General features: G+C 64.7%; 49 protein-coding genes (1 of these 49 running past the window's edge). 21 read left to right on the top strand and 28 right to left on the bottom strand.

Annotated features, from left to right (window positions below):
• Positions 1–2,927 carry the 3' portion of an efflux RND transporter permease subunit gene (locus OXH60_08255; GenBank protein MDE0712113.1) on the top strand. 247 nt of this gene lie to the left of the window's left edge, so only the last 2,927 of its 3,174 coding nucleotides appear in the window; its start codon lies beyond the left edge, outside the window; it ends in the stop codon at positions 2,925–2,927.
• A gap of 62 nt (positions 2,928–2,989) precedes the next feature.
• Here OXH60_08255 and OXH60_08250 read toward each other — a convergent pair whose 3' ends face one another.
• The 3 genes from OXH60_08250 to OXH60_08240 all read right to left on the bottom strand — a co-directional run bounded on the left by OXH60_08250 (position 2,990) and on the right by OXH60_08240 (position 6,965).
• Positions 2,990–4,756 (bottom strand): hypothetical protein, encoded by a 1,767-nt coding sequence (locus OXH60_08250; protein MDE0712112.1) that lies wholly within the window; start codon positions 4,754–4,756, stop codon positions 2,990–2,992.
• A gap of 228 nt (positions 4,757–4,984) precedes the next feature.
• Complete coding sequence (locus OXH60_08245) at positions 4,985–5,872, bottom strand: TIGR01459 family HAD-type hydrolase (protein ID MDE0712111.1); 888 nt, start codon at positions 5,870–5,872, stop codon at positions 4,985–4,987.
• A gap of 1 nt (position 5,873) precedes the next feature.
• A complete protein-coding gene (locus tag OXH60_08240) occupies positions 5,874–6,965 on the bottom strand; it encodes a quinone-dependent dihydroorotate dehydrogenase (protein MDE0712110.1) in 1,092 nt (363 codons plus the stop codon).
• A gap of 159 nt (positions 6,966–7,124) precedes the next feature.
• On the opposite strand from OXH60_08240, the gene OXH60_08235 reads away from it, so the two are divergent.
• The 3 genes from OXH60_08235 to OXH60_08225 all read left to right on the top strand — a co-directional run bounded on the left by OXH60_08235 (position 7,125) and on the right by OXH60_08225 (position 9,036).
• Complete coding sequence (locus OXH60_08235; protein MDE0712109.1) at positions 7,125–7,322, top strand: hypothetical protein; 198 nt, start codon at positions 7,125–7,127, stop codon at positions 7,320–7,322.
• A 77-nt stretch (positions 7,323–7,399) separates the two neighbouring features.
• A complete protein-coding gene (gene purE, locus OXH60_08230) occupies positions 7,400–7,900 on the top strand; it encodes a 5-(carboxyamino)imidazole ribonucleotide mutase (GenBank protein ID MDE0712108.1) in 501 nt (166 codons plus the stop codon).
• On the top strand, positions 7,897–9,036 hold the full coding sequence (locus tag OXH60_08225) for a 5-(carboxyamino)imidazole ribonucleotide synthase (GenBank protein ID MDE0712107.1): 1,140 nt from the start codon (positions 7,897–7,899) through the stop codon (positions 9,034–9,036). The genes purE and OXH60_08225 overlap by 4 nt, the downstream gene beginning before the upstream one ends.
• A gap of 52 nt (positions 9,037–9,088) precedes the next feature.
• Here the strand turns inward: OXH60_08225 and OXH60_08220 are convergent, their stop codons facing one another.
• The 6 genes from OXH60_08220 to OXH60_08195 form a co-directional block, all read right to left on the bottom strand.
• The gene (locus tag OXH60_08220; GenBank protein MDE0712106.1) at positions 9,089–11,530 is read right to left on the bottom strand and encodes a DUF4175 family protein; all 2,442 of its coding nucleotides are present in this window, start codon (positions 11,528–11,530) and stop codon (positions 9,089–9,091) included.
• Complete coding sequence (lysA, locus tag OXH60_08215) at positions 11,527–12,810, bottom strand: diaminopimelate decarboxylase (GenBank protein MDE0712105.1); 1,284 nt, start codon at positions 12,808–12,810, stop codon at positions 11,527–11,529. The genes OXH60_08220 and lysA overlap by 4 nt, the downstream gene beginning before the upstream one ends.
• 5 nt (positions 12,811–12,815) lie before the next feature.
• Positions 12,816–12,959 (bottom strand): lipoprotein, encoded by a 144-nt coding sequence (locus OXH60_08210; GenBank protein MDE0712104.1) that lies wholly within the window; start codon positions 12,957–12,959, stop codon positions 12,816–12,818.
• Complete coding sequence (gene argH, locus OXH60_08205) at positions 12,956–14,356, bottom strand: argininosuccinate lyase (GenBank protein ID MDE0712103.1); 1,401 nt, start codon at positions 14,354–14,356, stop codon at positions 12,956–12,958. The genes OXH60_08210 and argH overlap by 4 nt, the downstream gene beginning before the upstream one ends.
• A gap of 116 nt (positions 14,357–14,472) precedes the next feature.
• Positions 14,473–15,255, bottom strand: coding sequence for an exodeoxyribonuclease III (xth, locus tag OXH60_08200; protein MDE0712102.1), 783 nt, complete (start codon positions 15,253–15,255; stop codon positions 14,473–14,475).
• Between the two features lie 9 nt (positions 15,256–15,264).
• The gene (locus OXH60_08195) at positions 15,265–15,627 is read right to left on the bottom strand and encodes an iron-sulfur cluster assembly accessory protein (GenBank protein MDE0712101.1); all 363 of its coding nucleotides are present in this window, start codon (positions 15,625–15,627) and stop codon (positions 15,265–15,267) included.
• A 534-nt stretch (positions 15,628–16,161) separates the two neighbouring features.
• Between OXH60_08195 and OXH60_08190 the strand changes: the two genes are divergently transcribed.
• The 3 genes from OXH60_08190 to OXH60_08180 all read left to right on the top strand — a co-directional run bounded on the left by OXH60_08190 (position 16,162) and on the right by OXH60_08180 (position 20,175).
• Positions 16,162–17,109 (top strand): ABC transporter substrate-binding protein, encoded by a 948-nt coding sequence (locus OXH60_08190; GenBank protein MDE0712100.1) that lies wholly within the window; start codon positions 16,162–16,164, stop codon positions 17,107–17,109.
• 457 nt (positions 17,110–17,566) lie between these two features.
• Positions 17,567–18,589: a glycine betaine/L-proline ABC transporter ATP-binding protein gene (locus tag OXH60_08185; protein MDE0712099.1), complete on the top strand. Its 1,023-nt coding sequence runs from the start codon at positions 17,567–17,569 to the stop codon at positions 18,587–18,589.
• Positions 18,590–18,591: 2 nt separating this feature from the next.
• On the top strand, positions 18,592–20,175 hold the full coding sequence (locus OXH60_08180) for an ABC transporter permease subunit (protein ID MDE0712098.1): 1,584 nt from the start codon (positions 18,592–18,594) through the stop codon (positions 20,173–20,175).
• A gap of 381 nt (positions 20,176–20,556) precedes the next feature.
• Here the strand turns inward: OXH60_08180 and msrA are convergent, their stop codons facing one another.
• The 3 genes from msrA to OXH60_08165 form a co-directional block, all read right to left on the bottom strand.
• Positions 20,557–21,186 (bottom strand): peptide-methionine (S)-S-oxide reductase MsrA, encoded by a 630-nt coding sequence (msrA, locus tag OXH60_08175; GenBank protein ID MDE0712097.1) that lies wholly within the window; start codon positions 21,184–21,186, stop codon positions 20,557–20,559.
• Between the two features lie 452 nt (positions 21,187–21,638).
• A complete protein-coding gene (locus tag OXH60_08170; protein MDE0712096.1) occupies positions 21,639–21,959 on the bottom strand; it encodes a PIN domain-containing protein in 321 nt (106 codons plus the stop codon).
• Positions 21,960–22,074: 115 nt separating this feature from the next.
• Positions 22,075–22,317, bottom strand: coding sequence for a hypothetical protein (locus OXH60_08165; GenBank protein MDE0712095.1), 243 nt, complete (start codon positions 22,315–22,317; stop codon positions 22,075–22,077).
• A 383-nt stretch (positions 22,318–22,700) separates the two neighbouring features.
• Between OXH60_08165 and OXH60_08160 the strand changes: the two genes are divergently transcribed.
• Positions 22,701–23,435, top strand: a complete 735-nt coding sequence (locus OXH60_08160; GenBank protein MDE0712094.1) for an SDR family oxidoreductase — start codon at positions 22,701–22,703, stop codon at positions 23,433–23,435.
• A 123-nt stretch (positions 23,436–23,558) separates the two neighbouring features.
• On the opposite strand, the gene OXH60_08155 is transcribed toward OXH60_08160, so the two are convergent.
• The 4 genes from OXH60_08155 to OXH60_08140 all read right to left on the bottom strand — a co-directional run bounded on the left by OXH60_08155 (position 23,559) and on the right by OXH60_08140 (position 27,744).
• Entirely contained in the window at positions 23,559–24,866 is a 1,308-nt protein-coding gene (locus tag OXH60_08155; protein MDE0712093.1) for a type II toxin-antitoxin system HipA family toxin, read from the bottom strand.
• A complete protein-coding gene (locus OXH60_08150) occupies positions 24,859–25,197 on the bottom strand; it encodes a helix-turn-helix transcriptional regulator (protein ID MDE0712092.1) in 339 nt (112 codons plus the stop codon). Before OXH60_08150 ends, OXH60_08155 begins: the two co-directional genes overlap by 8 nt.
• Positions 25,198–25,481: 284 nt before the next feature.
• Positions 25,482–26,609: an NAD(P)/FAD-dependent oxidoreductase gene (locus OXH60_08145; protein MDE0712091.1), complete on the bottom strand. Its 1,128-nt coding sequence runs from the start codon at positions 26,607–26,609 to the stop codon at positions 25,482–25,484.
• A 1-nt stretch (position 26,610) separates the two neighbouring features.
• The gene (locus tag OXH60_08140) at positions 26,611–27,744 is read right to left on the bottom strand and encodes an NADH:flavin oxidoreductase/NADH oxidase (GenBank protein MDE0712090.1); all 1,134 of its coding nucleotides are present in this window, start codon (positions 27,742–27,744) and stop codon (positions 26,611–26,613) included.
• Positions 27,745–27,791: 47 nt separating this feature from the next.
• Here OXH60_08140 and OXH60_08135 point away from each other — a divergent pair, with 47 nt between their 5' ends.
• From OXH60_08135 to mfd, 7 genes are all read left to right on the top strand, one after another.
• Entirely contained in the window at positions 27,792–28,493 is a 702-nt protein-coding gene (locus OXH60_08135) for a VWA domain-containing protein (GenBank protein MDE0712089.1), read from the top strand.
• A gap of 21 nt (positions 28,494–28,514) precedes the next feature.
• On the top strand, positions 28,515–29,270 hold the full coding sequence (locus OXH60_08130) for a hypothetical protein (protein MDE0712088.1): 756 nt from the start codon (positions 28,515–28,517) through the stop codon (positions 29,268–29,270).
• Between the two features lie 212 nt (positions 29,271–29,482).
• Positions 29,483–29,845 (top strand): hypothetical protein, encoded by a 363-nt coding sequence (locus OXH60_08125; protein ID MDE0712087.1) that lies wholly within the window; start codon positions 29,483–29,485, stop codon positions 29,843–29,845.
• A 281-nt stretch (positions 29,846–30,126) separates the two neighbouring features.
• On the top strand, positions 30,127–31,017 hold the full coding sequence (locus tag OXH60_08120; GenBank protein MDE0712086.1) for an alpha/beta hydrolase: 891 nt from the start codon (positions 30,127–30,129) through the stop codon (positions 31,015–31,017).
• 58 nt (positions 31,018–31,075) lie between these two features.
• Complete coding sequence (locus tag OXH60_08115) at positions 31,076–31,726, top strand: DUF502 domain-containing protein (GenBank protein MDE0712085.1); 651 nt, start codon at positions 31,076–31,078, stop codon at positions 31,724–31,726.
• Positions 31,723–32,022, top strand: a complete 300-nt coding sequence (locus OXH60_08110) for a succinate dehydrogenase assembly factor 2 (protein ID MDE0712084.1) — start codon at positions 31,723–31,725, stop codon at positions 32,020–32,022. The genes OXH60_08115 and OXH60_08110 overlap by 4 nt, the downstream gene beginning before the upstream one ends.
• Positions 32,019–35,516 carry a transcription-repair coupling factor gene (gene mfd / locus OXH60_08105; GenBank protein MDE0712083.1) on the top strand — a complete coding sequence of 1,166 codons (3,498 nt, stop codon included), beginning with the start codon at positions 32,019–32,021 and terminating at the stop codon, positions 35,514–35,516. The genes OXH60_08110 and mfd overlap by 4 nt, the downstream gene beginning before the upstream one ends.
• 8 nt (positions 35,517–35,524) lie before the next feature.
• On the opposite strand, the gene OXH60_08100 is transcribed toward mfd, so the two are convergent.
• Together OXH60_08100 and OXH60_08095 are read right to left on the bottom strand one after the other, a co-directional pair.
• Positions 35,525–36,535, bottom strand: coding sequence for an SMP-30/gluconolactonase/LRE family protein (locus OXH60_08100; protein MDE0712082.1), 1,011 nt, complete (start codon positions 36,533–36,535; stop codon positions 35,525–35,527).
• A 369-nt stretch (positions 36,536–36,904) separates the two neighbouring features.
• The gene (locus tag OXH60_08095; GenBank protein MDE0712081.1) at positions 36,905–37,555 is read right to left on the bottom strand and encodes a DsbA family oxidoreductase; all 651 of its coding nucleotides are present in this window, start codon (positions 37,553–37,555) and stop codon (positions 36,905–36,907) included.
• A gap of 298 nt (positions 37,556–37,853) precedes the next feature.
• Here OXH60_08095 and OXH60_08090 point away from each other — a divergent pair, with 298 nt between their 5' ends.
• Both OXH60_08090 and OXH60_08085 read left to right on the top strand, forming a co-directional pair.
• Positions 37,854–40,145: a xanthine dehydrogenase family protein molybdopterin-binding subunit gene (locus OXH60_08090; GenBank protein ID MDE0712080.1), complete on the top strand. Its 2,292-nt coding sequence runs from the start codon at positions 37,854–37,856 to the stop codon at positions 40,143–40,145.
• Between the two features lie 159 nt (positions 40,146–40,304).
• Entirely contained in the window at positions 40,305–41,333 is a 1,029-nt protein-coding gene (locus OXH60_08085) for an alpha/beta hydrolase (GenBank protein ID MDE0712079.1), read from the top strand.
• A gap of 273 nt (positions 41,334–41,606) precedes the next feature.
• Here the strand turns inward: OXH60_08085 and OXH60_08080 are convergent, their stop codons facing one another.
• From OXH60_08080 to OXH60_08060, 5 genes are read right to left on the bottom strand one after another with little or no spacing between them, the layout of a single operon-like run.
• Positions 41,607–42,311, bottom strand: coding sequence for an ATP-binding cassette domain-containing protein (locus OXH60_08080; protein ID MDE0712078.1), 705 nt, complete (start codon positions 42,309–42,311; stop codon positions 41,607–41,609).
• Positions 42,305–43,039 carry an ATP-binding cassette domain-containing protein gene (locus OXH60_08075; protein MDE0712077.1) on the bottom strand — a complete coding sequence of 245 codons (735 nt, stop codon included), beginning with the start codon at positions 43,037–43,039 and terminating at the stop codon, positions 42,305–42,307. The genes OXH60_08080 and OXH60_08075 overlap by 7 nt, the downstream gene beginning before the upstream one ends.
• Positions 43,036–44,040: a branched-chain amino acid ABC transporter permease gene (locus tag OXH60_08070; protein MDE0712076.1), complete on the bottom strand. Its 1,005-nt coding sequence runs from the start codon at positions 44,038–44,040 to the stop codon at positions 43,036–43,038. The genes OXH60_08075 and OXH60_08070 overlap by 4 nt, the downstream gene beginning before the upstream one ends.
• On the bottom strand, positions 44,037–44,903 hold the full coding sequence (locus OXH60_08065; GenBank protein ID MDE0712075.1) for a branched-chain amino acid ABC transporter permease: 867 nt from the start codon (positions 44,901–44,903) through the stop codon (positions 44,037–44,039). Before OXH60_08065 ends, OXH60_08070 begins: the two co-directional genes overlap by 4 nt.
• A 23-nt stretch (positions 44,904–44,926) precedes the next feature.
• Positions 44,927–46,147 (bottom strand): transporter substrate-binding protein, encoded by a 1,221-nt coding sequence (locus OXH60_08060; GenBank protein MDE0712074.1) that lies wholly within the window; start codon positions 46,145–46,147, stop codon positions 44,927–44,929.
• A gap of 293 nt (positions 46,148–46,440) precedes the next feature.
• Here OXH60_08060 and OXH60_08055 point away from each other — a divergent pair, with 293 nt between their 5' ends.
• Both OXH60_08055 and OXH60_08050 read left to right on the top strand, forming a co-directional pair.
• The gene (locus tag OXH60_08055; protein MDE0712073.1) at positions 46,441–47,580 is read left to right on the top strand and encodes an acyl-CoA dehydrogenase family protein; all 1,140 of its coding nucleotides are present in this window, start codon (positions 46,441–46,443) and stop codon (positions 47,578–47,580) included.
• Between the two features lie 26 nt (positions 47,581–47,606).
• Entirely contained in the window at positions 47,607–48,650 is a 1,044-nt protein-coding gene (locus OXH60_08050) for an enoyl-CoA hydratase/isomerase family protein (protein MDE0712072.1), read from the top strand.
• Positions 48,651–48,914: 264 nt separating this feature from the next.
• Here OXH60_08050 and OXH60_08045 read toward each other — a convergent pair whose 3' ends face one another.
• Positions 48,915–50,600 carry a glutamine--tRNA ligase/YqeY domain fusion protein gene (locus OXH60_08045; protein MDE0712071.1) on the bottom strand — a complete coding sequence of 562 codons (1,686 nt, stop codon included), beginning with the start codon at positions 50,598–50,600 and terminating at the stop codon, positions 48,915–48,917.
• Positions 50,601–50,770: 170 nt separating this feature from the next.
• On the opposite strand from OXH60_08045, the gene OXH60_08040 reads away from it, so the two are divergent.
• Positions 50,771–51,745 (top strand): D-2-hydroxyacid dehydrogenase, encoded by a 975-nt coding sequence (locus tag OXH60_08040; protein ID MDE0712070.1) that lies wholly within the window; start codon positions 50,771–50,773, stop codon positions 51,743–51,745.
• A 206-nt stretch (positions 51,746–51,951) separates the two neighbouring features.
• Positions 51,952–52,740, top strand: coding sequence for an outer membrane beta-barrel protein (locus OXH60_08035; protein MDE0712069.1), 789 nt, complete (start codon positions 51,952–51,954; stop codon positions 52,738–52,740).
• A 143-nt stretch (positions 52,741–52,883) separates the two neighbouring features.
• Here OXH60_08035 and OXH60_08030 read toward each other — a convergent pair whose 3' ends face one another.
• The 4 genes from OXH60_08030 to OXH60_08015 all read right to left on the bottom strand — a co-directional run.
• Positions 52,884–53,375, bottom strand: a complete 492-nt coding sequence (locus tag OXH60_08030; protein MDE0712068.1) for a copper resistance protein CopC — start codon at positions 53,373–53,375, stop codon at positions 52,884–52,886.
• The gene (locus OXH60_08025; GenBank protein MDE0712067.1) at positions 53,368–53,823 is read right to left on the bottom strand and encodes a copper-binding protein; all 456 of its coding nucleotides are present in this window, start codon (positions 53,821–53,823) and stop codon (positions 53,368–53,370) included. The genes OXH60_08030 and OXH60_08025 overlap by 8 nt, the downstream gene beginning before the upstream one ends.
• On the bottom strand, positions 53,820–57,029 hold the full coding sequence (locus tag OXH60_08020; protein ID MDE0712066.1) for a CusA/CzcA family heavy metal efflux RND transporter: 3,210 nt from the start codon (positions 57,027–57,029) through the stop codon (positions 53,820–53,822). The genes OXH60_08025 and OXH60_08020 overlap by 4 nt, the downstream gene beginning before the upstream one ends.
• A gap of 11 nt (positions 57,030–57,040) precedes the next feature.
• Positions 57,041–57,671: hypothetical protein (locus OXH60_08015; GenBank protein MDE0712065.1), on the bottom strand; the 631-nt coding region annotated here is incomplete at its 5' end.

The following is a 57,671-nucleotide window of genomic DNA, read 5'->3' as shown; positions in this document are numbered from 1 at the left end:
GAATAGAAGAGAACATCCTCGGGTTGTCGGGGGTAGAGCGGGTCATCACGACGGCTACCCACGGCCTCGGGCGCGTCGACATTGAGATTGCTCCGTTTGCACGTTCCGCTTCCGCGCTGCTGGATGTCCAGAACGCCGTGGACAGCATCGAGCGTTTTCCGCCGGCCAACGCGGAGCAGCCGGAAGTAAGGCTGCAGGAAGTCGCGCTTGAAGTCGTGACGCTTGCGGTCTCGTCGTCACGGCTGACCGAGGACGAGCTAAGAGTTGCGGCGGAAAGCGTCCGTGGCGAGCTACTGCAATTGCCGACCGTGTCGCAAGTGGAGCTTCGAGGAACCCGGGACCGCGAGATCTCCATCGAGGTTCACGAGGAGGCGTTGCGCCGGAACCGTCTCACGATTCGCAGAATTGCCAACGCGGTGCAACGGGAATCGGTCAACGTGACATTTGGCGAACTCCACACCGATGCCGGCGGGGTGATCCTGCATACCATCGCCAAACGGAGGGTTGGCGAGGACTTCAAGGATATTCCGCTGCTGACCCGGCTGGACGGCACCATTCTGCGGCTTGGTGACGTTGCTGAGGTTCGCGACGGTTTCGTCGATGACCAGACAGTTACCCGATTCAATGGCTGGCCAGCCGTCCTCGTCCGCGTCGATGCAGCCGAGGAGCAGTCAATTGTCGAGATGTCAGAGGACGTCCGGGAGTGGCTGGGCAGCTACCAGACACCAGAGGACGTTGTCATTGACGTATGGAGCGATAGCGCGAAGCCCGCGTTGGACCGGCTGACGGAGATCATCCGGAACGGGGTGATTGGCGCGCTGCTCGTGTTCATTTGTTTGGTGCTGGTGTTTGACCTGCGGGTGGCATCGTGGATTGCTGTCGGCATCCCGCTGTCATTTATCGGATCGCTGATCTTCTTTGGCCCGGCAGGCCTTACACTGAACATGGGCACCGTCTTCGCGTTCTTCCTGCTCATAGGAATTGTTGTCGACGATGCAGTCGTGGTGGGAGAAAGCATCGCCGCTGAGCGGGAGACCGGCAAGAGCGCATTGGACGCTGCCATCAGTGGCGCGAAAGCTGTTTTCGGCCCGATTCTGGTCGGTGTCGTGACCACGTTGCTGGCACTGGTACCGTTTGCGTTCATTACGTCCGGCGACTTTCAGATTCTGAAGGTATTCCCGTACGTCGCACTCTTTGTCTTGCTGGTTTCGCTGGCGGAAGCGTTCCTGATCCTGCCGGCGCACCTAGCGCACGAACGGCCTTGGAGTCTGTCCCCGCTCAAGGACGTGCAGGAATTTGTGCGGGGCTGGCTGGAGAATCTTCGCGAGAGTGTGGTAGTTCCGGCCGTGTCCTGGTCGGTCACGAATATTGGGCTGACCCTGACGGGCGGGCTGGTGGTCATTGTCGCTGCGGTCTTGCTGGTCCGTTCAGAAATCGTCCGGGTCGTGATGTATGACAGCCGGGCCAATGTGACGAACAGCGTGCAGGCGGATCTCAAGCTTCCGATGGGTGCGCCCTTTGAGAGCACGCTGGCGGTCGCTGAGCGGTTCGTGAGCGCGGCCGAGAGCATCAACGACGAGCTGGGTAGTGATTCCATCAATGCCGTGAGCATGATGGTTGGCAACGTGGCCTCGTCCAGGGCCGGCAAGGAGGACCGTCCGCGCAGTCACGTCGCGTCGGTACGTCTGCATCTCAATGATCGGCCGATTCGCACGGCTTCCCCGTGGGAGATCGCGCAGCTGTGGCGCCACAACGTCGGGGATACGTCCTATCTGGAATCGGTTGATTACGAAACCACCAGGGTGCGCACCAAGCCGGGTGTCGCCTACGCGTTTAAGCACGAAGACCTGGAAACGCTGAAAGGAGCGGTTGCGGAGTTGCGGGAATACTTGGCGACCATTCCAGGCATCTATGGCGTGTCCGACAGCCTGTCCGTTGGCAAGCGGCACGTCGAGGTCGAGTTGACGCCGGCCGCGGAGGCGGCAGGGATGAGCGCTGCTCTGGTCGGGGCACAGCTGCGTGCCAACTTTCACGGCATCGAAGTCCAACGCCTTCAGCGTGGACACGAAGAACTGAAGGTCATGGTGAGGTATCCGCCGGAGCGCCGAACGAGCTTGGGTGAGCTGGCCCGTGAGCGGATCTTCCAGGTTGGCCCCGGCCTGCGGGCTGGCGCGAGCGACAGGGTCACCAACGACGAGATGCCACTGTCGATGGTCACGCGACTCACCGAGACGCGCGAACTGGGCACGCTAAAGCGGATCGATGGTCAGCAGGCGGCGGTCGTGAACGCGCAAGCCGATCCCTCGGTCATCACGCCGATTCAGGCACGACGACACGTCAACACCGAGTTCATGCCGGACCTGCTTGCGAAATATCCCGGTTTGAAGGTCGAAACCGAAGGCGGCGCCCGGGACGAAAGAACGATGCTGACGACGCTGGGGGTCTTGGTTCCCATCGTGTTGATCGCGATGTACGCGTTTATGGCCGCGTTCCTGCGCAGCTACTGGAAGCCCCTGGTCGCCGTGGTGGGGATATTTCTCTCATTTGCGGGCGCGGTATTCGGTCACTGGATTCTGGGCTGGGATCTGACGGCGATATCCATCTTCGGAATGATCGGCGTGTCAGGAGTTGTCGTGAACGACGCGTTGGTGCTCATGGATCGATACAACCTGCTGCGTCGAGAGAACCGGATGCTACCTGCCATTGCGGCCGCATCGGCGGCCGCCCGGCATCGATTCCGGGCCGTGTTCCTGACGAGCTTGACGACCGTGCTCGGGCTGTCGCCGCTGCTCTACGAACGGGGCGACGAATTGATTTTCCTGGTGCCGTTCGTCGTGAGCATGTTGGGTGGGCTGCTGCTCTCGGCGCTGTTTATCCTGTTCGTTCTCCCGACACTGGTCATGCTGATCGATGGCCGCACCCATTGATGCGCCGCCGGGAGAACGCCGGGCGCAGCTTGCTGGATGTCAATCGGCCGGCACGGCCGGTGCTAGGGTTCTGGCTCGGCGGGGACCTTGACCCGTACGGTCACGATGTCGGTGTCGTGGTACTGCTGGTGGTGAACCGACGAGGCAACGTGCCGCAAGAGCCTGAGGGAAACTTCGTGCTCGACGGGGGCTTCGGTCGCGCGTTCACTGAGCAGCGCGATCTGATCCTGGAGATTCGCCTCACCGGTTGACGCGATGAATTCCAGAACCGCTTCGTCGCTTTCCTTGTGCGCGACCAGCAGCAATCGTCGTGCAGCGTCGCCACCGGGGTCTTCGTCGCCATACTGCCGGAGCAGCGTCAGCAAGGTCTCCTCGCTTGCGCTGTCGAGACGGTTCATCATCGTCTTCCCCCAGCCGCTTCGCGTGGCGAACGCCTGGAGAAATTCTCTGACCTTGGGCAGAACGGAAACCTGGAAGGGCACCTCGATGCGCCAGCGGCGGGGTTCGGCGAGTTCGACGAACAGGGTCAGCAGCAGTGCCGTCAGCCCTCCGGCTGTCATGCCGTTTTGCAGCAGACCGCCCGCAAACTCCGCGAAGACTTCGGGAAAGATCATGCCGTTCTGGAAGCCGACCCCGACCCAGAACGACACGCCGGCAATCATGCCGTTCCGGTAGTCGATTCCTTCCTGTATCAGGACCTTCATGCCCACCACGAAGAGGATGGCAAGCAGGACGCTGACGTACGCGCCGGCGACGGGACTCGGGATCGCAAGAATCAGCGACAGCAACTTCGGGAAACACGCGAGCCCGAGGAATATCGTTCCGGCGGCAATGCCGACCGTGCGTGCGCCGACGCCCGTCAACTCGGTGACGGAGACGCTCGAGGAGTACGTGGTGTTCGGAACCGTGCCGACGCAGCCCGACAGGAGGTTTCCCACACCGTCTGCGGTGACGGCCCCCTGGACCGAACGGAAGTTGACTGCCCGAGGACGCCGCCACGAAACCCGCTGGATCGCTACGGAATCGCCGACGGTTTCGATGGCGCCGATCAGCGTCACGAAGACGAAACCCGGCAACAATGCCCAAAACGTCGGACCGAAACTCAGGTCAAAGCCGGGCCACGCGCTGGCGTCCGGAAAACCGATCCACGGTGCTTCGGAAATCCTAGCCGTGTCGTAGATCCCGAAGTACCCGCCAACCAACGACCCGGCGACGACGCCGATGACAGGCGCCCACAGTCGGAGCACGCCGGTCGCCTTGACGGCGATCCCGACGATGACGAGCAGCGTGACAAGCGCACTCAACGGCGCTGCCTCGGCTGGCGTTCCGTCCGGAACCCGCCCGAGCAAGTCGAAGATGATGGGCATCACGGTCACCGGAATCAGCATGATGACGGTGCCCGCGACGGTCGGAGTCAGCACCCGGCGGAACAGCGACAACCGCCTTGCCAGTACAAACTGGAAGAGTGAGGAAATGATGACCAGCGTTGCCAGCATCGCCGGCCCGCCCTCCGCGATGGCGGTAATGCAGATGGCGATGAAGGCCCCGGAGGTCCCCATCAAGAGCACGTAGCCAGCGCCGATCCGACCGACCCTGACAGCTTGGAGAATCGTGCTGACTCCGCTGACCACCACGGACCCGAAGACCGCCCACATCATGTACGTGTCGGAGCCGCCGGCGGCCTGAATCACAATCAGCGGCGTGATGACGATCCCGGAAATCGTCAGGATGGTGAGTTGCAGTCCCAGACCCGCTGCCAGCAACGCGGGGGGCCGGTCATCCGGTTCGTAGCGAACGCGGGATTGAAGCTCGGAAGTATCAGTCGCCATATCGGGACCTATAGTCGACGACTATCGGAAATTCAATTCGAGATTTGCAGCAACGCGCCCGCTTGGTGGCGAATGCTAGTCAAGATATTGACGGGATTTGATAGATCGTCCAAGCGATTGGCGGGATCGGCGTTCCGCGGAAGCGCGCCAGCAGAGAGGGACTGGCGCTCCGCGGACGCAGTTCCACCGTCCGGTGCCACGCGGTGGCCACCGCGGCCCCAGCTATCGTCATGCACGCCACTGGAATGTCGACAGGACGGCGTCCGGACGAACCCCGATCCGCTCGGTCAGTGCGGCAATCCGTCGCGGGTCGGGGCGGTCGCCATGTCGTTGCAGACCGAGTTCCAGTCCGTGGATTCCCCCGGCCACTAGAGCGGTGCGAAACCCCGCGGCCTGGGCTCCGCGGATGTCCGTCGTGAGGGAGTCGCCGACCGCCAGTACGGCGCTTGGGACCAGATCAGGCAACCAATTCCGCAGGCGCTCAAGACATGCGTCATAGGTGGGACGCAGAGGTTTCCCGAATGATCGCACCGAGCCCCCGAGCGCCGCGTACAGGTCCGCCAGCGCACCCGCGCAGTCGACGGAGGTTCCATCGGAACGCACGATGATCCGATCCGGATTGGCGCAGAGCATGGGCAGATCCCGATCACGTGCCCGTGACAACTCGGCGCGATACGCCCCTGCCGACTCACCAAGCTGCCGGGTACCGAGGTTCAGTATGAAGTCCGCGGCAGTGAGCTCGGCGGCTTCCCGAAACGGCAGGCCTTCCAGCAAGGCTCGATCCTTTTCGAGCCCGAGGTAGTGATACGCGGTGCCGAACTCGCCACCGCCGTTGGCGCAAGCCTCCCTGCACAGATCACCGGAAGTCAGGATGCCGTCAAAGAGGTGTTCCGCAATGCCGATCTCGGCCAGACCGTGAACCACGCTGCGGCTTGGGCGCGGCGCATTGGAGAGCAAGAGAACCCGCTTGTCTTGCCGCCGAAGTTCGAGCAGACAGGCTGCCGCGTCGGGATAGGCGTGGATACCGTCCCAGAGCACTCCCCATACATCGAGCACGTACGCCTTCGTCGAGAGTTCCGGGGCTGCCAGCGAGTCGTAGATCGGCGGCGGTGGCATGTCAGGCATTCGCTTGGGTCTCGCTGATCTCTTCCGAGCGGGTGCCGACGGCTGCGGCCAACGATCGCGAACCGGACTCCCTGACGAACTCAGCCAATCCTCTGTGGATACGATTGATCAATTCAGTTCCCTGGTAAACGAAGGCCGTATAGAGCTGCACGAGACTGGCCCCGGCCTCGATCTTCCGCCAGGCGTCGGCGGCGCTGGCAATCCCCCCGACCCCGACGAGACTGATGGATCTGGGAAGCGATTGGTGCAGCGTCGCTAACAGTCGCGTCGAGGATTCGAACAGGGGTGGCCCGCTTAGGCCACCAGCCTCTGCTCGGTGCCGACCCGTCAGCGTCGTGGGTCGCGCGACGGTGGTGTTGGACACCGCCAGGGCATCCACCGGTTGGTGGACAAGCCGGTCAGCCAGATCTTGTACCTGTGGTGCGGTCAGATCCGGCGCGATCTTCAGGAACAACGGGAGCGGTCGGCCGGTCTTCCCCTCAACATCATCTCTGGCCTGGCGGGTTCGCCGGAGCAGCTGGTCCAGGGCTGATCCGGTCTGGAGGTCGCGCAGCCCGGGAGTGTTGGGCGATGACACGTTGACGCAGACGTAGTCGATCAATCCTCCCAATCGATTGATGCCTTCGACAATGTCAGCGATCGGATCTGGCGTTACCCGGTTGCAGCCGACGTTGGCGCCAACAATCAGCCGTTCTGGGCGCCTGGCAAGGCGCGTGGTGATCGCTTCCAGTCCCTCGCTAGGGAATCCGAGCCGGTTAATCATCGCTTCCTGCGCCCGCAACCGAAATATCCTTGGGCGCGGATTGCCGGGTTGAGGTTTCGGCGTGACGGTACCGACTTCGACGTGTCCGAACCCGATCCGTCCCAGCGCCGGAACTGCACGCGCGTCCTTGTCGAAGCCGGCGGCCAGTCCGAGCGGTGAAGGGAAGGAAATTCCGGCAACCTCGTTGGCCAGAACGGCGTCCGGCTCCACGCCGGCAACACTGACCATCCCGGCTTCCAGTGCCCGAAGCGCCAGGTGGTGCGCGGCTTCGGGTCCGAGCGCTCGCAGGAACGGTGCAGCCAGCGATTCGATGTACGTCACGATTCCACTGTCCCGCCGCGAATTACTGCCATCAGCTGTTCAACCGCACTCGGGCCCGGCACGTTTCCCTGCATAGCACGAATTCACGGCGGGATCGCAAACCGGAGTCCGACGCTCTGGTATACAATTTGCAGAGCCCTGCAAAGGGAGACGAAGCGTATGAGCAGCAGTACAGATCATGCAGACGAGTTGGCTGCGCTGCGCGAGCGATCAGAAGAACTCGATCGCCTAATTTCGGAACAATCGAGGGGCGCGGTCAGCGATTTCGCCGAAATACGGCGATTGCGGGAAGAAAAACGCAATGTTATGGACCGGATTGCGGCCTTCGAACGCACGCCTCCAGACATCATCGCCTGAGGTTGTTGACGGTTGACTGCTTCACGGGGGGGCTGCTCGTGACGCTCCCGGAAGACGGTGGTTAGAAGGGAGGGACTATGGCTGGCGGGCAGCTTCCCAAGGTCGGGGTCATCATGGGCAGCCAGTCCGACTGGCCCATACTGCAGCACGCTGCGGAACTGTTGGAGAAGTTCGGCGTTCCGCACGAGCGACGGATCATTTCCGCGCATCGCACTCCGGAACGTCTCTATGAATACGCCCGCACGGCGCGTGACCGCGGTCTCGCAGTCGTGATCGCCGGTGCCGGCGGGGCGGCGCACTTGCCTGGCATGACGGCGGCGATGACGACGGTCCCTGTGTTTGCCGTTCCCATTCCGACGGCTTTCGGCAACGGTGTCGACAGCCTGCTCTCGATCGTCCAGATGCCGGCGGGAATACCGGTCGGGACACTGGCCGTCGGCAAGGCCGGTGCCATCAACGCCGCCCTGCTTGCGGTCGCCGTCCTCAGCGGCACCGATGCAGAACTGGAAGAAAAGCTTCGGGCTTGGCGGAACACTCAGACCGAGAGCGTGGCGCACGAGCCGGACGACGGGGCGTGAATCGGCCACTCCGCTTCTCCTCAGTTCCGGAACTCCACCGACCGCCGGGTTCAACCCTCGGCCTCATGGGCGGCGGGCAGCTCGGCCGGATGATGGCCATGGCTGCCGCCCGCATGGGTTATCGCACGCACGTATTCACTGACCAGCAGCACACACCGGCAGGAGAGGTCGCAGCCGCCGTCACCGTCGCCTCGTTCTCCGACCAGGCTGCTCTCGAGCGCTTTGCCAACTCCGTTCAGGTCGTCACGTACGAATTTGAGAACGTTCCCCTCGCTGCAGCCAAGGTCGTTGCCGAACGGGTCGCGGTCCGTCCGGGCCCCAACGTGCTCGCAATCGCGCAGGACCGACTCGCCGAAAAGAACTTCCTTTCTAAGGCAGCCCTACCGGTCGCCCCGTTCCGCGGAATCGAGAACCCTGAGGAACTTCAACTCGCGACCGAGGTTGGATTTCCGGCGGTTCTCAAGACCCGCCGAGAAGGCTATGACGGAAAAGGCCAAGTGCGGGTCAAGTCAGCGCACGACCTATCGGCGGCTTGGGAACGCCTGGGGCACGTACCAGTCGTCCTGGAACGCTGGATCGACTTCGCGTGTGAGGTGTCGGTGATCATTGCCCGTTCGCAGGATGGGGAGGAAGCAGCCTACGAGCCGGCTGAGAACCGGCATGCCGGTGGCATTCTTCGGACGTCCATCGTGCCGGCGCTGATTTCCCGGGCCACGGCGGACGCCGCAGTTTCGGCGGCCCGCACGGTGGTCCGCGAACTGGACTGCGTCGGCGTGCTCGCCGTGGAGATGTTCGTGCTGGCGGACGGCGGCGTTGTCGTCAACGAAATTGCCCCCCGCCCGCACAACTCGGGACACTGGACGATCGATGCGGCGGAGACCAGTCAGTTCGAGCAGCAGGTCCGGGTGTGCTGCGGACTTCCGCTGGGGAGCGTGGACCGGCTGCACGATGCAGTGATGGAAAACATGATCGGGAACGACGTGGAGGCCTGGAGCCGCTATCTGGGGGACGGCAGCGTCCGCCTGCATCTCTATGGCAAGAAGATCAGCCGGCCCGGTCGAAAGATGGGGCACGTCACGCGACTGTTCCCGCACGGCAGCGGTCCCCGCGCATTCGCCGAGGACGGCTCCTCGTAGCCGCCTTGTCAGGGCCGCGGCGGGGTCCGTGCAGCCGGGCTACGCCTTGAACTCAATACCAGTCGAGGAGACGCGTCGCGTAGTCGCGGTCGAGCTCCGGCCGGGTGGCGTCACCTGCGCGTAGCCGGAGTTCCTCGACGATCTCGCGCGCCCGCCGCCGTTCGAGCTTCTTCGGGATGCCCACGTCGCCGGTGGGGGAAGCACCGTCACCGGGCGGCACGCGTCCGAGCGGGTCGCGCGACTGTCGGTTGTGTTCACCCGGCCGCTCGCCGGCTACCTGGCTGGGGCCCAGCCCGCCCGGCATGGGCCGGACCTGTTCGTACCCCAGGCGGAGAAGATCGATCGCTTTCCCCTGGGCTTCGGAGGCCTGCCCGGGCCGACTGCGCTGCAATTCCTGAGCAGCTTGCCGCATCGCCTGTTCCGCCTCACCCAGTTCGGACGGGATCTCCTCGCCTTCTTCCCCGAGCCGCCGCATCATCTCGCCGAGTTCCCGGCGGAGCCGGTTCTGGCGGTCTTCCGGAGGGTCAAAACTCCCTGATCCCGGCGACTTCTGATCGGCAACACCGGCCCGGGCGGACTGGTAGAAGCTCTGCTCCATCAGCTGTTCCTGCTGCTCCATCATCTCCTGCATCTGCTGCATCATCGCCTGCCGCTGGTCGAGCCGCTGGTCCGACTCTGCAAGCATCCGCTCGCCGGCGCGTTCCATGTTCTCGGTGATGTCGCGCAGGTCATCGAGGGCGTCTTCCGCTTCTTCCGGGGCCCCGGTCGTGGCGAGATCCACGATTTCATCCACCTTGTCCTGAAGTTCACGGCGGGTGGCGTTCTGGTCCGCATCGAAGCCGCCCGGTACCGAAGCCCCGGATTCCTCGCCTTGATCCGGCGGCGGGAAGGCCTCTTCCATTTCCTCGAGATAGTCCATCAGGTTCTCGCCGAGGTCGGAGAGCAGCTGCTCGAGCGCCTCGGGCCGGCTGTCCTGACGCAAGGCCTCGGCGAGCTGGTCCTGGGCATCCCGGAACGCTGCGTCCGCTTGGGCGAAGGTTCCCTCTTCAACCCACACCGCCGCCTCCCACAGAAGGTCGATGGCACGTCGGCGCGTTTCCGGCGCGGGCTCCCCGGACACCAGGGCGGCGGCCTCGACGAGTGCGTCGCGAACCCGAGACACATCGCCGTAGGTGGCGCCGGCAGCTGCCAGCGCTTTCAGATTTTGACCAACGAGTCGTCGAGGCGCCTGTTCGAAGGCGAATTTCTTGCGTTCGGTGATGATGGTGGCGGCGATCGGATGGTCGAAACGGCGCGCGGGAAGCCTGGTCTCGACGGTGTCGGTACCGGTCTGGCCACGCGCGTCGGTGGCGGCAAGTTCCATCTGTACCGGTTCGCCGGCCCAGATATGCGACGCGAGGTCGTGATAGGTGACATGCTCGATCTCGCGAGCGCGCCGCGAGGAGACGGGGAGTTCGAGCTGAATGGGTCCCTCGGCGGCGACGGCTTCCTCTCCGTGCCAGCGGATCACCGTCTCCAGCGACCGGACCCCGTAGTCGTCACTGGCAGCGACGTCAAGCTGCAGCGAGCCGCGCGCGGTTCCGGATGGCGGGTGGGCGAACCGGGCCTCCGGCGCTTCATCGGGGCTGACCTCAAACACCCAGTGGGCCAGGATCTCTGATCCTTGGCGGATCGTTACCGGGCCGCCATCGTCGATCGGCACCTCGAGCGCGGCGTTGGCGGCATCCAGCTGGACAAAGGAGAGCTGGGCCCCGGCAGCCGTCTCTGCTTCGGATTCTCCCGATCCGCCGTGCACGCGGACCAGGAGCACACTGCCGTCCGGCACCTCGACAACGGCGCCGTCGACGCCGCCGGGGCCGGCTTCGAGCGGTATGGACGGCAAGGCGGTGTAGCCCGGTGGCGCCACCCAGGCGGTCAGTGTTCCGGGCACGGCGCTGGGTCTGGAGAAGTTCGGTTGGAACGCGTCGGCCACGCGCGCCGCTGTCTCGTTGCCGAAGGCGGCGAATCCAGCAACGAGAAGGATTGCCAGGGCCCAGCGCAGGGCCAGCGGGTCACCGCGCACAAACAGCTGCCGGGGACCACGGAGCCGGAGCCGTCGGGCTCGGATGAGGGTGCGCTCGAGGTGCAGGGACCACGCTCTTCGGGCCGAATCGATCAACGCGGCCGGCGGGTCGACCAGCGTCGTCACGGGCCGGTGCGGCGCGTTGTTCGTGCGCTCCAGCCTTCGGATGCCCTCCGCGGCGCTCGGATAGCGCAGTCCAAGGATCGCGCGCCCGACCGCCAACAGCAGGCCGGCGGCAAACGTGATCAGCAGTAGCAGGTGGAGCCAGCCCGGAAGCGCGGTCCACAGTCCGAACAGGCTGAGGACAATGAACGCGGCAACGATCAGCGCTGCCGGCAGGAAGGCCGGTACGGCGCGTTCGATCCAGAGCAGGGCCCGCGACACGGCAACGCGAGAGGCAATGCCACTGGGCAGGGTGGAAAGCTGGTTCATGGACTGCAATCGGCTGTGGCGGGCGCGGCGCTGAACGGCACCTCGAGCGACAGTGATTCCTCGCGGGTGGGACGCCTGCGGATGACTCCGAAACGGTTACCGGAAACCATGACCTCGGGGACGAGTGGACGGGAATTGTACTCGGACGCCATGACAGCTCCGTAGGCACCGGCGGTGCTGAACGCCACAAGGTCACCGGGTGCAAGCGGTGGCATGAGTGCGCCTTCCGCGAAAACATCTCCGGATTCGCAGACTGGCCCTACCAGGTCACACGGGTGCTGGCTCGCCCGTGCCCCGGGCTTCGTTACCGCGACCGGCTGATGATGGGCACCGTACAGGGTGGGACGCAAGAGATCGTTCATGGCGGCATCGAGGATGACGAATCGGCGCTCGGAGTCCTCCTTCATATAGAGCACGGAGGACAACAGCATCCCGGCGTTGCCGACAATCAGTCGGCCGGGCTCGAAGACGAGTCGGGTGCCCGTTCCCAGCGTGTCGCGTACCGCGTCGGCGTACGTCCGGAGCGCGAGGCCCGGCTGATCTCCGTAGGGAATGCCGATGCCACCGCCGACGTCGATGATCCGGATGTCGTGCCCGTCGACCCGCAGGTTACCGGCGAGTTCGGCCACCGCACGAAACGCCGAACGGAACGGGACCACGTCAAGGATCTGCGACCCGATGTGCACGTCGATCCCGGTCACCACGATGCCCGGCATCTCTCGCGCCTTGGCGTACAGTTCGCGCGATCGCGTGATCGGCACGCCGAACTTGGTGTGTCTATGGCCGGTGGCGATTTTCTCGTGGCCGCCCGCCGTAACGTCCGGGTTGACCCGGAAGGCGATCGGGGCGCTCCGGTTGGCCTCGCAGGCAACGCGATTGATGACCTCGAGTTCGGCGTCGGATTCGACATTGAACTGGAGGATCTCCGTGGCCACCGCCTCGCCGATTTCGCTCTCCGTCTTGCCGACCCCGGAAAACACGATGCGCTCGCTTGGAATCCCTGCCCGCCTAGCCCGGTCCAGTTCGCCGCCAGACACCACGTCGGCGCCGGCGCCGAGATCGGCCAGCAGCCGCAATACCGACAGGTTGGGATTTGCCTTGAGGGAGTACGCGATCAACGAATCCAGACCGTCGAGCGCATCCCGAAAGACGCCGTAATGACGGCGCAGCGTTGCCGCTGCATAGACATAGACCGGGGTCCCGACTTCGCGGGCAATATCCGGCAATGGCACGCCTTCCGCGCACAGGATTCCTGCCTCGTCGTAGTGAAAATGATGCACGGGAATCAGAACTGGTACGGCGGATCGGTTTCCAGCCCCGGCGGGGCGGGATCGTGCTCACTGCCTTGAGGTCGGACCAGGTCGCCCGCTCTGCCGCAACCGGACAGCAACAGCAAGGCGATGCCGAACACGGCGGACAGCCAGGTCACTGGAGCCTCGTCCGCGCTGCCGCCACGGCGGAGCGGACTAGGTCCGGGGCTGCTCCCCCGGCGCTGGTGCGGCGGCCCAGCGATGCTTCGATGCCGAGCACGTTGAACACGTCGGCGTTCGCTTCGGGAACCACCGACTGAAGGTCGGCCAGGGACAACTCGTCGAGCCGGCAGCTCCGCTCCTCCGCCAGCCTGACGGCGCGTCCGGCGGCCGCGTGGGCGTCCCGGAACGGCATCTCGGCCTGGCCGACCAGCCAATCTGCCAGGTCGGTGGCTGTGGGATGTCCGACCTCTGCCATCGCCCGCATGGCGGTGGTGTTGAACGACAGGGCTTCGATCATCCCGGTCAGCGCGGCCACCGACACCGCCAGCGCATCGGCCGCGTCGAACAGGGGTTCCTTGTCCTCTTGGAGGTCCTTTGCGTAGGCAAGCGGCAGGGCCTTGAGAACCGTGGCGATGGCCACGAACGCGCCGAGAATCCGTCCCGTCTTGCCGCGTACAAGCTCCGCCGCGTCCGGATTCCGCTTCTGCGGCATGATCGACGATCCGGTCGAGAACGCGTCTGGCAGCGAGACAAAGCCGAACGCCGGCGTGGACCACAGCACCAGCTCCTCGGCCAGACGTGACAGGTGCACGGCAGCGATGACGGCCGCCGACAGGACTTCCAGCACGAAGTCACGGTCGGAGACCGCGTCGATCGAATTCCGCATGGGCTGTCGGAAGCCGAGCGCTTGCGCCGTTTCCTCACGGTCAATGGGAAACGGCGTGCCGGCCAATGCTGCCGATCCAAGCGGACATTCGTTCAGCCGGTCGCGTGCATCGCGGATCCGTCCTCGGTCCCTATCCAGCATCTCGACGTACGCGAGCAGGTGGTGGCCGAGCGTGACCGGCTGGGCCGGCTGGAGATGCGTGAACCCCGGCATGACCGAGCCGGCGTGCCGGTCGGCGTGATCGAGCAGTGCCGACTGCAGGGCGCGCAGGCCAGCATCAAGCTGGTCGAGCGTGTCGCGTACCCACAATCGCATGGAGGTCGCCACCTGGTCGTTGCGCGAACGCGCAGTGTGCAGCCGCTTACCGGCCGGTCCGGAGATTTCCGTCAGGCGGTGTTCCACGTGCATGTGGATGTCTTCGAGTTCGTCGCTCCAGGAGAAGGCTCCAGATGCGATTTCGGTCTCGACCTGGGCCAGCCCGTCCAGAATGGCCTGATGGTCGGACGCACTGATCAGTCCCCGGTCCTTCAGCATCTCGGCGTGCGCTCGCGACTGCCGGATGTCCTGCTGCCAGAGTTTGCGGTCGAACGGGTGTGAGGCGTTGATGCGCCGCATCAGCTCGACCGGTCCCGAATCGAACCGGCCGCCCCACATGGTTCCGGGCGAAGAGGGAGCCTGGTTGGTCATGGAATTACCGGAGTTGGGAACGGGCACCGGTTAGCGTGTGCCGGCCCCGAGAATACAGCGGAAGCGCCGTCTTCGACCGTCCGACCCCACCGTTTGTCTGGACGGTGGCGATTTCCTCACGCAAGGGCGCACCAGATTGGCGCGTGATCCGACGGGCGTTTTCGTGTGCGCGGGCGGATATCGACGTCGCACGTCTCGAGCCGGTCGGCCGCCTGCGGCGAGAGCAGCAAGTGATCGATTCTGAGACCTCGGTTGTCATCGAACGCCCGCCCGTAGTCCCAATACGTGTACACCTCCTCGGAGTCCGGATGCAGGTCCCGGTAAGCGTCGGTGTAGCCGAGGTGCAGGAGGCTTCGGAACCGCGCACGTGATTCGGGGCGACACAGCGCATCATCCTGCATGGATGCCGGATCCGCCAGATCGCGGTCGGTCGGGCAGACGTTGAAGTCGCCCGCGAGCACGACTGCCTCCTCGAGCTCCAACAGTCGCCGGGCCCGGACCTGCAGGTGCGCCATCCAGTCCAGCTTGTAAGGGAACTTGGGACTCTCGACCGGGTTGCCGTTCGGCAGGTAGATGCATCCCACCCGAACGCCGCGCCCTTCGGGCGCGTCAACCCACGCCTCAATGTACCGGGCAGCGTCGTCGCGATCGTTGCCGGGGAGCCCGGAAACCACGTCCTCCAGGGGGTAGCGGGACACCAGCGCAACACCGTTGAAGCCTTTCTGGCCCGCCACTGCCACGGTGTAGCCGCAGGCTTCCAGCATGTCGACCGGCACCTGTTCGCTGGTGGCCTTCAACTCCTGCAACGCGAGTACGTCGGGCTCTGCGTCGCGCAGCCAATCGGCTACGTGTTCGATCCGAATCCGGATCGAATTCACGTTCCAACTGGCGATTTTCATGTGGAGCGATCAGTCGATCGCGAAGGATGTGCCGCAGCCACAACTCGCTGTCGCGTTGGGGTTTTCGATGTTGAACATCGCGCCGCCGGGACTTTCGACCCAGTCGATCTCGCTCCCTGCCACGTAGATCATCGACATCGAATCGATCACTAGGCCGGCACCCGTCCCGTCCGGCCGTTGCGAGATGACAACATCGTCCTGTCCGTCCAGCGCGTCATCAAGCGAAAAGTCGTAAGAGAATCCGGAGCAGCCACCGCCCTGAATGGCGATCCTGACGAATTTCGCGGCCAGCTCAGGCTGACTCAGAATGAAGGAAAGCCGCTGTCGGGCCCGCTCGGTGAGCCGGATCGGCGCTTCGACGGAAGTATCCATACCTGCAATGTTGGGTTGTTGCGATCACTTGTCAAACCCGCTCCGCGTACTAGGCCAGCGGGGCAACCTTCAATCCGAGACCGGCCGAACTGGTTTGAGCCCGGATGAGCGGAAGCCGTCGGGACTGACGGGCCAAGCGGCAGGTCGGCACGACCGGACCGTGTCAGGTATTCGGGGTCTAATCATCGGAAATAGCGTACAATTTCGATCTGCAGGCACGATTTGTCATCCAATTGTGGGATATCCACCGAGGGGTGCCTTTGGTACCCTTTGCTGCCGTGCGTATTGCACGGGCCACGCGCCCACTGGCGATCCGATCGAGAACTGGAGACCAGGCGAATTTGGTTTCAGGCCGACTTCTACGTCTTTTCGCTTGATTGTCGGTCAGCGGGATCTGGGCTGTGCGAATGGCTGACGCCCGCTAACGACAGACGGATCGATGGAACGAGAGATTTCGGCTTTTCAAGGCCTCCCGATCACGGACCGCTTGGACGCGATGGTTGAAGCATGCGCTGGCAGCAAGGGAGGATGGACATGGTTGTCCGTAAGCTAATAGTCGGTGTCGTCTTGGTTTGGTCTTTTGCGATCGTGGGTTCCGCGAACGCCGACGATCCAATTCGAATCCCGCTCCACAACTGGACCAGCCAGCTGGTCGGGGCAGAAGTCGTCGGTCGCATCTTGGAGGCGGCCGGGAGTGAGGTCGAGTACGTGCCGGCCGACAGCGGCGCGGTCTACGAAGCCATGTGCGAGGGCGACGTTGATCTAGTGCACGAGGTTTGGCAGGGCGCCTTCGGTGTCGCATTCGAGAAGCAGGTTGCCAAGGGATGCGTGATCGATGCGGCAACGCACGATGCCCTGACGCGCGAGGAATGGTGGTACCCCGCGTACGTCGAAGAGGCCTGCCCGGGTCTGCCCGACTGGGAGGCCCTGAACAATTGTGCGGAACTTTTCGTCACTTCCGAGACTTCACCGAAGGGGCGCTTCTTGGGCGGTCCCGCCGAGTGGCTCAAGGGAGACGACGAGCGTGTCGCAGGGCTGGGCATGAACTTTGCCGTGATCAACGCCGGCTCCGCAGACGCGCTTTGGGCAGAGCTCGCGATCGCATCCGAAAAGTCAAGACCGATCGTCCTCTTCAACTGGACCCCGAATTTCATCGAGGCTCTCTATAACGGGAAGTTCGTGGAATTTCCGGAGTACTTCGAAGGATGCCGTGAAGATGCGGCGTTGGGAATCAATCCCGAAACCACGCACGACTGCGGAAATCCGAAGGACGGCTACCTGAAGATTGGTGTCTGGAACGAATTCCCTGAAAAGCATCCGGCCGCCTACGCGGTGGTCCAGAGGATCAACTTCACCAATCTGGACATCGCGGTGATGGCCAAGCTGGTGGACATCGACAAGATGGAAGTCACGGACGCGGCGGCCAAGTGGCTCGCGGACAACGAGGCCAAGTGGAAGGCTTGGCTGTCCTCCGATGGATAATCGGTGATACAGAGCCGGCGAACCAGCGCCCGATCGCACCGTCATTGATGGTTGGTCGAATGCCGGTCAGCGGAGTCATCCGCTGACCGGCATTTTCGTTCTTGCGTGTTCAGGAAGGTTCGGCGTTGAGCGTATCGCCACGGCCGCCACACCAAACATTCGCTGGACGGGATGGCCGCCGGGAAGCTACCTGCGATAGGTGCAGGCAAGGAGCCATGTTCGGCCCCGCCGCAAGCCGGCGCTTCGAGATGTCGGTAAGGATGCACGGCTGTCCCGTTCGCAGCCGCGTGGCGTCGATGCCGTCCACGGTGAACCGACGGTGCGCGGTTTCCTGTGTTTGCCCGTGACCTTGCTGAGCGGCCGCGCTTCTTGGGCGGTGCAGATACGCTGCTAACGGCATCAAGCCGTGACACAATGCGCCCAAGTGGACCAAGCAGTCCGGTGGAGCGATTGCGCGATGGCTGAGCCTGTAATTCTCTGCCGCGGACTCTGGAAGATCTACGGGCCCGAGCCAGCCAAATTCCTTGCCCGGCATGACTCCAAACCCTCGCCCGACCAGTTCACGCAGTCAGGACACATCGGTGCGGTGCAGGACGTCAATCTCGACGTTCAGCCGGGCGAGATCCTGGTCATCATGGGGCTGTCCGGGTCAGGCAAATCAACCATCGTCCGGTGCCTTTCGCGGCTAATCGAACCCACTCACGGTCAGGTGATTTTTCAGGGCACCGACCTTCTCAAGGCTACCGAGAAGGAGATGATCGAGATTCGCCGTCACAAGATGGGCATGGTGTTTCAGAACTTTGCGTTGCTTCCCCACCGCACGGTGATCGACAACGTCGCATTTCCGCTTGAGGTTCAGGGCGTGGATCGTGCGAAGCGGCACGAACGGGCCCTAGAGATCATCGAACTGGTCGGGTTGAAAGGTCGCGAGAAGTATTACCCGCGCGAACTGTCGGGTGGCCAGCAACAACGCGTGGGAATCGGGAGGTCGCTCGCGGTGGAGCCGGACGTCTGGTTTCTGGATGAGCCGTTTTCAGCGCTCGACCCGTTGATCCGGCGAGAGATGCAGGACGAATTCCTCCGGCTCCAAAATCTGCTGCATAAGACGATCATCTTTATCACGCACGACTTCGACGAGACCGTCCGGCTGGCCGATCGGATCGCCATCATGTACGAGGGCAGGATTGTGCAACTCGGTACGGCTGAAGAGTTGGTTACGAAGCCGGCCACCGACTACGTACGGGCGTTCACGCGTGACATCCCGAAGGCCAAGCTGCTGACGGTCGCTAGCGTCATGGGGCCAGCTGACGGGGACCACAGCGACGGTCCGGCAGTCACCGACGACCAACGCATTGGAGATGTCGCAGGTTTGGTGATCGGCCAGGACAAGCCCGTGACCGTAGTGAACGGATCGGGGAACGTGGTGGGATCCTTGGCCCGACAGCAGGTGGTTGACGCGCTGTTCGCCGACAGAAACTGATCGTGACGGGGACTGTCTGGCCTGCACTTTCGACCGCCGGGCCGCAATCTGTGTGGTTCCGGCTGCGCTGGCCGATCGTGGCGGCACTCGGAGTCGCCTTTCTCATCCTGTTCCGGGGCACGCTGCCTGATTGGGCGATCACTCCTCCCGAATTGTGGACCACGAACCTGCCGCTGCCTTTCTTCATCTTCGGAGACGGGTCCTTCCCCGCGCTCACGATCAAGGGCAGCAGCGTCGCCGACTGGTTCAACGGCATCGTCAGCGTCCTGCGAGAGCACGAGATATTCGGTTTCTTTACTTTCCGGGACGTCACACGCGGCATCGCGGGACTGATCGTGTGGCCGCTGAACTTTTCCGAAGATCTGTTGATCTCCGGATTCTCGGATTGGGAAATTCCGCCGATTCCGTGGGTGGTCACGACTGCGCTGGCGGGGATCCTGGGCTGGTATCTGCGGGGGTGGGGTCTTGCACTCCTCGCTTCCTCGTGCATCGCCTATTGCGCCGTGTTCGGCAAGTGGGAGCTGGCGATGACCACGCTGTCGCTGGTTCTGGTCACGGCACCGATCGCAATCCTCATCGGGCTGGTGCTCGGAATCTTTGCGCTGAAATGGAGACGGTTCGAGAGGGCGCTCTGGCCCATCCTCAACCTCATGCAGTCGCTGCCACACTTCGGCTACCTGATCCCGATCGTGGTCTTCGTCGGGTTGGGCCACAAGGCCGGTGCGATCGCCACAATCCTCTTCGCGCTCCCGCCGATGGCGAAGATCACGATCCTGGGGTTGCGCGGCGTCGCCGAGGAAGTGTTGGAAGCGGGTGTCATGGCGGGGTGCACGAGGCGGCAGATGCTCTGGCGCGTACGTATTCCGGCGGCTCGACCAACGCTTATGGTCGGCGTGAACCAGGTCATCATGCAGTGCTTGGCGATGGTCGTGATCTCGGCGTTCATCGGCGCCAGGGGCCTCGGCATTGATCTCCTCTTCCGCCTGCAGACGCTCCAGTTGGGTCGTGCCCTGGAGAGCGGCATCGCGATCGTTTTGATGGCGATCGCGCTTGATCGGCTCAGCCAGGCATTGTCAGAGAAGGAGCCGGTGCACCGGCAGGACGGCCCCTTCTGGAGTGTCCATCCGTACCTGACTGCGGCCGGCCTTGCCGCAGCAGCGGGAATCCTGCTGGCCTATCTCGTGCCCGAGGCCGGGCAACTGCCCCGCGAGTTGACCGTCACCCTGGCGCCGCAGTGGGATCTGCTCATCAGGGGCGTCGTGTCCGCACTGTTCGAACCCCTGAGCTTCATCAGGGAGTATCTCCCGCCCTACGTCCTCATTCCCATCCGGACTTTCTTCGAACAGCTTCCCTGGACCGTGTTCCTTGGCGCGGCCGGTTTGTGCGGATGGGTACTGGGCGGGTGGCGCCTCGCGGCGCTGGTGGGAGCGTATGTCGGCTTCATCGTGCTCTCTGGCTGGTGGACCGAGGCCATGGTGACCACGTACCTCGTCTTCGTGGCGGTCGTCATTTGCGTGATCTTCGGATTTCCCGTTGGCGTCTGGGCATCGCGCCGGGACCGGAGCAGGACCATCATTACGTGCTGAGAGAATTCCGGGAGCTTCGCTTAGGCTTGGAACCCTGACGCAGGGTTACCGGTAGCTCTGACGGCCGGAAGCGTGCCCCGCTCGCCGGCTTGGGGCCTGCGAAGCTCACTTGCGACCGGCCACCATCGCCGCGCCGCCAGGCCGCGTCACCGACCGGACACGTGCCGTGCGCGCGAACTCCTGGAGCCGGCCTGTTGTGACGCGCCCGCGGCAAAGTCCTTCGCGGAGTCCCTCCCGCGCGCATGCCCATGAGGCAAAGGAGTGCTGAACGTGGCCTTCTTGTCGGCAGGCGCTTCTGTGTGACTACGGTACGCAGTCTTGCTATCGGGGAACCTCATTGCTCCTCGCGCGATGGCAACGCCTCCTGCATGAACCCTGTCGTCAGTGCGGCCCGATGCCCTCGTGCGCCTGCCCGCCCCAGACTTGCTTCACGCGTGAGTCGCGCCCGCACGAAAACCGGTAGAACCGATAGCGGATCGGGTTTTTCGTGTAGTAGTCCTGGTGGTAGTCCTCGGCCGGGTAGAACACACCGACCGGCTCGATCGGCGTGACTACGGGCGCGTCCAGCACCATCGACTCCTTCAGCATCTCCCTCGAGGTCTCGGCGAGGCGCCGCTCCTCCTCGTTCCCGACGAAGATCGCGGTCTGGTAGCTCTCCCCGCGGTCGCAGAACTGCCCGCCGTCGTCGGTGGGGTCGACGCTGCGCCAGAAGATATGCAGTAGCCGTTCGTAGGAGACATGCATGGGGTCATAGCGGATCTGCACCGCCTCCCGATGTCCGGTGCCCCCCTTGGTGACCTGCCTGTAGGTTGGATTCTCCACGGTCCCGCCGGTGTACCCGGATATGGTTTCCAGCACCCCCGGTACCTTGTCGAAGTCCGACTCCACGCACCAGAAGCACCCACCTGCGAACGTGGCGACCGCGATTCCATCGTCGGTTGCGGCAAAGACGGTGTGCGGCGCGACCAAGGCGAGCAGCGGTGCGGCGAGGAACGATGCAATTCGGCGCATGGTCCCATCCTCTCTCATGCAGAACGCGTCGTCCCACCTGCTGAGATAAGGCAGCACTTTCTCCGATTCCTGCTCTGGAACCGATCGAGCCGGTGTGCGCACATACGACCTCGTGTCGCGCACCGTACCGTTGAGGACGCCGGGCACCACGTCCCGTTGACAAATTGCGGCGTAATGGGTCGCGATCGTCGGGCGCTCCGGAGCGGAGGCTTGTCCCGGGCGCCAGATCTCGATGATCTTGTCCGGCCGGAGCTATTTCCGCGCTTCGACGGAGGATGCCGTCGCAGGCGCGAGATTCCAGCTTGTCGACTGTGTCGGTTTCGATGTCCGTGCCGTGCGAAACACTGGGCCCGGCCGCTCGTTCCGGATTGGGCGGCCCAGGTTACTCCTGTCGATGGGCGGCTGCTTTCCCGGGCGCTCGCATTCGCCCAGCAAGGGCGATTTCCGACGGGTCATGGTTGCTCGAGTACTTCCTGGGAGCTCAGCTGAGGCGCCGCGAAGGGGTCAACCGCACGCACGCCGTTGAGGTCCTGCCCGTGTTGGAGGTCTTCGGTCAGCAGAATCGGACATTCGGAAGCTTGCGCGGAGGCCACGATGAGCGCATCCCACCAGGACAGGCGAAACCGTTCCTCGACCTCCCAGGCCCTTCGCAGCACACCTGCGTCGATTCGGACCGGCTCCCACTGCAGGTAGTTCGCGACGATGTCGCGGGCAGCCGCGGGATCCAGCGAGGGCCCACTGCCTTGCTTCAAGGTTGCGCAGAATTCCTGCAAGACCTGAATGCTCAGGCGACCCAGGCGTCGGCGTCAGAGAAGCCTGTGCCAAGCATCGGCCAGCGTTTGCTTGGCGATGTCCGACGTGTCGTGCCGGTAGACGAGAACATTCGTGTCAACGAAGACCGGGCCGGTCATACAGTTCCTCCCGCGTCGGTTTGCGGCCGTCAGGCCATTTGATCCGGCGGGGCTCGATGGACAAGGCCCGTCGCATGGCTAACTCGTATTCGTCTTCCCGGCGTGGCATCCGTTCCAGCAACTCGGCGATCCAGCGTGAGACGCTGCGGTCGTCCTCGGCCGCCTTGACGCGCAGCCAGCGGGCCACGTCTTCCAGCAGCGTGATCGTCACGTTTTTCATGGGAGGAAGCCCGTTGCAAAGGACACAAACATCGTGTTGCACAAAGATCATGTCAGCAAAGCGTTGCTCCCGAGGGGCGGGAGCGATCCCTGTGCTTCATTGCGCGTGAAGGTGTGCCAGCCACCGATTCGAAGGTGCGCGTGTCCATCCTAGCCGGGGGCCTCGCGACGTCAGTGGCCGGCCCTCAGGAGTCTGACGCCACTGCGGGCGAGTGTGTCGTGCACTAAGTTCGCTCGACAACCGGATGGGCCACTCCACGAGAACCGGCCCTTGCAGGAATGACCTAGCCTGACATCTCCCGGTCATGACTCCTTGGCTGTCAACACATGGGCCAACGATGCCTGTATGGTCCGGGCCGCCATACGGTGGGAGGATCGACAGCCATGCCGAACATTCTGATGGTGACAGGGGCGAGCCGCGGGATTGGCGCCGCGGTGGCCCGGGCCGCCGGCGTAGCCGGCTACGACGTATGCGTGAACTACTACAGCAACGAAGCCTTGGCGCGGGCGGTCGTTGCCGATATCGAAAAGGCAGGCCAGCAGGCGATCGCCGTACAGGCCGACACGGGATCCGAAGCCGAAATCGAGCGGTTGTTCGAGACGTGCGACCGTGAGCTGGGGACCGTCACCGGGCTGGTCAACAATGCCGGCGTGGTCGGCGGGCAGTGCCTGATCGAGGAAGTCACCGGAGACATCCTCGAACGCTGTTTCGCGGTGAACATCTCGGGCTACTTCCTGTGCGCCCGGGAGGCGATTCGCCGGATGTCCACCCGCCGGGGCGGGGCAGGGGGCGCCATCGTCAACATCTCGTCGGTCGCGGCGCGCCTCGCGAACCCGTTCCTCTGGGTCCACTACGGCGCGTCGAAGGGCGCGGTGGACACCCTGACCACCGGGCTGGCCATGGAATGCGCGGAACTCGGGATCCGGGTGAACGGCGTCCGGCCCGGCATCATCGACACCGACATTCATCCGGAGGGACGGCTGGAAGAGATCGCGCCTTCGCTGCCGTTGAGACGCGCTGGCAGCCCGGAGGAAGTGGCGGCGGCCGTTCTCTATCTCCTATCCGATGAGGCTTCCTATTCCACCGGGGCGTCGCTCGACGTGTCAGGGGGACGCTGATCCAGCCGACGTCTCCCGTGCGGTCCGACCGGAACTTGCCAGCCGGCGCAAGTCCAGAATCGCCCAATAACGGGGCGGGGAAGCCAACTTACTCGGAGCACTCGGAATGCGATGGGGGTAACTCTATCGGCCCGACATCAGATTCGATCTGAAGGTCTTCTCGATCCGTGCTACATCACGGGGCGTGACCCCGGCTGCTTCTGCGAGTTGGCCCCAATCCCGAACTGCGGTGCTCACTTGGTCCAGTATTTTCAGTGCTTTGCGCTTCTTCACGCCAACCATCTCGGCAAAGTGAATTAGATCGTCGCGCCCAAAGTCGTTCCGGCGGCCCGCCAGGCTCATCTGATGCTCGCGGGTCCATGTGTCATGCGGACTGTAGGCGTAGGCGACGTCGTAGGCCGGGGCCAGCGACCATTGTCCTGACTGGTCCATCAGGAAAGAGATGTTCTTCACGTGGTCATCCTGATTGCGCGCGATGACGTTGAAGACCGCTCGGCGGTATTGCTCTTCGATTGCACGCATCCCGAGACGCAGGTCTTGGATCGTCATGACGGCCTGCTCGTAGGAATAGGCCGATGGGTCGTTGAAGTCGAAGTGCTGCATCGCTCCGAGTGACTGCATGTGGAGCTTGCGGCCGCCAGGATCTCGATCGAACCTCTTCGTCATGAAGTGGCTGCGGCCGTCCTCGTGGTGGAGCCGGCATTCCGATATCGTGACGCCGGCAGCGCGCGCCATGCTGGCGTAGGCGTATTCGACCTTGCCGAACCCTTCGGGATCGGCCAATTCCCTGTCCCTGCTGTTCCGCACGCCGTCGAACTTCAAGAGCCAGTGCTCGAAGCCCTCGTCGACCTCAAGTTGACCGGATCGGAATTCGCCGGTCTTCGGGTTCCAGGCGAGAACGGCTTTGGGTCGTGCGCCGCCTGCCGACGTGCTGACGCTCAGAATGTCCTCAAGGGCATCGGCATCGTTCTTGCCGTCCAGGCGCCCGGCAAGGTTTGCGCGTTCGTCGAGTACCCGATTCGCCAGCTCGACCAGTCGGTCGATCTCCAGTTTCTTCACCCCAGTCCGCCGTCGAAGGTCGGGCTCGAACTCGAGAGCGCCGATGCCGCGGCGGCCGATGTAGCAGAGTCGGTCGACCGAATTGAAGGTTTCCGGGTTCTTGCCGGTTTCCGCCAGCCAGGCGTCAATGAGCCGGTTGCCGAACCTGTCCGGTAGGGCATCTGCAAGCATCCCGGGCAACCCCCTGAAGGTATCCCTATTGAGAGCCGGGAATTCGTAGGGCGTTTCTCTGGCGGGCATCGTCAGAGGCGCCACCTCTATGCCGACTCCGACGAAATCCGGGTCGTACTGGAAGACCCCCAAGGCGCGCGTTTCATCCCAGGACACCGCTCCGATGCGTCGGCCCCAGAGCATGACGTTTGCGTCAGTCACCCGGGTCGTCACCCCATGCCCAAGTCGGATCCCTGCGTTCCGGCGATCGCGGACGGGCGCGCCGACGCTCAGAACCAGTCCGCGAGACGCGCTCGATGGGTCGGATCTGACCCGTGGGTATCGCGCCGACAATGGCGTCACCCAGATCCAAAGCCAGGGCGACACGCAGAAATGTGTCGAGGGTCGAAGGATCGCCGGCCTCGAGTCGCCGCAGGGTACGGAGACTGATTCCGGCGTCCTCTGCCAACGCGGCTTGCGTCACGTTGCGGGACAGCCGCAATCGTGCCAGACGGGAACCGATCTCGGACTCGATGTGTCGAGATGTCTTCATTGGATCCTAACCAGCATCAAATGGCCTTTTATATCCTGTTACAGGATAATAAAGGTCACATATTACTGATAATTGTGAGTCAATAAAAGAGGCAATACAAGGCCTGCTACACGACATTTCTCCGTAGCAGGCTACTGATGGCCTTTTCGCGGACCCCTTTGACCTCGTCCAGCCTCTGGCGCAGGCGCGTGTGCCCCTCCGCCGTCAGGAACCACTCGCAGTTACGCTCCCAGCACGTGCCGACGTCGTGGCAGGGGCCGGACCGGTGGAGGCGAGGGTCCCGACTACGGTTCCCTCGGCGAGAGCCCCAGTTCCTCGCAGACCTCGTCGGCGAGGCTCAACGCCGAGGTCAGTCCAGGGGATTCGATTCCGAAGAGATGCACCAGGCCGGGGACACCATGCTGCCGCGGCCCCACCACCATGAAGTCGCCGGCGGGCTCTCCCGGTCCCGCCACCTTGGGCCGAACGCCGGCGTAACCGGGCATGAGGGCACCGTCCCGCAGATCGGGCCAGTAGGTCCGGATCACGGGATAGAAGCGCTCGGCGCGGGCCGGGTCGATCGTGTAGTCGAGGGTGTCGATCCACTCGACGTCCGGGCCGAAGCGGCACTGGCCGGCAAGATCCAGCGTGACGTGGACGCCGAGGCCGCCGTCTTCCGGAACCGGATAGATCAGGTGTGAAAACGGGGACCGTTCCGACATCGTGAAATAGCACCCGCGTGCGTAATACAGGGGCGGAATGGCGTGGCTGGGCACCCCTCCAATGGTGTGTGCAAGTCCCTGGGCATCGAGCCCGGCGCTGTTGACGACAATGCCGGCCCGGAACGTGGTCGCGGTGCCGGAGGCATCCTCGACGGACAGTTCGATCCCGTCCGCACGGACGGCCCCGCCGGTCACCCGTGACCGGAAGGCGATGAGGGTGCCGTGGTCTTCCGCGTCGCCCTGGAAGGCCAGCATGAGGCCGTGGCTGTCCACAATGCCGGTCGACGGTGAATGGAGCGCCGCTATGGCGTGCAGTGCGGGTTCGAGGCGCCGGATCTCGGCACGCTCCAGCACGCGGAGATCGTCCACGCCGTTGGCCGCGGCCTGACGGGCAATCGCGCCGAGCGTATCCCGCTGCCCCCCCGAGGTGGCGACGATCAGCTTGCCGATCCGGCGGTGCCCGACGCCGTGCCGGCGGCAATAGGCGTAGAGCCGTTCGCGGCCGCGCACGCAGTGCACGGCCTTCCGGCTGTTCGACGGGTAATAGATGCCCGCGTGGATGACTTCGCTGTTGCGCGAACTCACCTCGGTGCCGATGGTCTCTGACGCCTCGATGACCACGACCTCGCGTCCGGCGAGTGCCAACGCCCGCGCGGTCGCGAGCCCAACTACGCCAGCGCCAATGACGGCCGCGTCGATCCGTTCCGTCACGTCATGCCCGAGACATGGCCTGTTCCCGGCGATGGAGCCACCAGCCGTACTGCGTCGGCCAGGCCTGGAACTCCGGATCGGCCTGCAGGACCCGTGCGGCATGGTGTGCCCAGTACGGGTCCAGCAGTGCCTCGCGACCGATTGCGATCAGATCGGCCCTGCCTTCCTGCAGGATGGCTTCGGCATGTTCCGGCTCCAGGATCATGCCGACGGCCTGGCTGGCGATTCCGCCGCGTTGCTTCACGGCTTCGGCGTATGGCACCTGGAAACCCGGCCCCGGCAGCGGGCCGCGGGCAGCGGTAACCGGTCCAGAAATCCCTCCTGAGGAGCAGTCCACGACATCGACTCCGGCTGCTTTGAGATCCCGGGCCAACGCCACGGTGTCATCGAGGGACCAGCCGTCCGGTGAACCGTCGACCGCGGAGACGCGGACGAACAGCGGTTTCCCGTCCGGCCACACGGCCCGCACTGCCTCGACGGTCTCCATGAGGAACCGCGACCGGCCCACGCGGTCGCCGCCATAGCGGTCGTTGCGGAGATTCGAGACCGGCGACAGGTAGCTGGCACACAGGTATCCGTGCGCACTGTGGATCTCGACGACCTCAAACCCGGCCTGATCGGCACGGCGGGCGCTGTCGGCAAATGCCTGGACCACCCGGGCAATGTCGCCGGTGCTCATGGCCGTGGGTTCCAGCCAGCCGTCCATGACCGGGTCGGCGGACGGAGCCTGGATCGGCCAGGCGGTCTCACCGCGCGCAAATTCCTCCGCACCCAGCGGACCGTTCCCTTCCCAGGGGCGTTGCATGCTTGCCTTGCGGCCGGCATGAGCCAGCTGGATTGCGGGCGTTGCACCTTCGGTCTTGAGGAAGCCCACGATGCGCGCGAGGGCGTCACGGTGCGTGTCCGACCAGATTCCGAGGTCACCGTGGGTGATCCTGCCGATCCGTTCGACCGCCGCCGCCTCGCTAAACACGAGACCGGCCCCGCCCGTCGCGTATCGGCCGAGGTGCACCATGTGCCAGTCGCCGGCGACGCCGTCGTTGGCGGAGTACTGGCACATCGGTGAGATCACAATGCGGTTTCTGATAGTGACGTCGCGAATGGTCAGCGGGGTGAACAGCAGTGGCTGGGACATGGCAGGGGCACACTCGACATGTTGACGGGAAGCGGGAGAATAGAGACATGAACGAAGGGAGCCAGAGGTCTCCGACCGTCGTGTCGAACGACGGGGATATTGACGCTTTTCTTAAAGCAGTTCGGACCGCGCCGCCGGCGACGCGCGGGCGCGGCCGCCTCCTGTTCGCACTCGACGCCACGATGAGCCGGGAGGGAACGTGGGATCAGGCAGCTGCGGTGCAGGCCGACCTGTTTCGCGAGGCGGGTCGGGTTGGCGGTCTTTCCGTGCAGCTCATGTGGTTTCGCGGGGTCGGGGAATTTCAGGTGTATCCATGGACGGCGGAGCCTGCCGACCTCGTCCGCGCGATGACGGCCGTCCGATGCCGGGCGGGCCTAACGCAAATCAGCCGTGCGTTCTCGCACGCTGCCGTCGAGCACGAGCGGGTTCCGGTAGCGGCCATGGTCTACGCCGGTGATGCGTGCGAGGAACCAGCAGATCCACTGGTTGCCCAGGCTGGCGTGCTCGGCATGCAGGGCCTGCGCCTCTTCATGTTCCAGGAGGGACACGATCCGGTTGCCGCGGACGTGTATCAGGCAGTCGCCAAGGTATCGGGTGGGGCCTACGCCCGGTTCGGACCGGGCAGCGCGGCGACCCTTCGGGCTTTGCTGCAGGCCACTGCTGTTTACGCCGCCGGCGGTCTCAAGGCCCTGCAAGCGCACGAGCGGCGGACGGGCGAGAGTGTCCTCCGGCTTAGCGCGCCCCGCTGAGTTCCGTCACTCCGAAGCATCGTGACCTACCTGCTGATCGGGCTCACTGTCATAGCCCTCGTCGGAATCGGGCGCGAAGTGCTGCTGCGAACCGCGCCGGGTTCCGGACCGCGGATGTTCTGGATCGCCCTGATGCTGGCCCTGCTGGCATTGGTCGGATTTCTTGCGTTGCGAGGCACCGGGGCCTTAGCGGCCATCCCCGCATTCGTCGGCATGGTGATCGTCTGGCTGATGCGCCATGGGGGCGGGTTCGTACTGGGTCGGCTGCTGTCCGGTCTGCTCGGCCGCGCCGCGACGGCGGCCGCAGGCGGCGGCCCGCGGGCCGGAACCTCGCAGGTCCAGGGTCTTGTTCTCAGGATGACGCTGGACCATGCCAGCGGCGATTTGGAGGGGGAGGTACTCTCGGGGCCCTTGGCGGGCCGGGCACTCCGGTCGCTGTCGACGGACGAAATGCGCGCCCTGTACGCGGAATGCTCGGCCCGGTGTGAGCGTTCGCTGCGGCTGCTGGAGAGCTGGCTCGACCGGTATGGCGGTGACTGGCGGGATCACTTGGGCCAGGCAACGGGCGGGACCGCGGCCGCGGCCGGGCCCATGACGCGGGCGGAGGCCTTGCGGGTGCTGGGGCTGGACGATGACGCCGATGCGGACGCCGTGCAGGCAGCTCACCGCCGCCTTCAGGCGCGCCTGCACCCGGATGCGGGAGGAACCGATCACCTCGCGGCGATGGTCAATGAGGCGCGCGACGTGCTCCTGGAAGAAGGCGCCGAGCGCGACTGAGGTCAGCGCCTCCCGGAAGTCGGCGAGGTCGCGGGGGTTCGTGATGGCCGAGACACAATCCGGGCAAGGGTTTCTGTAAGGACATGCCCTGGGCAGGATATGTGGTCGATCGGCCTGGGTTCCCGCTGCCCATGTTTTCCCATCCCTAGAAACGCGTCGCGGCCACCGCGCATCTGACCGTGTGCGCATCGAGTTCCATCGATCCGGAGCCCGTGTCAGGCCGATCGAACAAGGGCGACGGAGATCTTCGGCACAGCGGCAGCCTGACGGCGACCTACTACTACGACCCAACTCCGGAAGGTGACTTTGCCGACTTGGACACCTTTTGCGGGAACAGGGTGGATGCGATCGAGCGTGGTGGTGACATGACGACCGAGCCATGGGTATTCCGCGAAGCCCCGGCATCCGAAGTCAGTACGACCGCAGAAACCGTTGTCGATCGCGCCATTGTCCCGACTGGCGGGAATGGAGAGGCGATCGTGGCGACCTCGCCGGTAGGAACCCGCCGACACGTGAAGAACGGCGACCACGTCAACGGGTTTGTCGAAGTGTGGGTTTACGAGTACCTCGAGTAACCCTTGATCCGGTGGCGTCGAAGGCTCCGTTCCCTCAATCCGCCTACATTGCCGGCGCCCGAGAATGTTGTGGGCGGCCGTGTTCCGAGGGCTGTGCACCACCGAGGCGCGGCTCCACTGTCTTCTCGGGTCAACCCGTTCATCGTATCGATGGCGCAGCCAGCGGCATCCGATAAGTGAACTTCACTCTGTCTCGAGGCGGGGACGTCGTGACCGCTTGCGCGCTTCGAACCATGACCGATCGCGACGCACACGGTAGTGTGCGTCCGATGGAGGGCCGCATGCCGCAGTTGTTTCCCGGTTTTGATCAGCGCGTGGTCGACACGGACGCATGTCCGGTCATGGCCCGCATTGGCGGCAGTGGTCCCCCATTGCTGCTGTTGCACGGGTACCCGGAAACGCACGCGATGTGGCACAAGGTTGCGCCCCGACTGGCCGAGCGTTTCACCGTCGTGGCAACGGACTTGCGCGGCTACGGCGACAGCGGCAAGCCGGCGTCGGATGCCGACCATCGCGCCTACTCGAAGCGCCTGATGGCTGCCGATCAGGTTGCGGTGATGGAGCAGCTCGGATATGAGCGCTTTCAGGTTGTCGGGCATGACCGAGGGGCCCGGGTGACACACCGGATGTGCCTCGACTGGCCGGACCGGGTCCGGCGGGCCGCAGTGCTCGACATTGTGCCGACTTCCCACGTATTCGAGACCGCCGACCAGCGCATAGCCCGCCGCTATTACCACTGGTTTTTCCTCAGCCAGCCGGCGCCCCTGCCGGAACGCCTGATCGGCAACGAGCCGGAGTTCTATCTCGACGCCAAGCTCAAGAGTTGGGGACAGGGCACTGCGTGGCTGCCGGCGGAGGTGCGCAACGAGTATCTCCGCTGCTTTGCCGACCCCGAGACAATCCGTGCGACCTGCGAGGACTACCGTGCCGGCGCGACCATCGACTTGGCCGACCATGCCGCGGACCGCGAACGGCGAATCCGCTGCCCGCTGCTCGTCCTGTGGGGGGCCCGCGCAGTCGTGCACGAACTCTACGACGCACTGTCGGTCTGGCGGGAATGGGCGGACGATGTCGCAGGGGAACCCATCGACTGTGGCCACTACCTGCCTGAAGAAGCTCCCGACGAGACGCTGAGAGCGCTGTCGGAATTCCTGAACGAGTCGTCCGATTAACGAGCACCCAGACCAGGACGCCCCTTCGCAGCCGCCGGAGACCCGCCGCCGGCCCGGATTGACAGCGCGTCTGCGCACCTACCTGCTCGCCGGCATCGTGGTGACGGCGCCGATCGGGATCACGATCTACCTGGCAGTGCTGTTCGTCGAATTCGTCGACGGTCAGATGCGCGGTCTCGTGCCCGCCGAGTACGACCCCACCCGGTACCTTCCGTTCGACATCCCGGGGCTCGGGGTGCTGGCGCTCCTGCTCATGCTGCTGATCGTCGGGTTCTTCGCGGCCGGGCTCATCGGCCGCATGGTGTTTCGTCTCGGCGAGAGTCTCATCGACAGGGTGCCGGTGGTCCGGAGCGTCTACGGCGCCCTCAAGCAGATCTTCGAGACCGTCTTCGCCGACTCGTCGTCGTCATTCCGCGAGGTAGTGCTGGTCGAGTATCCGCGTCGCGGCCTTTGGGCAGTGGGCTTCATCACTGGCCGTACCAGGGGTGAGGTCCGTGAACGGATCGACCGCGAGCTGGTCAATGTGTTCTTGCCCACGACTCCCAACCCCACCTCGGGTTTCCTGCTCTTCGTGCCGCGAGACGACCTGGTGCACTTGGACATGTCGGTCGAGGAAGGCATCAAGATGGTGATTTCGGCAGGAATCGTCACTCCGCCGCGAGCCACCACCGGTGATCCCGGCGAAGTGCCGCCCACTGCCGGGTCGTGAGCGCGCAGGAAGGGGAAGGTCGCGAGCCTGAAGCCGGCGCCCTGGTCCGCAAGCTTCGGTTTCGATGCCGGACCCTCGGCATGCGCGAACTGGCCGTAGTCATGTCGGAATTCTTCGATGCCGAATGCGAATCGATGGCTGTCACGGAACTTCGGCTGCTGGCCCGCCTTCTCGACACCTATGCCGACCCTGACCTGATGGATTTCCTGCTGGGCACGAAGCCGTGGCCCGGCTGGGCCGCGCCGGTGTCCTCGCGCATCGAAGCGCACGTCCGGGGACGCCGACCCGGATCGTGACCGAAACCTTCCTGGACCGGTTGCCGCCCGCCGGCGAGCCGCTCCAGCTGCACGGCATGCCTGAGGGCTATGCGGCCCTGAAGGTCGGAGAGGCCGCGATGGCCCGCCGCACGGCAGCGCCGATACTCTGGGTCCTCCGCGACGACCGGCACCTGGCTGCAACCGAAGCCGTGCTCACGACACTCCGGCCCGACATCGGTCTGGCAACATTTCCTGCCTGGGACTGCCTGCCGTACGATCGGGTATCGCCGAATCCCGCTGTGTCGGGTCGGCGGCTGACAGCGCTTGTGCGCTTGGCTGACACTTCTCCGGACATCGTGCTCACGACGGTCAACGCCGTAATCCAGCGGGTGCCGCCCCGCGAGATGTTTGCCGGCGCACGGCTAGGGCTCGCGGTCGGATCGGTCGCGCGCCACGACGTGCTGATCGACCGTCTGATGGGGTGGGGGTACCGCCGGACCGGCACGGTCATGGAGGCTGGTGAGTTTGCCGCTCGGGGATCGCTCCTTGACGTATTTCCCGCCGGCGCGGCACACCCGGCGAGAGTGGATTTCTTCGGAGACGACGTCGACAGCATCCGGGCGTTCGATCCCATGTCGCAACGGACTTCCGGCACCCTGGAGGCGCTGGAGATCTTGCCGTTCTCGGAAGTGCCGTTCGACAACTCGGGCCGCGACCGGTTCTGCGACGGATACCGACGGACCTTCGGGGCGGTGCGCGACCATGATCCGCTCTTCGAGGCGGTGTCGGGCGGCGTTCCCTACCCGGGAATGGAACACTGGCTGCCGCTGTTCCACGATTCCATGGAAACGCTGCTGGACCACGTGCGGTCGGCAGCGGTACTTGTGGAGCACGGTTTCTCGGATCAAGTGGACGAGCGCTGGGAGTTGATCGGCGAGTACGCCGCCGCGCGCCGGGCGGGAACCCGGCCGTCGGCCGGCATGCCCACGTACAAGCCCCTGGACCCGGAACGGCTGTACCTCCCGCCCGAGGAACTGAGAGCACGCATCGGAACATACCGCAGCGGAGTTCTGATCCCCTTCGGTGGCCCGCCCGACGCCGTGGACGTGGGCGGCAGGGCAGGCAGGAACTTTGCAGGCGAGGGGCACCGCGGGCCGGATGCCGTGTTCGAGGCGGTCGCGGCCTTCGCCCTGGACCAGCGTTCGACCGGACGGGTCGTTGCGATCAACTGCCAGAGCACGGCTTCGCGGGCCCGCCTGGTTCCGCTACTGCGACGCCACGGACTCCCGGGCGCGAGCACGGCCAGGACTTGGGACGACGTCATGGCCGCGGCACCGGCCGAGGTTCCGGTGATGGTGGGGCCGTTCCGTGCCGGGTTCCGTTCGGCCGAAACGGTGGTCATTACGGAAGACGACGTGTTCGGCTCGCGGGCGCACCGTCCTGCGGCACCAAGACGGCGGGCTGACGAGGCGCTTCGCCTGGCCACGGCGCTCACATCCGGCGATTTCGTCGTCCATGTCGACCATGGAATCGGCCGCTACGAAGGTCTCGAGACCGTGGATGCCGACGGGGCGCCGCACGATTGCCTGCGCATCGTCTACCGGAGCGGAGACCGACTGTTCGTTCCGGTGGAGGTCATCGATCTCGTCTCACGGTACGGAAATGCGGAGAGCGATCGGGTACCGACGCTCGACAAGCTCGGCGGCTCCGGGTGGGCCCTTCGGCGTGACCGCGTCCGCAAGCGGGTGGCGGAGATGGCGCACGATCTCATCCGGCTGGCGGCGGAGCGCAGCGAACGCCGGGTCTCGGCCATTCGAGCGGATGACGACAGTTACGCCGCCTTTTGCGCCGCATTTCCGCATGACGAGACCGACGATCAGCTCGAAACGATCCGCGAGATCGAAGGCGACTTGGCGAGCGAGCGACCGATGGACCGGCTGGTGTGCGGCGATGTGGGCTTCGGCAAAACCGAGGTGGCGCTCCGCGCGGCCCGCGCGGTCGCCGGCGCCGGCCAGCAGGTCGCGGTGGTCGTGCCGACCACCTTGCTCGCGCGACAGCATTACGAAACCTTCAGTTCACGCTTTGATGGCACCGGCATCTCGGTCGGTCAGCTGTCCCGGCTGACCCCGGTTTCGCAGCGGAACGACCTCCGCCGGCGCCTCGCGGACGGATCGCTTGGCATCGTGGTGGGAACTCACGCGCTGCTTGCTGACCGGATTCGCTTTGCCGACCTGGGGCTCCTGGTGGTCGACGAAGAGCAGCACTTCGGGGTGGCGCAGAAGGAACGTCTCAAGACCCTCCGCGCCCAGGTCCATGTACTCACGCTCACCGCGACCCCGATTCCACGCACGCTCCACATGGCGCTGACGGGCGTGCGCGACCTCAGCTTGATTTCCACGCCCCCCGTCGACCGGCTGGCGATACGGACGTACGTCACACCCTTCGACCCGGTGGTCATTGCCGAGGCGATCCGCCGCGAGCGCGGCCGTGGCGGGCAGGTGTTCTGCGTGGTGCCGCGAATCCGCATGCTGGATGCGGCTGAGCGAGAACTCCAGCAGCTTGCCCCTGACGCGGTCATCGCGACCGCCCACGGACGCATGGGGACTGCCGCTCTCGAGGATGTGATGACGCGGTTCTACGACCAGCGGATCGACATCCTGGTGTCGACGTCGATCATCGAATCCGGGCTCGACATCGCCGGTGCGAACACGCTGATCGTGATGCACGCTGATCGCTTCGGGTTATCCCAGCTCTACCAACTGCGCGGCCGCATCGGCCGGCGCCACACCCGGGGATATGCCTACTTCACGCTCGCTTCCGCGCGCGCCATGACGGAAAACGCCACGAAGCGCCTGCAGGTCCTACAGAACCTCGACGGCCTGGGGGCGGGGTTTACGCTCGCCAGCCACGACCTCGACATCCGTGGCGCCGGAAATCTGTTGGGGGCGGACCAGTCGGGGCACATTCGCGAGGTCGGGGCGGAGCTCTACCAGCAACTTCTTCGGGAGGCCGTGGAGGCGCTCCGGTCGGGAGCCCCCGAGCTCGCGGACACCGACAGCTGGGCCCCCCAGGTACGGATTCGCGTGCCTAGCCTCATACCCGATGGCTATGTCGCCGATCTCGGAGTACGCCTGACGCTGTACCGCCGGTTGGCCGCGCTTCGGGAGGACGAAGAGTTGACCGCATTTGGCGACGAACTCGAGGATCGCTTCGGGGCCCTTCCCGAGGAAACCCGCAACCTGCTCCGCGTTATGGCCATCCGGCTGCGTTGCCGAAGGTCAGGAATTGAGCGGCTGACAGCGGGAGGTGGGGGGCTCACTGCGACGTTCCGCCATGGGCAGGCCGCCGCTCCCGAGGCGCTTCTCGACTGGATCGGCCGCACACCCGGAGCCGCAGTTCTGGACCCGACATCGATCAGGGTCAGGGCCGAGTGGATCGGGGCCGGGAAAATCCTCCGCGGGACGTTCCGGATCGCAGACGAAATCGCCCGCCTCGCCGACGAGGGCGAGGCGGGCGGAGAACGCGTCGACTAGCGATCGCGTCAGGTGATGTGGGCGCCGATCGTTTCGACGTAGACCGCATACAGCGACTGGCTGCCGGTCATGAAGAGGCGATTGCGCTTGGTGCCGCCGAAGCACACGTTCGAGCAGATCTCGGGAAGACGGATCTGACCGATCCGGTCGCCATTCGGGGCAAAGATGTGCACCCCGTCGTAGCCGTCGCCGACCCAGCCGGCGCTGGCCCAGATGTTCCCGTCTTCGTCGCAGCGGATGCCATCAGCGAAGCCGGTCTTGCCGTCCAGTTCCATGCTGGCGAACTGGCGCGGATTCTTCAGCGTGGCACCGTCGATGTCCCAGACCATGATGTTCGGCGAGGCCTCCGGATAGTGGCTGGCGCCGGTGTCAGCCGCATACAGCTTGGTGTAGTCGTTGCTGAAGCAGAGCCCGTTCGGCTTGAAGGGTTCGTCCGCGACCTTCGCCACCGCTCCGGTCTGCGCGTCTATCCGGTAGATGGCTTCTTTCTGGATCGGCTGCGGGCTACCGGTGTTGAGGCGGTGGCCCTCGTAGTTCATGAGTGAACCGTAACCGGGGTCCGTGAACCAGATCGAACCGTCGTCCGGGTGCACGACGGCGTCGTTCGGCGCGTTGAACTCCTTGCCGTTGGCCTCGTTGGCAAGCACGGTGATGGAGCCGTCGTACTCGTACCGGACGACCCGGCGATTGCCGTGCTCGCAGGCAATCTGCCGGCCGCTGTAGTCGAACGTATTCCCGTTCGAGTTCCCGGACGGGTAGCGGAACTGGCGGGAGACGTGGCCGTCCTCTTCAATCCACCGGAGCTGTTCGTTGCTGGGAATGTCGCTCCAGAGGAGGTAGCGACCGACGCCGTTCCAGGCTGGCCCCTCGGCCCAGAACGTGCCGCGGTGGAGCCTCAGGATTGGGGTGTTGCCCAGCTTGTAGCGGAAACGACCGTCAAGCGGCACCACGTCGGGTTCCGGGTACCGGACCGGCTCGGCATCCGGGCCGAAGTTGCGGGCAAAGGCCTCCGGTGCCATCGCAGTGACGGCGGCGACCCCGGCGGCAGCGGACAACACGCTGCGGCGGGTGGTTTCGGTAGCGCGGGATTTTCGTTCCGTCGACGCATCATCGTCCGGCTGCTTCGACGCCGTGAGATCGATGAATCTATGAAGCTGTGGACTTGGCATGTGTGTTTCCTCCAATGCCCTGTGGCGCGGTCTCGGGACCGCACTTCGGCGATATCTTCCTCTGGGCGATTCGGGCGTGGTGCTCGCGCCGCCGCTGAGGAAGCTCCTCTCCCTGCACCGATGATACAGCCCGCGGCCGGTCAATAGGAAATCAGCATGGATAGGGGGCGCAGATGCCGGTTCAGAAATGCCGCCCCGGAGGCGGTGCGACAACATGGGTCAGGCGCGGTGTTCCGAGCGCGCGAGGACGACCGCAAAGACATTTCGAAACACCTGGGGCTCTTGCGCGCCCGCGACCGCTAGCTTCCCGTTGATGACGAAGTGAGGGACGCCGCTCGCCCCGGCCCCACGTGCCCGGGTGTCACTCTCGATCACTTGCGCCCGGTCGGCATCGCTCAGGAGGTAGCGTTCGGTTTCGGTGCGCCCCAGCCCGGCCGCCTCGCCGATGTCGGTCAAGACGTCGACCGCCCCGATGTCACGTCCTTCGAGGAAATAGGCGGCGAACAGCGCCTCGACGACTTCGTTCTGCAGGTTGGCGCGCTGTGCATGAACGAGCAGCCGGTGCGAGTCCAGGGTATTGGGAGTCCGTGTGATGCGATCAAAATCGATCTCGAGGCCGGAAGTCTGGGCGACGTCTGCAATGTTCCGGTAAATGCTTCGCCCCCGTTCCGAGCCTCCGAACTTGAGCGCGACGTAGCGTTTGCGGCTCATCCCGCCCGCCGGCATGTCGGGATTGAGCTGAAACGGATGCCAGCGCAGTTCTGCAGTCACGGCCGTATCCACCGAAGCAAGCGCCGCCTCGAGGCGGCGCTTGCCGATGTAACACCACGGGCAAATGGTGTCGGACAGGATGTCAACGGTGATGTGCATGGGGTTCTCGACGGCGGAGCATAGTAGCTTGCCGGCAGAATGATGGGAAAGGCGTAGAGGTCGGCGCCGGCACCCAGCAGAAGCGCGGGTGCTGTTTCCTGGCCGTCATCGGCCGGTTGGCAGCGACGGTTGGCGCAGTGTGGCCGGCACGGGCCGGATCGCTGCGCGGAAGTTGGGGCGGCGCGTGTGTGCCTGGGCGCCGACTGATCGGTAACGTGCGATTGCATCCCGCCCCATCGAGTGTGTGCTAGATGATTGGCGACGGGCCCATTTGCGGGTTCCCGCCAATGGACCGACGATGGCGCTCGCGCCAGGGGGCAGTACGGGCATGGGACGGCTGGAAGATTTTCGGTTCCTGACGGGTCAGGGTCGTTTTGTCGATGATTTACCGCGGTCGTCGGTGGCCGAAGCCGTGGTGCTGCGTTCGCCCCATGCGCATGCTGTGATCCGCTCGATTGATACACAGGCCGCACGGATCAAGCCCGGGGTGCTGGCCGTGCTGGTGGAGAGCGATCTCGATCTGAGGCCGATTCCCTGTATCACGCCGCTTGATGCCGTTGAGCCGCTGCTGATTCCGGAGCGCCCCGCGCTGGCCCGCAAACGGGTGCGCCACGTCGGTGAGCCCGTGGCGTTCATCGTGGCCGAAACGCATTCCGAAGCGCTCGATGCGGCCGAAGCGGTGGAGATCGACTACGAGCCCCTCCCGATCGTCACGGACGGGACCGAGGCGCTTGAGCCGGGATCTCCCCAGCTGTGGGACCAGGTGCCCGGGAATCTCGCGTTTCGATTCGAGAGAGGCGACCGGGCGGCAACGGAGGCCGCGATCGCTCAGGCAGCGCACGTCACGACGCTCGATCTGATGAACCAGCGGGTGATGGCGTCGCCGCTGGAGCCCCGCGCGGGAGTCGCGGAATACGACGCGGAGACGGGCCGGTCGCTACTGACCGTGACCGCCCAGGGCCTCCATCCGATTCGAAGCCAGCTTGCCGATGTGTTCGGCGAGCCGGTCGACAATTTCCACCTGGTTGCGCCCGATGTCGGTGGTGGTTTCGGCAGCAAGAATTACCTGTACCCGGAGTGGGTGCTGCTCGTCTGGGCGGCCCGTCGCCTGCGGCGGGCGGTTCACTGGTCGGCGCAACGATCAGAAGAGACTGCCGCCGGGGCGCACGGACGGGATTTCCGGGCCAAGGCACGGTTGGCGCTGGATGGCAGCGGTAATTTCTGCGCCCTCGACGTGCGTGCCGTGGCAAATCTTGGCGCTGGTCTCTCCACTTCCGGGCCCCACAGTTCGACGCTCGCGCCGGCGACCGTTTTGGGCGGCGTCTATGCGATTCCCGCCATCTACCTGGAAACGCGCGGTGCCTTCACCAATTGCGCCCCGATCGACGCCTACCGTGGAGCCGGCAAGCCGGAGGCGAATTACGTTGTCGAGCGTCTGGTCGACAAGGCAGCCCGCGAACTTGGCGCCGACCCGGCCGACCTGCGTCGACAGAACGTGATTCGTGACTATCCCTACCGGAAGGCCCTCGGTGAGATTGTCGACACCGGTGACTTCGCGGCGAACATCGACGAGGCGGTGCGTCTGGCCGACCGGGAAGGATTTGCTCGGCGCCGAGCTGACTCCGAACAGGCCGGCAAGCTCCGGGGTCTCGGGATCGCCTGTTTCCTGGAGACTTCGCGCGGACCGGACCGAGAGGGGGCGGAAGTGCGGATAGGGGCGGACGGCATCATCGAGCTTCGCATGGGCACCGATTCAACCGGTCAAGGGCACGAGACCGTTCTGCCTAGGCTCGCAGCCGCGCGGTTTGGCGTGCCGGTGGAGGTGGTTCGCTATCGCCAAGCGGATACGCGGCTCACGCGCGTGGGAGAGGGACACGGCGGCGCCCGGACCCTGCACATGGGCGGTACGGCGCTCTGCCGCGCCATCGACGCCGTGATCGATCAAGGTCGGAAGGAAGCGGCCCGCCTCATGCAGGCGGACATCCATGATCTTGACTACGCCGAGGGTTCGTTTGCAGTGCGCGGCACGGAGCAGGCGATCACCCTCTTCGCAATTGCCGCCGACGCCAAGATCGACGCCTTTGCACTGGTTGAGGACGCCGAGATCACGTTCCCGTCCGGGTGCCACGTGGCCGAGGTGGAAATCGACCGTGAGACCGGCGAGGTGACACTCGCACGCTATGCGGGTGTTGACGACTACGGCCGCCGCCTGGATGCCCAGCTGACGCTGGGACAAGTGATGGGCGGGCTTGCGCAAGGTGCGGGTCAGGCCCTGCAGGAGGCCATCGTCTACGACCCGGGCACCGGCCAGATCCTGAGCGGCAGCCTCATGGATTACACGCTGCCGCGAGCGGCTGACCTCCCGGAATTCATGATCGGTTTCCGGGAGACGCCGACCGGGCGCAATCCTCTCGGGGTCAAGGGAGCGGGGCAGGCCGGAGCGATCGCGTCCCCGGCGACCATCATGAATGCTGTAATCGACGCCTTGACTCCCTTCGGCATTGACGACGTGCCGATGCCGGCGACGGGCGCGAAGGTCTGGGAAGCGATGCGGCGAGCGAAGGCCGCCGTCGGATCCGGCTGTTGCTAGTCCTTGCGCTTCGCCGCCGAGGAGCCTCACCGCCTCCATGGCACATCAGAAGGTGCAAATTGTGTTGGGGGGATCGGGGGATCTGCTTTCCGCGGACTTCCGCCCCCGTGCCCCAGAATGGGCCATTTGCCGATACCACTAGACCACGGAGTAAGACTCGTGCGCGTATATGTCAGAACACTCGCCTCGGCGCTCGGAATTGTCGGTGTGGCGGCCACCACGAGCGCCCTTGGTCAAGACATTCTGCCGCCGGTACCGACACCCGCAGATCTCAAGCCGGGCAGCATCACGTGCGACGAGTGCCCATATCCGGCCCCAAGCAAGTATCTCGACATCAATGTGTACAGCCAGGACGTACGTATCTCCTATATGGATATTGCGCCGACCGTCGCGGCCAACGGCCACGTGGTCCTGCTGATGCACGGCAACAACTTCGGTGGCTTCTACTTCGGTGACATCATCGACGGGCTGACCGGCGCCGGATTTCGCGTCGTCGTTCCAGATCAAATCGGGTACGGCAAATCGTCGAAGCCGATTGCGCCCTACAACTTCAACACGCAGGCGCGCAACACGCAGCTTGTCCTCGAGCACGAGGGGATCGAAAAGGTCATGGCGGTCGGCCATTCGATGGGCGGCATGCTCGCGACGCGGTTCACCACGCAGTATCCCGACTCGGTCGAGCGGCTGGTCATCTACAACCCTATCGGCCTTTCCGACAACCGGTTCACTCGCCCGATGACGCCGGTGGACCAGATCTACGAGCGGGTCCTCCAGACCGACTACCAGAGCACCCGTCGAAGCCTCAGCCGGTATGTCGGGCACGACCCCTCGGCCTGGAACGAAAAGTTCGAGCTCTACACCCGCATCCGCTCGTCGTGGACGCTCAGCTCCGACTTTCCGCGCCTCGCCATGGTGCAGGCGATCATCTTCCAGATGCTCTACCAGGATCCGGTCGTCTACGACTGGCCGCACATCCAGGTACCGACGCTCGCGTTCGGGGGGGCGGAGGATCTGCTGCTCGGCCCTGCGGAGGTCTTCCAGGAGCGAATGCAGGTGTTGGCCGACACCGTCCCGAACGGAAACGGTCGCTTGCTGCTTTTCCCCGGGCTGGGCCATGTGCCGCACCTGGAGCGGCCGGACATCATCGTGCCCGCGCTCGTCGAATACCTGCTGGAAGGCGTGGAGTAGCCCTGTTCGAGAACTGACGCCCGGAAACCAGCGCGTCCGCATGCATTGGGTTGGGCGATGGCGGGGCATCTTCGGACCGCCTTGCCCGGTCCGCGGACGTCTCAAAGGGTTCTCTCGCTTCCTGCCCGGAAAGTGGGAAACGCTGCGGGAATTGGGAGTAGCAATTTGCTGGTAAGTCGTTGTGCGGGCGGGCTTGCGAGTTCTCGGCTGCTGGCGCTGCCAGAACACCCTGCACCTGCACACCTGCGGGGATTGGCGGCCGGCCCGGATCGTTCAGAGTTCCCCGGCAAGCAGGAGGTCGACGTCCGTCGAAGCTTCCCTGATGGCAGCGACTGGAGCCGTCGCCGCGATCGAGCCCTTCCGCATGATGGAGATCTGATCGCAAAGGGCGGCCGCGAATTCCAGATTTTGCTCGGCCAGCAGGATGGTCAGGCTGTCGTGCCGCTTCAGCATGATCAGCAGTTTGAGGATCTGGTCGACATACGAGGGCTGCAGCCCCTCCGTCGGCTCGTCAAGAAGCAGTGTCCCGGGACGCGTGCTGAGGCAGCAGGCAAGTGCGACCAATTTCCGCTCGCCGCCGCTCAGCGTATCTCCGGTCCGATCGAGCAGCGGCCTCAGGACCGGAAACCGGTCAAGGACGTCGGCCAGGTTTCCGCCCGGATGCCCCTTGGCGATCATGGCGTAGCGCAGTTGGTCCCGGACGGTCATGCGCAGGAAGATGCCGCGTCCTTGGGGCACATAGCCAAGCCCCGCGCGCGCGCGTTCCTGTGGTGGTTCGGCCGTAAGGTCGCGGCCGTCGAGCATGACTTGTCCGGCCGTCACGGTGAGAAACCCCATCAATGCGCGCATCAGCGTGGTCTTGCCCATGCCGTTGGCGCCGAGCACGGCCATGGCGGTTCCGGGCCTCACGTTGATATCGACGCCGGCCAGCACTGGAACGGAACCGTAGCCCGCGCACAGGCCGACGACTCTCAGCACGTGTCAGCCGTCGGAGGCTGGCCGAGATAGACCTCCTTGACCCGCTGGTCCGCCATGACGGCGTCGGCCGGACCCTCCACCAGGATTCGTCCCCGGTGGAACACGGTGACGGTGGCCGCGACCATTCGAATGAACTGTAGGTCGTGCTCGACGACAATGACGGTACGCTCTTTCGCGAGGGATCGGACGAGTTCGGCGGTTTGCGCAACTTCCTGCCTGGTCATACCGGCGGTGGGTTCGTCCAGTAGCATCAGCGCCGGATTTCCCGCCATCACCAACCCCAGTTCGAGCCATTGCCGCTGGCCGTGCGGCAGTGATCCGGCCAGCTGGGCGGCAAGGGGGGACAGGCCGGTGACCGCAAGGATTTCGTCAGTCTTGCGGGTCCGGGCCGCCCGACCGCCGGCCTTCCAAGTGGCCAGTCGAACGTTCTCGGCAACGCTCAACCCGTTGAACAGCGCGGGGATCTGGGCCTTGATCGCAACTCCCCTCCGTGCGATGGCATGCGTGGTCGCACCGGTGATGTCCTCGCCGCCGAAACACACGTGACCGGCGGTCGGCCGGAGCTGGCCCGTGAGGCAGCGGAAGAATGTGCTCTTGCCGGCACCATTGGGCCCGATCAGGCAACGCAGTTCACCGGCCTCGACCCGGAAATCAACGTGGTCGATCGCGGTCACGCCGCCGAACCGCTTGGTCAATGCGATCGTTTCGAGAAGGGGAGGGTTCGTCACGGCGCGCTTCGCACGCGACCCCGTAGGTCTGCCAGCAGGCTTCGGGTGCCCGGGACAAGACCGCGTCGGGCAAACAGGACGAGCACCACGAACGCAGCTCCCAGTACCAGGTTGGTGTCGGCGAGCTTGGCTTCACCGAGCCAGGTCATGACGGCCTGGACCAGGACACAGCCCACGACCGCTCCGCTCAGCGTTCCGAGGCCGCCTACCAGCACCCAGACGATGATCTGCGCGGTGAACGTCATAGAAAACACGTTGGGGCTGACGTAGGACCCCCACGCCGCGAACAGCACGCCGGAAAGCCCCGCGATCGCACCGCCGATCACGAAGACCGTGAGCTTCGTGATCCGGACGTCGTAGCCGAGCAACTGGGCCCTTTCCTCGTTCTCGCGAACGGCGACGACGACGCGACCAAAGTCGGTCGCCAGCAGCCACCGCAGGCCGCCGTAGACCACAGCTAGCATGACCGCGGTGAGCACGTAGAGGTCGCCGTAGACCACCTGGTGCTCAGGCACACCGGGGACATTGATCGGGGGTACCGACGGGATGCCGTTGTACCCGCCCAGAAGGGCACTGCCGATCCGGTATTCACTGCCCGCCGACGCGCCGGTCAGGTAGTAGAAGATGAGCGACACGGCCAGCGTGATGACGGCCAGATACACGTCGCTGATTCGTTGCCAAAACAGGAAGTACCCGAGAATCCCGGCCAGGAGGGCCGGCAGCAGGATGCCCAGCATCAGGGGCACGGTGCTGTCGCCCATGTTGATTACGGCAATGGCGTAGGTGTAACCGCCCAATCCAAAGAACACGGACTGGCCGAAGCACAGGATGCCGCCAAACCCCCACACCCAGGCGAGACTGAGAGCGAGAATCGCAAGCACCAGGAATAGGGTGAGTTCGAACAGTAGGAAGATCTCGGCGACGGCCGGAACCACGACGATGAGCGCGCCGCCGGCAGCAACAACCGCCAGCAGGCTTGCCCGTTCACGCACCCAGTTCACAGGGCCTTGCGGAAGTAACGCCCGGTAATCCCGGTCGGCAGGAGGCGCAGCAGTACGATGGCGACGATCAGCAAAGCCACTTCGCCGACGACTGGGCGGCTGAGAAAGGCGGCTGCCTGGCTTGTGAAACCGAACAGTGCCGCGGCAAGCGTGGTGCCGGTGAGTGCCGTCGCGCCGCCGCTGATGACCGTGATGAACGCCTTGACGACATACGTCGCCCCGATTTCGGGAAGCACGCCGGCGAGAGGGGCCAGGACGGCGCCTGCGAGGCCGCTCAAGGCCGAGCCGAGGACGAACATGGCGGTCCGGAGTCGCATGGTGTCCGCCCCGAGTGCGGCCGCAAGTTCCGGATTCTGCATGGCACCCCGGACCAGCAGGCCCGACCGGCTCCAGCGCAGCCAAACGAACAGTGACACGATTGTTACGATTGCAACGAGGATTACAAAAAATGTATAAATACCAATGCTGTAGGAGCCAACTTGCACGGTTCCGAAAGGTGGCGCCACGCCTTGTTGGTGGTACCCGAGCACTGTGGCGGCAAGACCGATCAGGAAGAGGCTGAGTCCCCAGGTAGCAAGGATCGTGGCAATGATGTCTCCGTGCAGGTGACGGATGACGAACCGTTCAACCAGGAAGCCAAGAGCGCCGACCGCTGCCGGTGCGATGACCAGCATGGCGACCCACAGGTTCAGGCCGGCGCCAGCCGACAGCACGAAGGCATAGCCCCCGACCATCAGGAATTCGCCGTGGGCGAAGTTGATAACCCGGAGCATCCCGAAGATCACGGCCAGTCCGACGCTGACTAGCGCTAGGCTGGCCATCGCGTGCAGGAGGTGGAGACCTACGACGAGGGCGTGATCCATGTCTGCCGACGCCCCGGCGCCGATCAGATGTCCGGGGTGAACATCGTGTTGGTGTCGGGTCGCGCCTGCAGGTCGCACTGGGCCGCCGGGTTGGTGGGGGCCACGCCCTGATACCGCTGAAGGATTCTGAACTCGCCGTCGCGGGCTTCCGCCAGATGGGTATCCATGAAGCAGTGATGCGTGGCGGGATCGACGCTGACCGGGCCACCGGGGCCATCCACGCTGATCCCCATCTCCAAGGCTTCGATAACGGCGTCCCGTTCGGTGGTCCCTGCCTGCCGGACAGCTTCCGCCCACAGCGTCCAGCCGTACCAATCCTTGATCGGCACGTCGGTCAGATAGCCGTAGTCGGTTCCATAGCGACGACGGAATTCGGGCAACCATGCCTGGTTGAATACGTTGTCCAGGCTTTCGTAATACGACCCGATCACCATGATTCCGTTGACGACTTCCGGAGGCATGCGGACGATTTCGCTGGTGCCGCCAAACGTGGTGGACATCATCGGAATGCGCTGGTTCATACCGGCTGACGCCCACTGACCGTAGAACGCCTCATGCGCCGGGCCGACGAAGACATTGAGCACGACGTCAGGTTCCGCGGCCTGAATGCGGCTGATGGTCGCGCCAAACTGGTTTACGTCCAGTGGAAAGAACTCCTCACCGACGACTTCGCCACCAAGGGATTGGGTGGCCTTCCGGATCCACTGGGCGGAGATCTGCCCGTAGTTGTAGTCGGCCGCTAGGACGTAGACTCGCTTCCCCCAGCGGTCAGCAGCTGCCTGCAGCAGCAGGTCGACGTAGATACCCGGCGTTGCGCCTGTGGCGAAGAAGTTGCGGTCGCAGACCCCGCCCTCGTAGTTCGTGTTGTAAACGTAGAGGGTGTCGAGCCGATGCAGAATGGGCCGGATGACCTCGCGCGACGAGCTCGTCAGTCCACCTTGGACCACCGCCACCCGATCCCTGAGGGCCAGCTGGTTGGCGAACTGGTTGTAAAACTGCATGTCGGACTGGGCGTCGTAGAGCTTGACCTCGAGTTGCCTGCCGAGCAGGCCGCCCGTTTCGTTGATCTGATCGATCGCCAACTTGGCGCAACGCCACTGGTTGTCGCCGAAACCCTGGAGGGGGCCCGACAGGTCATAGATAGCACCGACCGAAATCGGATCGTCGGCCTGGGCCTGGCGCCCAAGCATGGAAATGGCAGCAGTGGCGGCGGTTCCTTCGATGAACGTGCGTCGTGTCAGCAACGTGACGAATTCTCCCGAGCAATTTGGCGATGCACCCCTTGGCGCTCAACTGTGGGGTAACGGGGACGGTGCGCGAACTCCAAACACGCGAGTTGCGCAGACTGCATGACACCAAGGTAGCAACTTTTGGGAGACCTGTTGGAAGATGGATCGCCAACTACGTCGGGTTCCCCTGGTCAGTTCCGAATTCACGACGAACGCGTGCATCGCCTGCAAGATGGACGATCGCGCTCGTTGACAGGCAGAGGGCGCGTCGTACGATCCCCTGACGGTTCGACGACAGGGTGCGCGCTGTGGACGCATTTCTCGATCAGCAACAGCAGCTCTTCCAGGAATCGGTTCGGCGATTTGCGGAAGAACGGATGGCGCCTGCAGCCGCCGACTGGGACCGTGATCGGACATTTCCGGTCGAGGTGCTCCGAGAATCTGCCCGCCTGGGACTTGCTGGCCTCTACGTACCAACAAACCACGGCGGCAGCGGGCTCTCGCGTCTGGATGCCGCCGTCGTGTTCGAGGAACTCTCGGCCGCCTGCCCGTCCACGGCAGCGTATATCTCCATTCACAACATGGTGGCATGGATGATCGCGACGTTCGGGACCGATGAGCAGCGACGGCGGTTCCTCCCGGGCATGATGGCGATGGACCTTCTCTCCAGCTACTGCCTGAGCGAGCCAGGTTCGGGTTCGGACGCGGCGTCCTTGTCGACTCGAGCGGAGCGAGACGGCGACCACTACGTCCTGAACGGCTCGAAGGCGTTTATTTCAGGCGGGTCGGTGTCCGACCTCTATGCCTGCATGGTCCGTACCGGCGGAGAGGGTCCGCGCGGCATCTCATGCTTGGTGGTGGAGAAAGGCTCGCCGGGCCTGTCATTTGGCCGGCAGGAGGCCAAGCTGGGCTGGCACAGCCAGCCTACAGCGGCGGTGATCTTCGAGGACTGCCGGGTCCCGGTTGCCAATCGGATTGGTGCCGAGGGGGAGGGCTTTCGAATCGCGATGCGCGGGCTCGACGGCGGGCGCATCAACATCGCCTCGTGCTCGCTCGGCGCGGCGCGTCGGGCACTGGCAGAGACCAAGGAGCACCTGCGGACCCGGAAGCAGTTTGGCGAGACACTGGCGTCGTTCCAGGGCCTGCGGTTCCGGTATGCGGACATGGCCACCGAACTGGAGGCGGCCCGCCTGATGGTGCATGCCGCTGCCCGTGCCGTTGACGCGGGCCACGCCGATGCCACGGTTCGATGCGCGATGGCGAAACGCTACGCCACGGATGTCGGGTTCCACGTGTGCGACGAGGCGATCCAGCTGCACGGCGGATACGGCTACCTCAACGACTACCCGCTGGAGCGCCTCCAGCGTGACACCCGCGTTCACCGCATTCTCGAGGGAACCAACGAGATCATGCGAGTCATCGTGTCGCGCGGCCTCCTCGACGACTGACGCCTAACCGCCAGGGAGACAGGAACTTGGCGGCCGGTCTTCACTGGTTTCGAGAAGGCGCGGCTGGGCGCGTGATCCTTGATCGGCCGGAGGCGCTGAACGCCCTCGATCTGGCGATGGTACGGGCGTTCGCCCAGGCGCTTGACACTTTCGAGAGCGATGCCAGCGTGCGCGCCGTTACCGTCGAGGGCAAGGGCGAGCGCGCCTTCTGCGCCGGCGGCGACGTGCTGGCGTTCTACGAGGCCCGAGGCACCGACAGCACGGTCGGCGCCGATTTTTTTCGAGAGGAGTACACCCTCAACCGGCGGATCAAGCGCTACTCGAAGCCTGTCGTGGCGTTCATGGACGGGATCACGATGGGCGGCGGGGTCGGGGTGTCGCTCCACGCCTCGCACCGGGTGGTGACGGATCGTACCGTGTTCGCGATGCCGGAAACGGGCATCGGGCTGTTTCCGGACGTGGGCACCGGGCATTTCTTGAGCCGACTGGACACCGGCATGGGCGCTTGGATCGCGCTGACGGGGAATCGGCTTGGCGCCGGCGACTGCCTGGACATCGGCGTCGGAACGCACGGACTGGATGCGGCGGCTGGGGTGCACGATGCCGTGCAGGCGATCGCGACCATGGCCGACGACGACGTGGATGCCGCGCTGGTGCCGTTTCTCGGCGAGCCGGTGGCCGGCGCGGCCCTGGACGCGCGGGAAGTGATTGCCCGGTGTTTTGGTCAGCAGGACGCCCGGGCGATTCTCCAGGCGCTGGAGATCGAAGGATCGGATTGGGCGGAACGTACGGCGGCCGGATTGGCACGCAAGTCGCCGACCAGCATTCGAATCACCCTCCGGCAGCTGGAGCAGGCGAGAACAGCTTCCTTCGAGGATGAGCTCGTGACCGAGTACCGCATGAGCCAGGCTTGCATCGCCGGCCATGATTTCATGGAAGGAATCCGGGCGGCGCTGGTGGACCGGGACCGCGAGCCTCGATGGTCGCCGGACCGTCTCGACGACGTGACGGACCAGTTGGTGGCCCGCCATTTCTCGGAACCCCCGGTGGGCGACCTCAGGTTTGACTGACCTGGCTGCCGGCTGCAGCCGCTCCTGTCGGCGGGGTCGGCCGGGGTGCGAGTCGTAAACGAGGCCGGCTCAGGCCGTTAAAATCTGCCACTAGGCATCGTTGAAGAAAACTTGATTACAGATAGCTATCAGAGAAATTGTCTGTTCGTTCGAGGGTAGAAAGCGACCAGCCTGCACGTGTCGGCGGTGAGGCATGGAGGAAACCGGCGTAGCGATGCCAAGATGCCGTCAGGTCGATTGGCGCGTGTGTCGGCCTGCCTGCTGCTAGCCGCGTTGCACGGTCCGGGCCCAGCTGTCGCGCAACGCCACGGTTCGATTCAGCACGAGGCGGTCGGACCGGCTCGTGCGGTCACGACAGAAGTAGCCCTGGCGCTCGAACTGCACCGTCGTGCCGGGAGCGAGGTCAGCCAGCGCAGGCTCCACTTTGCAGCCATCCAGCTGCTCGCGTGACGCCGGGTTCAGGTGTTCGAACGGGTCGGCATCGGCGCCGGGTCCGGAGTCGAGGAAGAGCGGGCCGTACTGATGGACTTCGGCCGGGAGTGCATGTCGAGCCGAGACCCAGTGCAACGTGCCCCTGACCCGGCGTCCATCCGGTGCATTGCCGCCGCGGCTGTCCGGGTCATAGGTGCAACGAAGTTCCACGATTTCGCCTGCGGCGTCCTTCACCACTTCACGGCACGTCACGAGGTACGCGTAGCGGAGACGGACCTCTCGGCCGGGAGCGAGGCGGAAGAATTTCCGGGGAGGATCTTCCATGAAGTCATCTCGTTCGATGAACAGCTCCCGCGCGAACGGAACCTGCCTGGTCCCGGCAGCGGCATCTTCGGGATTGTTGACGGCTGCGAGATGGTCCACCTCATCCGCCGGATAGTTCTCGACCACCAGTTTCAGCGGGCGCAGCACCGCCATCCGGCGTTCGGCCGTCCGATTCAGGACTTCCCGCGCGCAGTGTTCCAGCAGCGCGAACTCAACGGTGTTGTCGCGTTTGGTGACGCCAATCCTGCGGGCAAAGTCCCGGATGGCCTCGGGGGGATAGCCACGCCGCCGGAGACCGCGCAGCGTGGGAAGACGCGGGTCGTCCCAGCCACCCACGTACTGTTCGTCCACGAGCCGGCTGAGGCGCCGCTTCGAGAGCACCGTATGGGACAGGTTTAGGCGGGCAAACTCGTACTGGCGTGAACGGGTGGGGACAGGGAGGTTGTCGATCAACCAGTCGTAGAGCGGTCGGTGATCTTCAAACTCCAGGGTGCAGATCGAATGGGTGACCCCCTCGATGGAGTCGGATTGCCCGTGCGCGAAATCGTAAGTGGGGTAGATGCACCACCTCGTGCCGGTCCGGGGATGGGGAGCGTGCAGGATGCGGTACAGCACCGGGTCGCGGAGATTGATGTTGCCTGATGCCATGTCGATCTTCGCCCGCAGCACCCGCTGGCCGTCAGGAAAGTCGCCCGCCCGCATCCGCCGGAACAGGTCTAGGTTTTCGTCCACGGAACGCGTGCGGAACGGGCTGTCGATTCCGGGCGTGGTCAGGGTGCCGCGGTGCTCCCGGATGGTGTCGGCTGTCTGGTCGTCCACGTAGGCCTTGTCGGTCGAGATCAGATGTTCGGCCCACTCGTACAACCGCTCGAAGTGGTCGGACGCGAAGTACCGGTGCTCTCCCCAGTCGAAGCCGAGCCAGCGCACATCCGCTTCGATCGCATCGATGAATTCCTGAGCTTCCCGAGTCGGATTCGTGTCATCGAAACGAAGATGACAGCGTCCCCCGAACTCCTGGGCAATGCCGAAGTTCAAACAGATCGACTTGGCATGCCCGATGTGCAGGTAACCGTTGGGCTCAGGGGGAAAGCGCGTCACCACGCTCGCCGTTCGGCCGGCCTCGATGTCCTGGCGCACGATGTCCTGGACGAAGTTATGCTGATTTCCTTCGGCAACGCTGCCCGCGTCGTTCATGGCGGTACTCTCCGGGCTCGGCCAACCTGCGCAGTCGGCCTGTCTGCCAGATTTTGCCCGAATGGCCAAGCGTGGGGGCTCGCTTCGATGCCGGGCAAGGAGTTGGCCGCGACCAGGATTCAGCCGCGAGCGGCGGGGCTGGTACCGTGCTCGCGCGGATGGGGGAGGCAATGGGATTCCGACTGCTCGTACTGACGAATCTCGAGACTGGGGCATCGCTGGACATGGTGCGCGGGTGGCCGGAACAGCTGCAGGCCGAGATCCCTGGCCTGGAGACACATTTGTCGGACAGCACGGAGGAAGCGTTCGACGTGATCGGGCAGGTGGACGCAATCTACGGGAAGGTCGACCCGGACGCGTTCGCCAAGGCGCGAAAGCTTCGATGGATCCAGTCGCCTTTGGCCGGGCCGCGGCCAAGTTTTTACCACCGGGCACTGGTGGAAAGCGATGTGGTCGTGACCAACATGCGTGGGATTTTCAGCGACCATATCGGGGCGCACGTCCTCGCGTTCGTCCTAGCGTTTGCGCGCGGGCTTCCCACGTACGTGACCATGCAGCGCGACCGGCGCTGGCGGCCGGACGCACCGACCGTCCACCTCCCGGAGGCAACAGTCCTGGTTGTCGGCGTCGGGGCAATCGGCGCCGAGGTGGCGCGATTGTGCGCTGCCTTCGGGATGGCGGTCACCGGAGTCGACCCGAGGGCGGCCGTCGCCCCCGAAGGTGTTGGCCGTCTCGTCGGACCGGAGGCGCTCGACGAGGTGCTTCCTACCGCCGACTTCGTCATCGTGACGGTGCCTGAGACCCCGGCTACGCAGGGGCTGTTCAACGCCGCCAGGTTTGCGCGGATGAAGCCCACCGCGTTCTTCATCAACATCGGCCGCGGGGCCACGGTCGAGCTCGACGACCTGAACGCGGCCCTGCGTTCCGGCGTGCTGGCCGGCGCCGCCCTGGATGTGTTTCAGATCGAGCCGCTCCCCGTGAGCCATCTGCTGTGGAATGCGCCAGGCATGGTCATCACGCCGCACGTCGCGGCCGCGGGCCCGTACCTGAACCAACGGCGAACCGAAGTGTTTTTCGACAATTGTCGGCGATTCGGGCAGGGCCGCGAGCTGCGCAACGTCGTCGACAAGGCGAACTGGTTTTGACGGCCGGACCGAGCCTCGGCTGTCCGCGCCAGATTCCTCGAGTCATGCAGGCTACGGCGCGGTCCGGCGGGAGCGCAGCGGTTACCGCGGTCGGCTAAGGTGCGCCCCGGTTCGCCAAAACCAGCCGCCGGGGATCAGTCCATGGTTCGATTGGCAGCCGTCCCGGCTGAGCGTCGGGTGTCGATGGCTCCACCCTGCATCTTGCCATGAAGAAGCACGCAGATATCGTTGTTTTTGCAGTCGCTCTCCTGCTTCTAGTAGCAGGCATGCCTGCGGCTGCGGCGGACAACCATACGTACTTCCGGCTCGGTGTGGGCTTGGACCAACTGTCCGACACGAGGTTTCTGGATACGGATTGTCGGAGTGAGTCCCCCGCTGCGCTCTATGGATGTGGCCCGGGCAAGAACGGAGACGTGCTCAGCACGGTCGGCGGCTTCGGAGGCACCTCGGCGTTCGAGGTGGGCTGGGGTCGGACCGTGACCTCCACGGCGCGGCTGGAGCTCTCGGTCGACTATCGACCGCACCACACGTTCCGGGGTACGGCCAATTTCCTTGCACCCGGTCGCATGCAGTCGGTGGAGGCAGGGGTCTCGTCGTGGTCCGGCCTGATGTCCGCCTATCTGGACTTGCCGCCGGTCCAGATAGGGAATTTGCGGTCGGGCCGGCCGTTTGTCGGTGCCGGCTTCGGTGCCGGTCGGAATGTGGTGCGGCAAATGCTGCAGACATTCCCGAGGACCACGACCGTGGTGCCGGGCGGTGCCTGGACCGGCAGGGTCTGGATGCTGACGGCGGGAATGGCGATCCCGCTGGGCGACACGGCGAGCCTGGACGTGGCATGGCGGTACACGGATGCGGGGTTTCTCGAGACCGAAAGAGGGGAAGGCAGGGTGATCTGGCGGGACGGAAGCAGGGAGCCTCTGGTGCTGGACCTGGCACCGACAAGAGCCAGGCTCCAGGGTCATGGCATCCGGGTGTCTCTGCGGTACGCCTATTAGGCGTGAACGGGCCGCGAACGGGGATTGGGAGCACGGGGCTGCGTCGAAGCGGCCCGTGCGGATGGGGCGTGGACCGCCTGCATGCGACCCGCTGGCCTCGACGCAGGTGCTGCTCAGTTGATCAGGCTGGCTTCGCTTGACGGTTAGTGGGAATGGTCGGAATGGTCATGCTCGGAATGATCGTGGTACCCCACCACGATGAAATCGACTCGAGCATGCGTGACGCGGTCCCCGGGTACCGTAATCCGCCAGTTGAGCACGTAGTCCCCGTCGCGTAGTTCGGGCAGGGGAATCGCGAACGTCGCCCGCTCCGTCATGGGTGAGGGAACGGTGAGTTCCACGATGTCGCCTGAATCCAATTGGAGGCTCGCCTGATCAAGCATCACGCGTTGGGCAAAGCGGATTTCGAAGGCAGCGGGAGCCGTGTCTAGCACATCCCCGGCCACGATGTTGCTGTGCTCGACCAACGACTCGGCGCTGGCCTGTGCGGCCACCAGTACAACTGCCGCCACGAGTGCGCAGACTGACGGGATGGCATGCCAGGCCCCCCGGCGTGACGTCGTTTCGGGAGGAGACGTGAACCGGGTGACGCCCGGTCGCGTCTGCGCGCGAGCGGCGGCCAGGGCACTACTCATCGGAACTCCCTGCCAGGCAGTCGGGGCCGTGGGTATCGCGGTTGCAGATCGCAGTGACGCGGTAGGAATTGTCCCGGCCTCGCTTGAGTTGGAAAGCAACGGGGTCGCCTTCGGAGAGCCCGGATAGGTCGACGGCGCCCACCACGCCGAAGCCCATGGTCATGGCGCCCATGCCGATTTCGTCGATGGGCTCGTGATCAATTGTCAATGATCGGCTTTCCGAATCGATCGCATGGATGACGCCCGTGCCGTGTGCGATACGGCTGTCCGCGGCACCGCTCCCATGGTCGGCATGCCCGGCTTCATGGTTCTCGGCGAGGAGGTAGAGCGTCTCCGAGCCGACCGCCCTGTCCTGGGAAGATCCTTCCTGGGCGCGAGCCGGCTGAAGAGAGGAAGCGGTCGCTGCCACGAAGGCGAGCACGGAAAGCGTCGTCAGTAGTCGGGTCATGCAGTGTCTCCTTGCGGTTTGGCGGGAAGCGCATCGAAGCCTTGGGCGGCCGTCTTGGGGTGCGCTGGCAGCGATCGCTCAACCCACAGGTAGTAGATCGCGGGAATGACGAACAGGGTCAGCACGATGGTGGAGATGGTGCCGCCGATCATCGGCAGCGCGATTCGCCGCATCACGTCCGACCCCAGGCCGTCTGTGAGAAAAATTGGCGCCAGCCCCGCCAGCACGGTGATGACCGTCATGAGGAGCGGGCGCACTCGCAGGGCGGCGCCAAGGCGGATGGCGAGGAACAGCTCTTCCTTGGTGGTCGGTTTGTCCGCTCGCACCCATTGATCGATGTAGAGCAGCATGACCACCGCGGTTTCCACGGCGATGCCCCCCAGCGCGATGAAACCCACCGCGACGGCCACCGACAGGTTGTAGCCGGCCAGCCACACGGCCCAGAGGCCGCCGATCAGGGCAAAGGGCAGCGACAGCATGATCATGAGGATCCGGTCGAGTCGGCCGAAATGCAGCATCAGAAGCAGGAAAATCAGGGCCACGGCAGACGGAATCGCGACGTTCAGCCGCTCGTTCGCCGCTTCCAGCTGCTCGTACTGCCCCGACCACCCGACGGCGTACCCCGGGGGAAGGTCGACCGCCTGCGCAACGGCCCCCCGTGCCTCCGCGACGTAGCCGCCAAGGTCACGTCCGGCGATATCGACGAACACCCAGCCGGTGAGACGGGCGTTTTCCGAACGGATCATCGGCGGTCCCTCGGTGAACGTGACCGTTGCGAGTTCCCCGAGCGGGATGTGCGCGCCGGATGGCGTGGGAACCAGGATGTCCTCAAGGTCTTCAGGGGTCTCGCGAAACGCCCGATCGTACCGCAGCATGATGTCGTAACGCTCGCGCCCCTCGACGCTTTCCGCGAGCTTCATTCCGCCGAGCGCCGTCTGGATCACCGACTGGAACGTACCGATGTCGATGTTGCGACGGGCGAGCTCCGATCGATCGGGCGTGATCTCCAGGTACTTGCCGCCGAGCACTCGGTCGGCGAATGCAGAGCGCGTGCCCGGGATGGTCGCGACTACGGCTTCGACCTCGCGCGCAATGCGTTCGATGGTCTCGAGATCATCGCCTGTGATCTTGATCCCGATGGGGGTGCGTACCCCCGTCGAGACCATGTCCATGCGAATCTTGATCGGATAGCCCCAGGAGTTGACGAGGCCTGGCATCTGCAGACGCGAATTCAGATCCTCGATGATTCCATCCGCCGTCATCCCGGGCCGCCAGGCCGCTTCCGGCTTGAGACGGATCCAGGTCTCGATCATGGTGAGGGGTGCCGGATCGGTGGCGGTGTCGGCGCGACCGGCCTTGCCGAAGATGCTCTCGACCTCGGGCACCGTGGCGATGACGCGGTTGGTCTGGCCCAGGATCTCCCGCATCTTGGTCGACGACACACCGGGCAGGGTCGTCGGCATATAGAGGAGTTCCCCCTCGTAGAGGGCGGGCATGAATTCCGACCCGAGCTTGCTCAGCGGCACGATCACGGTCGCCGTGAGAGCCACGGCGACAAGTACGGTGAGCCACCGCAACTTGAGTGCCACGTAGAGCAAGGGCCGGTAGAGCCAAACCAGAATCCGGTTGAGGGGGTTCCACTGCGCCGGAACCATTCGGCCGCGGAGCAGCCAGTGCATCAGTACGGGCACGAGCGTGACCGACAGGATGGCTGCGAACGCCATCGCGTAGGTCTTGGTGTAGGCGAGCGGAGAAAACAGGCGGTAGCTCTCGCCGGTGAGCGCAAATACCGGCAGGAACGACACCGTGATGATGAGCAGCGAGAAGAACAGCGCCGGCCCGACTTCCTGCGCGGCGTGAAGCAGTACCCGGCGGCGCTGTTCGGGGGCCGGTCGCGGACCCAGCTCCCCGAGCCTGCGGCTGTAGTTCTCCACCATCACGATGGAAGCGTCCACCATGGCGCCGATGGCGATCGCGATGCCGCCGAGCGACATGATGTTTGCCGTCACGCCCTGCGCGGACATGATCAGGAATGCGCCCAGCACGCCCAGCGGGAGCGTGATGATGACGACGAAGGCGGCACGCAAGTGCAGGAGGAAGACGACGATCACGATGGCGACCGCAAGGCCTTCCTCCAGCAGTTTGCGTTCCAGGTATTCCACCGCGCCGGAAATCAGCGGCGCCCGGTCATAGACAGTGACGATTTCCACGCCGTCGGGAAGCCCGCGCTCGAGATCGGCGAGCTTCGCCTTGACCCGATTGATCACGTCAAGGGCGTTCTCGCCGTCACGCATGATCACGATTCCGGCAACCGTCTCACCCTCGCCATCTAGTTCGACGATGCCGCGGCGAAGCGCCGGTCCCTCCACGATGCGGGCAATGTCGGCAAGAGTCACCGGCGTGCCGTCTTCCGCGTGGATGACCACCCGTTCGAGATCGAAACGGTCCTTCACGTAGCCCGAGGACCGAATGACAAACTCGCTTTCACCTTGCTCGAGCACCCGGCCGCCGACCTCGCTGGAAGCTGCCCGAACGGCCGCCACGATGCGGCGGATGGAGATGTCGTGGGCGCGGAGCTGGTTGGGATCGATCAGCACCTGATACTCGCGCACGAACCCGCCGACCGACGCGACCTCTGCCACGCCTTCGACGCCGGCGAGCTCCAGCTTCAGGAACCAATCCTGCAACGAACGCAATTCGGCGAGGTCGGTCCGGCCGCTTCGGTCGACCAGCGCGTACTGGAAGATCCACCCGACGCCGGTTGCGTCGGGGCCGATCTGCGGCGTGGCCCCGGGGGGCAGCTCCGACCCCAGCCTGGAGAGGGCCTCGACCACCCGGGCCCGGCCCCAGTAGAGGTCGACGTCGTCCTCGAAGATCACATAGACGAAGCTCGTGCCGAACATGGAGGAGCCGCGCACGTCCTTGGTGCGCGGCAGGCCGAGCAGATTGGTGGACAGCGGATACGTCACCAGGTCCTCGACGATCTGCGGTGATTGCCCCGGGAAGTCGGTGCGGATGATGACCTGGGTGTCCGTGAGGTCGGGAATCGCATCGAGCGGGGTCCGCTCCATGGCCAGCCACCCGGCGGCCCCGAGCGCGCCGGCCAGCATCAGCACGATGACGGGGTTTTCGATCGACCAGGCGATCAGCCGGGCCACGGCCGAACGGGAAGGATCGCGGCCGGTCAGGCGGTCGTGACCTTCCACGGTCGTCAAGGTCAGCGCCTGTGACCGGCGTGCGGATCGACGGGTGCGCGTTCCGTGCTCACTGCGACCTCATCCATGCCGGCCATCAGGTCGGGCCATTCGACGACGGTCGCCGAGTTGGCGCCGTACGGATTGGCGGGGGGGTCACCCAGCTGTAGCCACAGGCGGTCGGTTTCGTCCTCGACGTAAAGACGGAGCCCAAGCGTGTCGTAGTGCGCGGGCGCCCCCTCCAGGAGCCAACTCTCAAGCGCGGCCATGAGCGATGCGAGATCGCCGGCAAGCGCTTGGCCGGCCATCGATTCCTTGGCTGCACGCAGGGCGGCTTGGGCGTTCTCGATGATCGGTACCAGGCGCGTGTTGCCAAAACGAACCTTGAGAGAATCGCCGATCTGGAGGGCCGGATCGACGAAATACGGATCGATCCGGTAGTCGTCGACCAATGCCTCATGGAAATACAGCGCCATGTCGACAAGATGATCGATTTCAGCGAGCGTCGTGGCGTCGACCGGGAGCTCCGACAGCGGCGTATCCGGCCCGGCAAGCATGGCTGGCGGTGCCTCCAGGCGCGCGAGTCCGCCCCTGAGGCTGACCTCGGAATCGAGCATGAACTGGCCGCTGGTGACAACCTCCTCTCCCGCGGCG

It is taken from the genome of Rhodospirillales bacterium (genome assembly GCA_028824295.1).
Taxonomy (GTDB): domain Bacteria; phylum Pseudomonadota; class Alphaproteobacteria; order TMED109; family TMED109; genus VXPW01.
The sequence above is the reverse complement of the archived record's forward strand: the minus strand, read 5'-3'. Positions and strand labels throughout refer to the sequence as shown.

Coding starts and splice junctions, on each gene's coding strand:
- OXH60_08140 (MDE0712090.1), bottom strand. CDS start 27,744: ATGTCCCAGCCACTGCTGTTCACCCCGCTGACCATTCGCGACGTCACT.
- OXH60_08195 (MDE0712101.1), bottom strand. CDS start 15,627: ATGGATACTTCCGTCGAAGCGCCGATCCGGCTCACCGAGCGGGCCCGA.
- OXH60_08235 (MDE0712109.1), top strand. CDS start 7,125: ATGAGCAGCAGTACAGATCATGCAGACGAGTTGGCTGCGCTGCGCGAG.
- OXH60_08095 (MDE0712081.1), bottom strand. CDS start 37,555: ATGCACATCACCGTTGACATCCTGTCCGACACCATTTGCCCGTGGTGT.
- OXH60_08190 (MDE0712100.1), top strand. CDS start 16,162: ATGGTTGTCCGTAAGCTAATAGTCGGTGTCGTCTTGGTTTGGTCTTTT.
- OXH60_08100 (MDE0712082.1), bottom strand. CDS start 36,535: ATGGCACCGGAGGCCTTTGCCCGCAACTTCGGCCCGGATGCCGAGCCG.
- OXH60_08245 (MDE0712111.1), bottom strand. CDS start 5,872: ATGCCACCGCCGCCGATCTACGACTCGCTGGCAGCCCCGGAACTCTCG.
- OXH60_08035 (MDE0712069.1), top strand. CDS start 51,952: ATGAAGAAGCACGCAGATATCGTTGTTTTTGCAGTCGCTCTCCTGCTT.
- OXH60_08065 (MDE0712075.1), bottom strand. CDS start 44,903: ATGGATCACGCCCTCGTCGTAGGTCTCCACCTCCTGCACGCGATGGCC.
- OXH60_08090 (MDE0712080.1), top strand. CDS start 37,854: ATGGCGCTCGCGCCAGGGGGCAGTACGGGCATGGGACGGCTGGAAGAT.
- OXH60_08120 (MDE0712086.1), top strand. CDS start 30,127: ATGCCGCAGTTGTTTCCCGGTTTTGATCAGCGCGTGGTCGACACGGAC.
- OXH60_08150 (MDE0712092.1), bottom strand. CDS start 25,197: ATGAAGACATCTCGACACATCGAGTCCGAGATCGGTTCCCGTCTGGCA.
- OXH60_08220 (MDE0712106.1), bottom strand. CDS start 11,530: ATGAACCAGCTTTCCACCCTGCCCAGTGGCATTGCCTCTCGCGTTGCC.
- xth (MDE0712102.1), bottom strand. CDS start 15,255: ATGAAAATCGCCAGTTGGAACGTGAATTCGATCCGGATTCGGATCGAA.
- OXH60_08185 (MDE0712099.1), top strand. CDS start 17,567: ATGGCTGAGCCTGTAATTCTCTGCCGCGGACTCTGGAAGATCTACGGG.
- OXH60_08040 (MDE0712070.1), top strand. CDS start 50,771: ATGGGATTCCGACTGCTCGTACTGACGAATCTCGAGACTGGGGCATCG.
- OXH60_08030 (MDE0712068.1), bottom strand. CDS start 53,375: ATGAGTAGTGCCCTGGCCGCCGCTCGCGCGCAGACGCGACCGGGCGTC.
- OXH60_08025 (MDE0712067.1), bottom strand. CDS start 53,823: ATGACCCGACTACTGACGACGCTTTCCGTGCTCGCCTTCGTGGCAGCG.
- OXH60_08135 (MDE0712089.1), top strand. CDS start 27,792: ATGAACGAAGGGAGCCAGAGGTCTCCGACCGTCGTGTCGAACGACGGG.
- OXH60_08250 (MDE0712112.1), bottom strand. CDS start 4,756: ATGGCGACTGATACTTCCGAGCTTCAATCCCGCGTTCGCTACGAACCG.
- purE (MDE0712108.1), top strand. CDS start 7,400: ATGGCTGGCGGGCAGCTTCCCAAGGTCGGGGTCATCATGGGCAGCCAG.
- OXH60_08165 (MDE0712095.1), bottom strand. CDS start 22,317: ATGAAAAACGTGACGATCACGCTGCTGGAAGACGTGGCCCGCTGGCTG.
- msrA (MDE0712097.1), bottom strand. CDS start 21,186: ATGCGCCGAATTGCATCGTTCCTCGCCGCACCGCTGCTCGCCTTGGTC.
- argH (MDE0712103.1), bottom strand. CDS start 14,356: ATGACCAACCAGGCTCCCTCTTCGCCCGGAACCATGTGGGGCGGCCGG.
- OXH60_08160 (MDE0712094.1), top strand. CDS start 22,701: ATGCCGAACATTCTGATGGTGACAGGGGCGAGCCGCGGGATTGGCGCC.
- OXH60_08045 (MDE0712071.1), bottom strand. CDS start 50,600: ATGAACGACGCGGGCAGCGTTGCCGAAGGAAATCAGCATAACTTCGTC.